Raw genomic sequence first — 57,671 nt, 5'->3', positions numbered from 1 at the left:
CCGAGTAAACGGCTCTTATACGGATAATCAATCGTTCAGGGAATTTGTCGGCAACGAGCGGTTCTTTGTCGCACCGGTGGTCACTTGGCGACCGAACGAAAAATTCGAGACCAATCTCGAGCTGGAATACAAGCATGATAACTTTAACGCCGATTTTGGCATTCCCGCCATTGGCGACCGCCCGGCACCTATTCCAATCACGCGCAGTCTAAAGGACGGCTTTCAGCGCCAAACCGTGGAAAGTACCCTGGTCGGTTTCGATTGGACATACCACTTTAACGATGATTGGAAAATCACCCAGCGCTACCTGTTTAAGGATTGGTCGCTAAGTGGTCCAGCCATTTTCAACGGCGGTTTACAGGCTAACAACCGCATACTTAATCGTTCGGCCTCGGTGGGCGTGCAAGATGTGATGACGCATTCCGGCAATATCGATTTGAACGGCAAATTCGAAATATTGGGCAGCAAGCATAATCTGTTGGTCGGCGTCGACGGCTTCCACGCCACGACCGAGGCACCGTCCGCAAACGGTTCAACAGCTTCTATCGATATATACAATCCGGTTTATGGGCGAGTAGATTTTGCCGCCTTGTCCACCTACGACAGATTCTTTTATCGCTCGGAATCCTGGGTGGGCGCGTACGCTCAGGATCAGATAACGCTGTTTGATAAGCTACATATTTTGTTGGGAGGCCGCTACGACAATGTCACTACCGGCGCTATCGCCTCGACTGCATCCATTGACGCAGCCAAAGCAGCGCGCGTGGAACGGGAAGACAATGCGTTTAGTCCGCGAACCGGTATTCTTTACCAAGTCCAGGATTGGCTGTCGGTTTACGGCAGTTACACCAAGTCTTTCAGCTCCAATAACGGCGTGAGTGTCGGAGGCACAAGTTTTGAGCCGCAGATAGGCAAGCAATACGAAATCGGCCTTAAGACAGAGTCGCAGGACAAACGCTTTTCATCGACCCTGGCGTTTTTCCATTTAACCAAAAGCAATCTGCTAACCGACGACCCCAACCAAGCCAATCCCGACTATCAAATTCTGGCCGGAAAAATCCGTAGCAAAGGCATCGAACTGGACCTGGCCGGGCAAATTACCGATCAACTGCATTTGTTGGGTACGTATGCCTATACCCAGGTTAATTATGTGCAAAGCTTCAGCGGGCTGAGAGGCAATCGGTTGGAGAATGTTCCCGAGCACCAAGGCAGTCTATGGGGCACCTGGCAATTTAACGATGCCTTTAAAGCGGGTTTAGGTGCGGTAGCCATCGGTAGCCGTCCATGCGATACCGCCAATACCTGCTCCTTGCCCGGGTATGCGCGGCTGGATGCGATGGCGGCTTACAGTCCCCGTATCGGTCAGCACAGGCTGACGCTGCAATTGAACATCAACAACCTGTTGGACAAGGACTATTACGCAAACACCTCCGGTGGACGCAACACCAGCATTCCCGGTTCACCCATCAGCGTATTGGGTTCGTTGAAATATGAGTTCTAAGGCTGCGCGACCGTACGGCGGATGAATTTTTCATCGTTTCCACGCGCCATGCGCGGAAACGATACCAACTTTGGGACGGGTCAAATAACTCGCTCCGCTTAGTTAAGCCCTTGATCCCAGCGGATTAAGCGGAGTGACTTGGAAACTACGGCAAATTCAAATGGTCGGATCCGCAATATTCCTATGTTGCCGGAGATGCCGCCATGTCAAGATTTCCCGCTAAGCTACTGTTAATGCTAATCGCAGTATTGACCGGTTCGCCGGTAAGCGCCGAAATCACGGTCCGCTTCGTGCCAACCGACCAATACACCGACCTCGCCATCGGCGGCTCTTCCACTGCCGCCGTTCAAGACGATCTGCTGAAACAGTTTGAAAAGCACTTTAAACAGCTAGCCGAACGCTATTTACCAGGGGGTGACAAGCTGGAAATCGTGGTTCAGGACATCGACATGGCCGGCGCAACTGAGCCTTGGCGCGCACCCAATTTGAACGATACCCGCTTCCTCCGCGATATTTATCCGCCACGGATTTCGCTACATTACCTCTGGTACGACAAAGCCGGCGGTCTGAAGGCCGACCAACAGGAAAAACTGTCCGATCTGAATTACCTGATGCTGCTGGATTCCGCCTATTACACTAATAACGACCCTTTGCGTTACGAAAAAGCGCTATTGGATCGCTGGTTTCGGCGGACATTTTCCAGCCCCGAACGACCAAAAAAATAACAAGCTTCGAGTTCGTCGCCAGCGCGCGGAAAGGCTTTATTAAAAACCAGCAGATTCGACAGACCAAGCTAAGCAATCGAAACGACGATCGAACACAGCGGCGTCATTCGCCTCAACGGGCGATTGAGCGACTTCTCCGCCCTCTTCTCAGGCTTATTTGCAAATATTGGCAAAGGCCGAACTAGCCTTCCCCCACATTAACTATCGCCGTTGTATTTTGAAAATTCGAGCTTGGCGTGGCCGGTTAATCGCGCAAGGTAAAAATAATCGGCACCAGCACGGTGCTCGCCAGCGGCGTATCGCCTTGCATGGCCGGGGTAAACTGCCATTGCTTCACGGCTGCCAGCGCCGACTCGTCGAGAATGTCGTAACTGCTGCTTTCATCGACCGTCACCGTTTCGCTAAGACCTTCGACCGACACCACCACCCGTAATAACACCTTGCCTTGCCAGCCTTGGTTTTGCGCCCTGGTCGGATAAACGGGCGCCGGATTCCGTGCATAGTGGGCGCGGTAATCGGGTTCGCTAACCGGTACTGGGTCGGTTTTGGCCTGGACTGAAATTTCGGCCGGCACGACGGCTGGCTGGGGCGACGCTTGGTTGACGACCTGTTCGGTCGGCGCAAACTCGGCTGGCGTTGGCACTATCCGGGGCGCTTTCAATTTAGGTTTGACTTGCGGCTTTTTCTGGGACGGCGGCTTGAGATTTGCCGGGGCCGGCGGAGGCGGCGGAATGAAAGGTTTGGGCGCGGTAACCTTGACCATGGTTATTTTCATTTCCAACGGTTTGGCCGGCGGTGCCGGTTCCGGGACGGAATGCAGCAACCATAGCGCGCCGCCGAGATGTAGCGTCAACACAAGCACGAACAACAGGGTCAGCATCCTGGCCGATCGTTCCTTGATGGGGCGCCGTTTGACGCCAGGCGCGACTGGCACGAGCGCAGGCCGACCGTTGCTCGCTGTCCCCACGAATGGCGCTTCAGATTGACCGAGCTGCGGAAAGTATTCTCTCATGCGTTTAACTTTTACCGGGACGGGGCATCATCGGCGCGCCGATGGTAGATAAAGAGGTTTTTTCGACAACCGCCATTCCTGACGGATAACCGGTATGGGATTAACGATCTGGCTCGAGTCAATTCGCATCTGGCATCCTGATGGTGAAGGCTTAAGTAAATTCCTGGCGGGGCGCCGAACCGACGGCTGGGATCATCATGGCATTCGCTGTATTGTTTTTTGGCTTGCTGAATGTTGGTCAGATACCAAGCCACGGTTTGGCCTCCTCGTTTGCCGATTCGGCGGCGATGGTGGCGCCAATGGTGCTTAAAGCCAATACGATATGAATCGCAACCATGGCTAGGACACCGTATTTAATATGCATTTTCATAGGCAATCTCTGCATTTAACAAACCTAAATCCGCGCTCGTCGGCTAACCAGACGAGGCGGCGCTAATCTAGCAAAAAGCCGGTAGCCAAAAAATGCGGTGAATTGCCGCGCGGCATTTTGCCTCATGGTGTCGGATCAATATCTTATTGCGCGCAAGCAGGCTTGCCTTACGCCAAGCTATCTCTCCTGCTGGCTACCGTCCTTGCAGATGCTCCGGTGCGGCAAATACCGCAGTTTTTTTTCGATCGGGGTGGGGATTTAACGATCTTGAACGTCTTATTTAACAGTTAATCACTATTCAACACATTCATTTATTGTTTCCCGCCATCCCGACTTAATGCCTGTCAAACCCGTTCGTTCGATGTTGTGGATTCTTTCAGCCTTATTGGCACTGTTGGCTATTGGCTGTGAATCGGCACCGCCGCGCGATGCCTCGGCCCTGGCGTTTCCGGCTCCGCAACACTGGACCAGCAACGGCCATTTCGCCGAACCGGCCACGACCGGCTGGCTGGAAGCCTTTAACGATGGACGCTTAACCGCGCTAGTCAAGGGGGGGCTGACCGACAACTTCGACCTAAAAACCGCCGCCGCCCGCGTCGATGCGGCGCGCGAGCAAGCGGTCATCGCCGGCGCCGGGCGCTGGCCGCAATTGTCGTTTACGCCGGGCTATCAACGTGAAACAAGCCGTTCGGGCGGCGAAACCAGCGAATACGGCGCGTTTACGGCGATGTTTAACCTGAGCTGGGAGCTGGATGTCTGGGGGCGGATCAAGGCCGGACAACAAGCGGCGGAAACCGAAGCCGAGGCCGCCGGCGACGATTACCGTGCTGCGCGACTGTCATTGGCGGCGCGGATTGCCCAAACTTATTTCGAATTCAGCGAAGCGCAGTTGCAGGCGGATGTAGCGGCGCAATCGGTCAAGGACAGAGGCGTGATCGTCGATCTGGTGCGGGGCCGCTTCAACAAAGGCTTGACCCGTGGCCTGGATTTACGGCTGGTACTCACCGACCTTGCCAATGCCGAAGCGCAATTGGCACAGGCTAGGAACGAGGTGCAATTAATCGGCAGGCGCTTGCAAGCCTTGCTGGGCCAGTATCCGGACAATCAACTGGCGCAATCCAGGTCGAATGAATTCGACACCGCATTATCATTGCCGCAGCCACCGTCAACCTTAGCCGCCGGCTTGCCGGCCGAGTTATTGGAACGTCGCCCCGACGTGATCGCCGCGTTCAAACGCTTGCAGGCGGCCGATTCACGTATGGAAAGTGCCGAAAAAGCCTTGCTGCCGCGCGTAACGTTGACCGGAGCCGGCGGTTCAAGTAGTGCGGCCTTGACCGAAATCATCGATCCGCGCGCGGCGGCCTGGAATCTGGCCGCCGGCCTGGCCCAGCCGCTGTTCACCGGTGGCCGGCTGCAAGGCGAAATCCGCTTCAACGAGGCTAAAGTTCAGGAAGCGTTTAACCAATATCAAAGCGTAGCGTTAAACGCATTCCGCGAGGTGGAACAGGCGCTGGCCGCCGAAGCTTGGCTACGCAATCAGGAACAGGCCTTGCGCGAAGCGGTACAGCAAACCGAAGCCAGCCGTAAATTGGCGGTGTATTCCTACCGGCAGGGCCTGATCGAAATCCTGACCCTGCTCGACAGCTACCGCAGCACTCTGAATGCCCAAAGCGCGCATCTGGCCGTACAGCGGCAACTATTAAACAACCGTATCAACCTCTACCTGGCATTAGGCGGTGGCGTTTGAATCCGCAAGCATTCAATTTAAAAACTCTGTTACCGATCCTGGTCTTGCTGGCTGCAGCCGGCACGGCCTGGGCGATTATCGCCGCCAAGCCGCAAACCGTTCAGCAAAGTGCCGAACCGGCTATTCCCAAGGTCAATGTGGTTCGCGTCGAACCGCAGAGCCTGCGGCTGAACGTGATGTCGCAGGGTGTGGTAACGCCGCGCGAGACCATCGATTTAGTCAGCGAAGTTGGCGGCAAGCTGGTGCAGGTGCATCCGGCCATGGTCGCCGGCGGTTTCTTCGCCGCCAACGAATTGCTGCTGACCATCGACCCGCGAGATTACGATTACGCCATCGTCGCCGCCGAAGCGCAGTTGGCCGAAGCCCAGCGGGTGCTGATCAACGAGCAGGCGCAAGTCGAGCAGGCGCAGAGCGAATGGCAGGCGCTGGGCGAAGGCGAACCTAGTCCGCTGGCACTACGCAAGCCGCAACTCGCGGAGGCGCAAGCCAAGCTCAAGGCCGCCGAAGCCGATCTGGCCAAGGCCAAACTCAATCGCAGCCGCTGCGAATTGCGGGCGCCGTTTGCCGGCCGGGTGCTGAGCAAGCAAGCTGGGTTGGGACAATACATCCCGTCCGGCGCGGTGGTGGCGCGCATTTATGCCAGCGATGTTGCCGAAATCCGCCTGCCGATCGGCACCGAGCAACTGGCGTTTCTGGAACTGCCTTTAGGACAAAATGGCAAGGCCGGTCGCTGGCCGACGGTGACGCTGCGCGCGGAACTGGCCGGCAAGCCGCAACGCTGGCAAGGCCGCATCGTCCGCAGCGAAGCGGCATTGGACGACAACAGCGGCCAACTGTATCTGGTCGCCCAAGTCGCCGAGCCGTTCCGGGAAACTCCGGATCGCCCGCCCTTGTTGAGCGGCTTGTTCGTGCAAGCCGAGATCGAAGGCGTGCGCCGCGACGGCTTGTTTACCTTGCCGCGCACCGCGCTGAGCAGCTTGCAACAAGCCAAGCTGGTCAATGCCGAGCAGCGCTTGGAAATCCGTCAGCTAGAAGTACTGCGCCAGGAAACCGAGGGCGTCATCATCAAGGCCGGTTTAAATCCCGGCGAGCGGGTGGTGGTTTCGGAAATGCCGGTGCCGGTAGCGGGAATGAAAGTCAACGCAGTCGAAGCTCAGTCTGAAGCCGTCCAATGATGCCCGCCAACCAGCGTTTAGGTGTACTGGCTTGGTTCGCCGGCAATCCGGTCGCGGCCAATTTATTGATGCTGCTGATTTTGACCGGTGGTGTGCTGGGCATCCTCGGTGTCGATAAGGAAGTATTTCCGCGCTTCAGCCCCAATAAAATCCAGATCGAAGCTGTATTTCCGGGCGCCGGACCGACGGAAGTCGAGGAATCGGTGTGCGTGCCGATCGAGGAAGCCATCCACGATGTACCGGGCGTCAAACATTTGCACGGCGAAATCAGGGGCGATAACTGCCAGATCGGCGTGGAAATTCTGCCTGATTATGACCGCAACCAGTTGCTGGCGACGCTGCAAAGCCGGGTGCAAGCCATTCCACGCCTGCCGAAACAACTGGAAAAAATCCAGGTGTTGCCGGCCGACCGCGAGGACGACGACGGCGTGATCTGGCTGGCCTTGCACGGCGCCACTGATGCTGCCACCTTGCAGCGCTACGGCGACCGGATTCAGGAACAATTGGCGGCGATTCCGGGTGTCAGCCGCGCCCGCAATTACGGCGAGCTGGCCTACGAAATCGACATCGAAGTGTTGCCGCAACAATTACGCAAATACCAACTGACGCTGGACGAGGTGGCGCAAGCGGTGCGCAAGGCCTCGGTCGATCTGTCGGGCGGCCTGATCAAGAATCCGGACGGCGAGCTGTTGCTGCGCGTCAGCGGCCGCGCCCGCGATGCGGATGCGGTCGGCGCGTTGATCGTCAAGACATTGCCGGACGGCAACCGAGTGCGCCTGGATCAGATCGCCACCATCAAGGACGGCCTGGAGGAACGGCTGTGGGCCTGGCATCACAACGGCCAGACCGCGCAGGGCTGGGAAATTCACGCCGAACAGGACAGCGTGGCGGTGGCGCGGCGGGTGAAGGCATATGTCGAAGAGATGCGCGCGCAATTGCCGGAAGGCTTGCGCCTGATTACCTGGTGGGACGATTCACAAGCTTACGACGAGCGCATCGGCACCTTGCTGGAAGACGGCTTGAGCGGTTTCGTGCTGGTCTGTCTGGTGCTGACCTTGTTCTTGCGGCTGCGGGTGGCGCTGTGGGCCGGCGTCGGCATTTTCACCTCGGTGCTGGGCGCGTTCTGGCTGATGCCGGCCCTGGATATTTCCCTGAACATGCTGTCATTGTTCGGCTTTCTACTGGCTATGGGTATCTTGGTGGACGATGCCATCATCATCGGCGAGAGCGTGCATAGCCGGCAGATCGAAGGCAAGCAATCGCCGCTGCAAGCCACGATAAGCGGCGTGCGGGAAGTGGCGCTGCCGGTCAGTTTGTCGGTATTGATCGTGCTGGTGGCGTTTTTGCCCGGCCTGTTTCTGCCCGGTTGGGCCGGACAGCTGATGCGGCCAATTTGCCTGGTGATGATATTGACACTGGTGTTTTCGCTGGTCGAAGCCTTGTTGATTCTGCCCTCGCATCTGGTCGGCGACATCGACACCGAAACAAGCCCGAGCCGCTTACAACGCGTGCGCGCACGCATGAATCGGGGATTGGACCGTTTCGTCGAACGCGTTTACAGGCCCTTGCTGGAAACCGCGCTGGCCTGGCGCTATTTGACCATCGCGCTATTCATCGCGCTGCTGGCGATCTGCGCGGCGCTGGTGCTTAGTGATCGGGTGCGGCAATCGGTTAATCCCGATGTGACCAAGGACAGTTTCTGGGTATCGATGCAGTTGCCGCAGAGCGCGCCGTACAACGAAACCCAGGCACTGGCGGCTCAGGTGGAAAAAGCCTTGTTTGCCTTGCGTGACGAGCTGGACGGCGTTACCGAAACCGGCCAACCCGCCGCCAACAGCATCGCCGCCGCCCACGCCAACGACCATAGCGTCATCGTCGGCGTGGAAACCCTGATCTGGGATCATGGCGCCGGCATCTGGCTGGAATTCTCGGCGGAAGGCCGCCGCCGCTTGAAAGTGGAAGAGTTCATCCGCGACTGGCGGCAGCGGATAGGCGACATCGGCCGCGGCAAGGTCGATTTTATTTATAAGGAAGGCGATGTACCTTACGACATCGAGCTGATGCTAAGCGCCGGCAATCCTAACATGCTGCCGCCCGCCGCCGAACATCTCAAAGCGTTGCTGAACGAATTTCCAGGCGTTTACGATGTGATCGACTCGTCAGAACCCGGTAAACCGGAAGTGCGGCTGGCGCTGAAGTCGGAAGCCGAACGCCTGGGTCTGCGGCTGGAACAACTGGCCGAGCAAGTCCGCCAGGGTTATTACGGTGAGGAAGTGCATCGCTTCCTGCGCGGCCGCCGTGAAGTGAAAGTGATGGTGCGCTACCCGCTGGAACAACGGCAATCGCTGGATGCGTTGAAGGCTCAGCCGGTGCGCTTACCGAACGGCAGCAGCGTAGCGTTGAACGATCTGGCCGAGATCAAATTGGTGCAAGGCTATTCCCGGCTGAATCGCGAAGACCGGCATCGGGTTTTGAAGGTACAAGCCCGCGTCGATCCGACCAAGGCCGATGTCAACGGTATTTACGCGGCGCTGGAGAGCGGCGCCTTAGCGCATATGGAACAGGCGTTTCCCGGCTTGAACGTACAAATCGGTCAACAGCGCCAGGAGCAGGAGGCCATGCTGGCGACCTTCGGCAAAAACACCTTGATCGCACTGCTGGTGATCTATGCCTTGATCGCGGTGCCGTTTAAATCCTACAGCAAACCGCTGATCTTTCTGTTGGCGGCGCCGGTGGCCTGGAGCGGCGCGGTGCTGGCGCATTGGGCGGCCGGCCTGCCCTTGTCGATGGAATCGTTGGTGGGCATGATCGCCGCCAGCGGCGTGGTGGTGAACGATAGCTTGGTGCTGCTGGATTACATCCGCCAGCATGGCGACGAGGATACGCCGGTGGAAACTTTGATCAGCGCCGCCTGCACATCGCGCTTCCGGCCGATTTTATTGGCGTTTCTGACCAACTTCGCCGGTTTCCTGCCGACGCTACTCGAAACCAGCCCGCAAGCACAATTCCTGATCCCAATGACCTTGTCGCTCTCGGCCGGCTTGCTGATCGGCATGGCCGCCAGCCTGATCTTGACGCCGGTGTGTTATGCGATTTTGGGCAAATCGTAAATGCGTTAGAAAACCATGGCAAATGCCGCACATCACTGCGTTATTTAACACAGTTTCGTTTCCAAGTTCACAGGCTTTTATTATTCACTAATCGATAAAGTCAGGCGTAATAAGCTATAAGCTGAAATTGGCTTGATTTTTGTTGTGCTAACGGCTCAACCTACTAAGCCATTTCACGACTATGAACAATACCGCCCACATTGCCCAGATCATCAAAAACCATGATCAAGAATTACGGCGGGTAATGTTTAGGCGTTGCGGCTGTATCGAAACGGCTGCCGACATCGTTCAGGAAACCTATCACCGTATGTTTGCCGGCAATTTGTGGCTTCAGGCAGAGAATCCGCGAGCCTTGTTGCATCGCATCGCCGCCAATCTGGCCACCGATTACGACCGCCGCCGCAATATCCGCAATCAATATGCCGGCGACGATTCGGCCGAAGAGGTCGAACGAGTCAGCGACGGCATCGATCCGGAGCAGATTACCGTGGCCAAACAGCGATTGGACAGATTGGTCGCCGCGGTCGATACCTTATCGCCTAAGTGTCGAACGGTGTTTGTGCTGCGCAAGTTCGAAGACCTTAGTCACGCCGAAATCGCCGAACGCTTGGGCATTTCCCGCAATATGGTGGAAAAGCATTTGCGCAATGCCATGCAGGCGTTACAACAAATCGACGATCTGTAAACAGCAAGCTCCTGTTTTGACAGGGTCATACGTCCTATAATGACGTAGCCGAAACCCTGAAAACTTCCGATGAAAATCTTTGCCATTGTCAGCCCTACGCCCACCGGCAGAAAGCCGTCTCGCTACGAATCATTTCGACGCGCACAATCGAAATGAACACATCTGCCGCCGATACCGCCGCCATTAAAGCCGCCGCTTGCGACTGGTGGATCAGGCTGGATAGTGGCATGGCCAGCGTCGGCGATCACACAGAATTTGCCCGCTGGTTGGCCGCCGATGCCCGGCATAAACAAGCCTTCGATCAGTTGTGCACATTATGGGGCGAGCTGGAGGCCATCGAAACCAGAATCACCATACCAACGCCACCTGCACCCAAACAAAACGTTTGGCGCTGGCAATGGGCCGTGCCGACATTGGCGATGGGCTGCCTAGCCTTAGGCTTATTCAATCCGCTATCGGTGTTATTGCGCGCGGATTTTCATACCGGTTTCGGCGAGACGCGCGATATTCGCTTGAGCGACGGTTCTACCGCACATTTGAACAGCAATAGTGCCTTGGCGGTACGTATCGACGGTGACCGGCGGCAATTGACCTTGCTGCAAGGCGAAGCCTGGTTCGAGGTTAGCCCCGACAAATCCCGACCATTTCAAGTACATGCCGAGCAAGGTAGTGTCACGGCGCTAGGCACGGCCTTTAACGTCAGGCTGCACGATAACCGGACCGAAGTCAGCGTCACCCAGCATAGCGTGGCTGTCGATGTCCAGCAGTCTGGCGGCGAAACCTTGCACACCGTGGTCGGCGAAGGCAGGCAAATTGTCTACGGCTCGCAAACCGGCTTGAGCCATCCGCAAAACATAGACGCACAAAATGTGACGGCCTGGCAGCGCGGCAAGCTGGTGTTCGAAAACCGGCCGTTGGGCGAGGTGATCGCCGAGTTGAACCGTTATCATCGCGGCTATCTGTTGATCAATGACACCGAGATTGCCGAGCGCCGCGTCAACGGCGTATTCCGCACCGACCAACCCTTGGACGTGCTGTCCACGCTGGAAACCGCTCTGAAACTACATTCCACCCGTATCGGCGACTATCTGATCCTGCTGCATCGCTAGCCGCTCCAACAGCATCTGGTGGACTCAAGAATCAAGGTGCCGCATGCTGAGCAAGGAAGCTTCGTCATTGTACAAACCAGCTAACGATTACATTGTCACTCCCAGCATGCGTGCGATTTCCTGCATACATTCCAGCGCATCGTCAAACTCATACTCAGCTACCAGTTTTATCAGCTTTCTCGCCGACGGTCCTTGTCCCAATGCGTCCAATTGGGGGGAGAGTTTTTCCAGCATTGCGCCAGCGCTAGAATCGAGATCGGCCAGCAATGCAGCAAGTTGACGCAATTCAATCGCCAGTGCGTCTTTGTCGACTTCAATGGAGGTTGCGTCAGGCGATACTACCTTTGCTGTCTTCGACGCAGGCAATGCCGCCGAAATATGGGCCAACTGACCGGTGAGTTCTAGCTCCATCGCCTGAAGCGCATCAACAAGACCTTCTGTTTCACCGCCTTTTAACATGTCCTCGACCAACCCCGCCTGCAGCGCCATCTCGTTTGCACCAATATTGCCTGCCAAGCCTTTAAGGGTATGCGCCTCGCGCATGGCTGTTTCAACATCGTGGTTATCAAGCGCTGCTTTGATACGCGCCATCGCATCGGTCTGGGTTTCATGGAAACGTGAAAGCATTTTGCGCAGCATTTTGACGCTACCGCCCATTCGCGCCAGGGCATTGTCAATATCCAATCCCGGAATGGCAGGCAGACCTTCTACGGGCGATTCTTTTTTAAAGGATTCCGGCTGCACATCGGCTTGTTTGGGTTTGATCCATTGCGCCAAAGTGAGGAGCAGTTGTGCGACATCAATCGGCTTGGCGATGTGATCGTTCATGCCGCTTTCCTCGCATTTTTCCTTGTCACCCGCCATCGCGTTGGCGGTCATCGCCAGTATTGGCAGATCGGCGAAGCGCATATCCTGCCTGATCTTGCGTGTCGCATCAAAGCCGTCCATCACCGGCATTTGGCAATCCATCAGCACGCCGTCATAGTTGAACTGCGCCACTTTTTCCACTGCTTCTGCACCGTTGTTGGCAACATCCACCTTTAGCCCGGCATCCTGCAAAATCTCCAGCGCCAGTTCCTGATTCACCACATTGTCTTCCACCAGCAGCAAGTGCGCGCCTTTCACCAGTCGTGCGGCCTCTTGATAGCTGGCCTGTTTTTCATGTTTGCGTGTGCTCGATACCACTTCCTTGCCCAGCGCACTAAGAATGCTGTCCAGCAGGGTGGATGGACTCACTGGTTTAACCAGCACGCTGTCAATTCGCACTCCCTCCAGCTCTTGCAACAACTCTTCCCGACTGTAAGCGGTGACCATCACAAAGGCGGGCATTTCGGGCAAATAGGTATCGGCTTGAATGCGTTTGATCGTTTCCACCCCATCCATGCCCGGCATCATCCAATCCATCAATACCAGTCCGTAAGGACGGTGTTCCAGATGCCCTTGTTCCAGCTCGCCAATAGCTTGTGCGCCACCGTTCACGGCAGTGACATCAAAGTTGAGCGACACCAAAATAGTTTGCAAAATTTCCCGCGCGCTGGCGTTATCGTCCACCACCAGCACACGAGTGCCGCGCACGTCTTCCGCCTTGAGCGACAAGTGACGTTGCTCACTTTGCACGCCAAACTTTCCGGTGAAGTGGAAGGTACTGCCTTTTCCAGGGTCGCTTTCAACCCCGATTTCGCCGCCCATCATTTCCACCAGATTTTTGCAGATGGTCAGCCCCAGTCCTGAACCGCCGTATTTACGCGTCGTCGAGGCATCGGCTTGGGAAAAGGCATTGAATAACTTGTTACGTTGCTCCTCGGTGAGGCCGATGCCCGTATCACGCACATCGAAGCGCAACCGCACTCCGTCCGGTTCATCGGCTATCTTATGAATCCCCACCGTAATTTCGCCCTTCTCGGTGAACTTGATCGCGTTATTCACCAGATTGACGATGATCTGCCCGAGTCGCAGCGGATCACCGACCAGCGCGGTGGGCACATCGGTTCCCACATCGAACAGCAATTCCAGCCCTTTATCCAGCGCCTTGACGACCGATAGGTCGGCGAGATTTCCCATCACATCTTCAAGATAGAAATCGGTCTTTTCCATCGACATCTTGCCGGCTTCGATCTTGGAAAAATCGAGAATGTCGTTGATGATACCTAGCAAATTCTTGGCGGCGGAATCGACTTTCTCGATGTAATTGCGCTGCTTGGCGTCGAGGTCGGTTTCTAGCGCCAGATGCGACATGCCGATAATGGCATTCATCGGCGTGCGAATCTCGTGGCTCATATTGGCAAGGAAATCGCTCTTTGCCTTGGTCGCGCTCTCGGCAATTTCCTTGGCAGCCTCCAACTCGATTTCAATTTTCTTAAGGTCGGAGATATCCCAAACAATCCCAGTGGCCAGTATTGGCTTGCCGGTATCGTCATAAGTAAATTTCCCTGTAGTCATGATATGCATAACGTCCTTATCGGGCTTGATCACCCGGAAGTGCGTTTTGTAATCGCTAATCTGATTTTCAATCGCATGCTGCATGATCGCGTCGGCACGCTTGGCATCATCGGGATCGATGAACGTGAACCACTGCCCTTTCGATCCGTCCAATTCCACATCGTCAAGACCATAAAGCCTAATGGTTCCTTCATCGGCTTCCAGCCGGTTTTCCAGAGGGAAAAATTTCCAGGTGCCCATCTTGGCCGATTTAAGCGCAATTTCCAGGGTTTGCTTGGCGTCTTGAATGGCGATCTCACTGAGCTTGCTTTCTGTAATATCCTGGGTAACGCCATACATGTCGGTCGGTTTGCCACTGGCATCTTTGACCACATGACCGAGTGCATGAATCCAGACGATTCTGCCATCCACCGGACGTTTGTAGGCATAAATCGAGTTGTATTCGGGAATGCGTCCTTCAACCGCAGCCGTGAAGTTTTCAAGCGTTTTTTCCGCAGCCATTTTGTCGCCGGCCTCGACATTGGCGAACCATTCTTCCTTGACTCGATAGCGCCAACCCTCGCGTGGAATGTCTCCGAAGAGTCTCGCGGCGCGTTCCGACGAGTTGAACCAACCCGATCCGTCCAACGGCATATGCCAATAACCTGATTTGGTTAAATCCAGTGCCTGATCGGCGAGGAAATTGGCCAGATGCAGTTTTTCCTCTGCCTGCTGGCGTTCCGTAATATCGCGGAACACGATCACCGCGCCGGTAAGCTGATCGTCCTTGTAAACAGGCGTAGTAGCATATTCAACCGGCAGAGCCGTCCCGTCCTTGCGCCAGAGAACTTCATCGTCCACCCTGCGCGGCTGGCCGTCACAAGACGTCAAATACATTGAACATTCAGCTCGGGGCAGGTCTCGGCCATCGGGATAGGCATAATGCAGCAATGAGTGCATCGCCTGCCCTATGAGTTCGTCGTCGGAATATCCCAGTTGGATTGATACGGCAGGATTGGCAAAGCTTATCTTGCCTTCGGTGTCCAAACCGACGATGCCGTCGCCCACTGCGCCCAATATCAGGCGCGTGCGCTCTTCGGTTCGTACCAATACTTCTTTGCTGGCTTCAATCGCTTCGCGCTGTTCGAGCAGGGCGGATTTCTGGGTTTCGAGCTCATCGGCTTGGGCCCGTGTTTTATCCAACAATTCTCGCGTAGCCACGTAACCGGCGAGAATCTGAATCTTTTCCCCCATCGCCGGCAGCAGCGCGTCGAAAAATGCCATCTGCTTGCTATCGAATGCATGCAGCGAACCCACTTCAAGAACAGCCAATACCTTGCCACGGTCGAGAATAGGAGAAATCAGTAGGGTGCGTACGGTTATCTTGCCCAAGCCCATGCTAACGCCGACACCATCTTCGCCTGCCAGGGCTAAAGAAATTTGTCGGTGATCCATCGCCGCTTGACCGACCAAGCCAACACCAAAATCGAAGCATTTGGTATGAATGGCGTCGTCGCAGCCATAGCCGCCGAAACGCTGTAATTGCGTTTGATTGGCATCGACTATGTACAAGGCTGCATAGACCAAATCCATGATGGGCGCCAGGCGGGAAGCTAGCGTGTTGCCAAAATCCGCGTAGCTTGCAGTTGATTGTACTGCCAGGTCGATTTCAGACAGCTTTTCCTTTATCCAGCGATCAATGATGGCGCTCTGCGCGCCTTGCTGCAACACCTCGATCGATTGCGCCATACCGCCTATTTCGTTGTCGTAGTCCAGGTGTGGCACCGCCTTATCGAGACGCCCGGCGGCGATATCTTCAATACTCTTACGCAAATCACCCAAAGGGCGTTGGATAGATAAGGTGATGAGCCATGCCAGCATGCCGCCGCCCATTAATCCGCCAGTGATCAAAAGAATCGAAAGAAACTGAAGTTTCTTATGGTAGGACGACGCCAATGTCATGAGTTCATAGGCACTTTTTTCCTGGTCGCGCGCTACTTCCGCGAGTTTGTCATCGGCACTATTCACAATAGCCGTAAAATCATCGCTCGCTAGATATTGCGCCACCAGACTGCCGGCATGCGGCGTCTCTTCCTCAATCATCGTTATCGCCTGATCGACGTTGCGAAGATATTGACCATAAAGCACATCAAACTCTTGAACCTGCTTGTTGTTTTTGTCCCTAATCAACAGGTTTTTTCGCCCTTCATCAAACTCTTTTTGCAGGGTCACACGGGCTAATTCGAGCCATTTTTTCGCTGATTCCCGTTGAGCCAAGTTGGTTGACAGCGCCATCTGGCGCAAACTGCGTTCGATGTAAATCAAATTAAGGTTAGCTTCCTTGATATGGGAAATGCCGACTAAATCATCTTCGTAAAGTTGTTTGGCCGATTTGTTGATTTCGACCAAACTGTAAAAACTGCGGATACCGATAAACAATGCTATCAACAAGACAAAACCAAACCCAAAAAACAGCTTGGCGCCAAGCGCCAAGCGTTCCATATAGCTTAAGATTTTTTGCATGGATGAATCCTTATCGATACTGTATTGCGAGCGGCAGGAAACAGTAGGGTTTGCTACACAAGGGATTTATGCTTTTCGCGGCAGGGACTTACGCATTATGACGTCATGCCAGAATTGCCTTGCAATACTTCAAGTTGCAAAGCTTTAGCGGCCATGTCCTCATCACTATCCGCAAAACGTGCCGCAATGGCGCGGAATTCATCTTGTAGGTCGACGAAAGCATCGACGACATCGGGATCGAAGTGTTTGCCTTTACCGTCGACAATAATCGCTGCTGCTTGTTCGTGCGGCATCCCTTCTTTATAGACGCGGCGACTGATCAACGCGTCGTACACATCGGCGACCGCCATGAACCGCGCCGAAATGGGAATGTCGTCACCCGAAATCCCCTCCGGATAACCACTGCCGTCCCATTTTTCCTGATGAGAGTAGGCAATTTCTTTGGCGAGAGTTAGGAATTCGACTTGCATTCCCAATTGTTTTTCGGCTTGTTCAATGGCGTTGCGCCCAATAATGGTATGGGTTTTCATGATTTCGAACTCTTCTGCGGTGAACTTGCCGGGCTTCAGAAGAATTCGGTCGGGAATGCCTACCTTGCCGATGTCGTGAAGAGGAGCCGACTTGAACAGCATGTCAATTGTCTGATTGGTTAGAAAATAACCAAACCGCGGATGCGTCTGCAGTTTCTCGGCCAATACCTTTACGTAGAATTGCGTCCGCCGGATATGGTTGCCGGTGTCCGAGTCACGCGTTTCCGCCAGCGAGGTCATCGCCAGTATCGTCACATTCTGAATCGCCGACAATTCGCGGGTACGTTGGGCGACCTCGGTTTCCAAAAAACTGTTTTGATCCCGCAGAAAATCCGCCATTTTCTTATTTTCCAACTGGGTTTTTACCCTAGCTAGCACGATAGGGGGCGAAATCGGTTTTGTGACATAATCCGCTGCGCCCATTTCCAGGCCCTTTTTTTCGTCTTCCATGGCACTCATGGCGGTAAGGAAAATGACCGGAATGTCCCGTGTTGAAGGGTTGGACTTAAGTTCTCGAATCACGTCGTAACCGGATAAACCAGGCATCACGATGTCGAGCAAGATCAAATCGGGCTTGCTGTCGCCTTGTACATATTTGAGCGCTTTCTCGCCGCTGTTGGCGACCTTCACTTTGTAGAGGTCCTTGAGCAATTCCGACATCAACGACAAATTATCCGCTGTGTCATCAACAACAAGAATGGAGGCGCGCGTGGAAAAATCAAATGCATTGTTAATCATCAAAATCTTTCTCCATGATTTCGATACCGCGACCCAACGGTTTCGATGGATGGCAATTGGTTAAGGCAGGCCAGCTGAGTTACTAGGCATTATAACCACCATGCATTGGCTGCGGGATATAGAAAGAAGCGCCGGTAATGTTTTTTATAATTTGAGGAAGCCTCCAAAAAATTAGAGAAATCGCCTTCTCCCTCCATACCCTCAAGTGCATAAAGGAGAAGGTTGGGATCAAGGGATTAAATCAGTCACTTACACGCCAGTCCTGCCTTTAGTAGCGGGGCTTTTCAGGGCTCATTTTATAAATTATGAAATTTGCCAATCAAACAGGCTTAAGAATTTGAAATTTTTATCCCTCGCCAGCTCCTGTTTTGCGGCTGCCGTGCGTCAAAACAATGTTAGTCAAAAAATAACAATATAGAGGGACATTCATGACTTTGAAAAGCATATCTATCGGCGGGCTAGGCCTGGCGGGACACACATCGACGCTGGTTTTGGCGGCGGCACTGGCCGTTTCGGGCGCAGCAAGCGCGGATAGCGCCAGTCGTTCATTCGCCATCCCTGCCGGCTCATTGTCCACCGCGCTCAACCGGTTAGCGGAAGCCGGCGGTTTGCAACTGGTCTACGACGCAGGCATAGCCGAAGGTTTGCAAAGCCAGGGCTTGAGCGGCAACTATACCCCGGAAGCGGCGCTGCAACAGTTGTTGCGCAACAGTGGCCTGAGTTACCGCATCGCCGAGAACGGTAGTGTGGTCATTGAGAGGCAGCAGCTGAATTACAAACAGGAGCCGACGGCGTTGCCGGCGGTGAACGTGGTCGGCAACAAAGTCTACGACACCAATAATCCTTACAACGATCTCTACGCGGCCCCCAATGCGACGACCGCAACCAAAACCAATATCGCCATCATGGATACGCCGGCATCGATTCAGGTTATTCCCAAATCTATCATGAACGATCAACAAGCGATTCGTTTCGAGGATGCAGTTTTGAATAACGTTAGCGGTGTACAGCGTGCATACGGCACTGCGGATATGTACGAAAGCTTCATCGTTCGCGGTTTTAATTCTATGGAACAGAATTACCGTAACGGTTTTAGGCGCTCGATGGGAAAATTCGACGTTGCTAACATGGAGCAGATAGAAGTCTTGAAAGGTCCGGCCGCCGTGCTTTACGGCCGCTTGCAGCCCGGCGGCATGGTCAATTACGTCACGAAGAAGCCACTGGCTGTTCCCTACTACGCGCTACAACAGCAATTCGGCTCTTACAGCGAATACCGTACCTCGGTGGATGCAACAGGTCCGCTCGATAAAGACAAAACCCTGCTCTACCGTTTCAATGGCGCCTATGACACCGGCAACTCCTATCGCGATGTCGTCGAGCATGAACGGATTTTTATCGCACCCTCGCTAACATGGCGGCCGAATGACCGTTTCGAAGCCAATCTGGACATCGAAAAACGCCACGATAACTATATGGACGACTATGGTGTGCCGGTATCAGGCAACAGGCCGGTCAGCGGGCGGCGGAATTTATTCACCGGCGATCCGGCCTTCAGGCCCAGCCAGGACAATACCCTGGTCTATGCCGACTGGAGTTTCAAATTCAACGACGATTGGGCGATAAAACATAAATTCCAGTGGGATGAAACCGACATCGTATTCAGCGGCCCCGCACCTAACGGCAAACTGGACGCCGATGGCCATACCTTGGGACGCCAGGTGATCACCGGCACCTCCAACCGGCGCTCTTATTCGACAAGTTTGGACTTGACCGGTAAATTCCAGACCTACGGATTGAAGCATAACGTGCTGCTGGGTGGTGACTGGTTCTTTTTCAATCAGGATGCGCCGGATAATATGTTTGCCTCCAGCGATTGGGGAGATCCGATCAATTCCACTTTCGATATCAACAATCCCCGCTACGATACCCTTGATGTCGCAGCGGTAAACGCCATCGCGCCCAATTGGTTCTGGCGTGAACGGGACGACTGGTACGGGGTATATTTCCAGGATCAAATTACGATTTGGGACAAACTGCATATCATGGGCGGCGGCCGTTACGACATGGCGGGTTATGGCGGCTTCGGCGGCTCGTCCTGGGAGGCGACCAAGAACGGGTTCAGCATGCAGCACGAAGACAAATTTACGCCCCGAGTCGGCATCCTTTATCAGCCCTGGGAATGGTTGTCAGTCTACGGCAATTACGTCGAGTCGTTCGGCAGTAACAATGGCCGGAACTCCGAGACCGGCGGCACCTTTAAGCCGCAATCGGCCGAACAGTACGAAATAGGCTTCAAGACCGAGTTTTTCGACAAGCGGCTGTCGTCGACCGTGGCCTACTATCACCTGAAAAAAACCAATCTCCTGACCGCGGATCTCAGCACCCCCGATGATCCTTTGGACAATGTAGCGATCGGCGAGGCGCGCAGCCAGGGCATCGAAGTGGATATCAAGGGCCAGGTCACCGACGACTTCAGCCTGGTAACCACCTATGCCTACACCGATGCCAGAGTCACCAACGACAAAAACAACAACAGCACGGAAGGTAAACGCTTACTGAACGTGCCCGAACATCAAGCCAGTTTGTGGGGAACTTATCAATTCACCGAGCATTTCAAAGCCGGGTTAGGCGGCGTGGTTGTCGGCAAACGCGAAGGCGATACCGCCAACACCTTCCAGCTGCCCGGTTACGCCCGTCTGGATGCGATGGCGGCGTATGTGCAACCGATCGGAAAGACCCGTTTAACCGCGCAAGTCAACGTCTACAATCTGTTGGATAAGGAATATTACACCGGCTCGACCTCTTGGATACCAACCGCCAACGTAGGCGCACCGCTTTCGGCAATGGGTTCCTTGAAGTTGGAGTATTAGCCCAAGCCGGCTTGAACCAAGGTGGCTGGCTTTACGATCCCAGCCACCTACTCCCGTTATCGGCTGTCATTTTTCGACCTTAGGCGCCTTCCTTATTTTTCGACAAACTTTCGCAAGACTGATCGATGCCGTGAGTGTCGATGTCGCACACCGATTCCAGCCACATGGCGTTGATGATGGCAAAGGACGCCGCGAAGCCGACGCCGAGTATCCAAGCGAAATACCACATGATGTTTCTCCTCAGTAAAGTGTGTGAGTGTCGTTTAAAACACTGGCTTCGGTGACGCTGCCCCAGATGATTTTGTAAACCCAGCGGGTATACAGCAGCACAATAGGCAGAAATACGATAGTGATCCAGAACGCCAATAGCATCGTGCTATGGCTGGAACTACCGTCCCACAAAGTCAGACTGGAGCGTGGATCGGTTTTAGAAATCAGCAAGAACGGAAACAAGCCAAAGCCAACAGTGAGGGCAATACCGGCAATCCCCAGGCTGTTAAACATAAATGCCCCCACTCTCGATTCGCCCTTGCCTAACAGCCAGGCCAACGAAATCCCGGCGAATCCCAACAACGGGGCCAACCACATCCACGGATAAGCCATAAAGTGCTGCAACCAACCCGCACCATTGCCGATCACGGTTTTATTCAAGGGATTGGAAGGTGCATTAGTCGCAGCCATCTGGATAATTTCGGGGCGGTCTATGCTTACAAATACCCACAGCGTTGCGGCTGCCAGTGCTGTCAACAGCATCGGTCCCAGGGCTTCGACGGCCAGCACGGCACGATCGTGAATCACGCCTTCACTACGCCATTTCAGAAATAACGCACCGTGAAAGGTGGTTAGCAACAGGCCTGTCACGCCGCACAGCAAGGCAAAAGGACTTAATAAAGCCCAGAACGAGCCGTCGTAAAATGACCGCAAATCTTGATCGAAATGAAACGGCAATCCCAGGATCAGATTGCCGACCAGCACCCCAAGTAGAATCGGCGGCAAGGTTCCCCCCAAAAACAGGCACCAGTCCCAGGCATTGCGCCAGCGCGGATCTTCGATCTTACTCCGGTAATCGAAACCAGCCGGCCGAAAGAACAGCGCAAACAGTACCAGCAGCATGGCCACATACAAGCCGGAAAACAGCGTGGCATAGACCGCCGGCCAAATCGCGAATATAGCGCCGCCCAGCAATACCAGCCAGACCTGATTGCCTTCCCAGGTTGCACCGACGGTGTTGATGATCACGCGACGCTCAATGTCTTTTTGACCGATGAACGGCAGCAAGGTGCTGACACCAAAATCAAAACCTTCAGTCAATGCAAAGGCGATGCCGACGACACCAATAAATACCCACCAGATCAGGCGGATGGTTTCATAATCGAACATGATTTACTCCTTACTATCAGCAGGTTTTAGCATAAGCTGATGATGCTTATGTTGTTGATGGGATTCGTCCATTTTATGATCGTGGTGAGTTTGCCCGCCGACTGCGTGGCGAGCGTGGTCGCTGAGTTGAGCATTGAAATAACGATGGATTGCACCGACCAACGCTGGCTGTTCGGCGCTGTACTCGATTTCCGCACCGTTCGGCAATTCTCGATATTCAAAACGCACCGCACCATTCGCAGCCGCCAGCTCCGCCAAACCCGGCATATCATTGCCGTGGATACGGCGTTGCTTGGTAAAATCACCTTGTTTGAAGCGCTCGCTGATGTCTAACAAATGTTGGCGGATCAAACCAATTTGCTCATAATCAATGGCGTCTTTGGCGACCACCTGCTGCAGGCCACCATGCTCGGTTTTATTAAAAACATGTAAGGTCTTCTCCAGACTAAACGGCATCACATGGCTGCCACGCTCGGCCACCTCATCCAGTCGAGTCGGATCGGCAGGCGATTCGGCATGGGCCGTCGTTGCCGCCAAAATGAATAGCCATACCGAAACCGCTTTAAATATAAAGTTCATAATGATCTCCTCGCCGTCAATGTGCGGCCTGTTGTTCGAAGCAATAACGGCCGGTATGTAAACTGCTGGGGCCAAGCCGGACGTACTTCAGCATCAGATACATTTCGATGACCAGCAATACTGTGTAGAACAAGGCAAAGCCGCCGATACTGAACCAGAGCTGATCGGCACTGAGGCTGGAAACGCTCATGTGGGTTGGCAATACGCCGGAAATGGTCCAGGGTTGGCGGCCGACTTCGGCAACGAACCAGCCTGTTTCGGCGGCGATCCAGGGCAAGGGAATACACCACACCGCCATGCGCAGCAACCAGCGCTTCTGATCGGCGACGCGAGTAGCACAGTAATAAAACGTCATGCCAAAGATGAACAACATGGTGAAGCCGCAAGCCACCATGATCCTGAAAGTCCAGAACAGCGGCGCGACTTTGGGGATGGTGTCGTTGGCCGCTTTGGCGATAGTCGCGGCGTCGGCATCGACCACTTTGTCGGTGTATTTTTTCAACAATAAGCCGTAACCCAGATCGGCTTTGTGTTCGTCAAAGCGTTGTTTGATGGTTGGGCTTTTATCGCCGGCGCGCAGCTTTTGCAAATTATCGTAAGCCACCATGCCGCTTTTAATTCGCACGGCACTCTCGTCACGCAAGTCTTTCAGGCCTTTGACATCTTCATCGATGGAACGGGTGGCGATTAAACCCAGTACATACGGAATCTTGATCGCGAAATCGGTTTTCTCGTTTTCCTGATCAGGGAAACCAAACACGGTAAATCCGGCCGGTGCGGGATGGGTTTCCCATTCCGATTCGATCGCCGCCAACTTGATTTTTTGGGTTTCGCCGGAGGTATATCCACTCTCGTCGCCGAGCACGATCACCGACAACACCGACGCCAAACCAAACGCCGAAGCAATCGAAAACGAACGTCTGGCAAAACCGATGTCGCGCTTGTTCAGCAAATACCAGGAGCTGATGCCCAGTACGAACATAGAGCCGGTGACGTACCCCGCTGCGACGGTATGCACGAACTTGACCTGAGCGACCGGGTTGAAAAACACGTCCGCAAAACTGGTCATTTCCATGCGCAAGGTTTCGTAATTGAATTCGGCGCCGACCGGATACTGCATCCAGCCGTTGGCGATCAGAATCCACAACGCCGAAAGACTGGTGCCCACCGCCAGCAACCAGGTCACCACCAGATGCTGCACCTTGGTCAGCTTGTCCCAACCGAAGAAGAACAAACCGACAAAGGTCGATTCCAGGAAGAACGCCATCCAGCCTTCGCTGGCCAACAACGGCCCGAAGATGTCGCCGACGTAATGCGAGTAATAGGCCCAGTTGGTGCCAAATTGGAATTCCAGCGTCAGACCGGTGGTAACACCCATCGCGAAGTTGATGCCAAACAACTTGCCCCAGAACTTGGTCATGTCCTTGTAGACTTCCTTGCCGGTCATCACATAAACGGATTCCATGATGCCGAGGATAAAGGTCATGCCTAAGGTCAGCGGCACGAACAGAAAGTGATACAGCGCGGTTAAACCGAACTGCATCCGGGATAGCATGACAATATCATCACCGAACATGTCGAGACTCCTGGGTTGATTGAGAAGAAAAAGCTGAGTTACTTTGGGGTTGTGCAGCAGGCAAGGCAAAATGCTCGGCAATGTCAGGTTTGCTGGTTGGCTTATCCATCCAGCGAAAAATCAGAAACCATAGGCCGATCAACAACAGGATTTTGATCAGCATGGCGATGCCGATTTCCCAACGCAACAAACTGGACTTGGGTAATGGAGTGTGCTGCATTTTGAGCCTCTCTTTACTTGATATGCTGTTGTGGCATAGTTTGATGGGGCATTGCCGAGGTCTGACCGGTTTTCAGCATCGCTATGCCGCGCTGAGCCATCATCGCTCCCATTGCAATGACTAATATTCCCGATACGCGGACCATTTGCCGCATGCTGGCATGCGGTAGCGCACTGGCAAACAGGCCGAATCCCAATAAAGGCACCAAGGTACCCAAACCGAACATCAACAGAATCATGCCACCTTGAAAAGGATCACCGCTGCCGGCCGCCATCACGTACATCGCCTGTAACGGCCCACAACCCAATAGCAATCCGCTCAACAAGCCGGTGCGTAAAGCGCTGCGTGAAGGCTTGCGCAACTCGCCGGCTACCGCTCGATTGACAGTTTTGGGCATGCGCAAGCTAAAACCCCGCAGAAACCCAAATACATTGAGCATTTTCAAGCCGTAAATCAGCAAAAAAACACTAGCGGCCAACGCCACACCACCGCGAATTTGCGGGGTAATGGCGATGGTCGCACCCAGCAAACCAAAGCCGGCACCGAGCACGGTGTAGGACAAAGTTTTACCAAAAGCATAGTTCAGATGCGCCAGCAGCTGTCGAGTCTTTGAGCTGGCAGGATCGGTATAAGCGACCACAAAACCGCCGCACATACCGATGCAATGGAAACCGGTCAGAAATCCGATACCCAGCAATACGGCATAGCTCATCTGCGGCTTGATCTGCTGCATCACGCCCGGCATCTGGCTTTTGCCCCAGAACGCAACGCCGCCGACTAACACCAGTAATACCAGAAAAATCAGCCCGCGTTTGATTTTGCCTGTCGTCGATACAGAACCTGCCTCAACGACATAGCCTTTAGCTTCTATACACTCGCGTATCTTTGCTTCGTCGACTAATGCCTCGTCAAATTCAACATCCACCGCCGCTTTGCGATAGCTGGCTTTAACGTGACGTACACCGGGTAAGACGCCAACCGCCTGGCTGATGATGTCCTCGCAACCCGTACAATGCATGCCATCGATTTTTAAATGTTTGTTACCGACCGCCATATCGTGCTCCCTGATAATGTGAGTTAACCTATCGCGATCATTCCACTAAAAAGTCGCGCATCATGCCCATGTCCTCGTGTTCGAGATTGTGGCAGTGGTACATGTACAAACCCTTAAAATCCTGGAAGGGCTTGATGATCTTGACCCGCTCGCCCGGCATCACCAGTACGGTATCTTTCCAGCCGCCTTCGATGAAACCGTCCTTGACCGAGGCATAAGACCGACTGTCACTGTTACTAACGGTACGGCTGAAGATTTGGAAATACTGGCCGTGCAAGTGAATGGGGTGTGCCATCGCCATCATCATACCCATGCCGCCGCCACCCATTCCACCCATTCCACCCATTTTAGGGCTGCCATCGCCGCTATCGTTGCTGTGGCGCATTCCCATGCCCATGCGGTGACCGCCTTCGCCTTGGGCTTTGTCGCCACCATGACCGCCATGCGCATGAAAAATTTCCATCAACTGCACCGTGTTGAACGGGATGCGTTCGCTGGGCTGGATGTCGTTGTAGGCATAGGGCCGGCCGTTCAAGACCATGCGCATCGGCCCTTCGGAAATAGCGATCGGCACCGGTTTGTTGGGATTGGCGGTGTCGTTAGCGGTATAGTGTTTAATCGTAGACAGTTTATTCGGCAGCGCCGGACTATCGCTAATGTTTTTGGTCACGCGCACCGTGAAGATTGGATAATCGCTGCCGACCGGCAATGCACTGCCGTGCATACCCATCCCCATCCGATGACCGCCGCCACCGTGCGGTTGGTCGTCACCACCGTGTTTGCCGGTCATCATCCGTTCGGCCATTCCTGGCAACACACCTGAAAAAGACCGGCTGCGCAATACCAACTGTGAGCCGACTTTACGCCCGCTGAAATCCGCCCACACATCCAGACGTTCGCCGGGGGCCAGCATCACGTAAGGTTTGTTGACGGGTGTTTCCAGCAAGCCGCCATCGGTACCGATTACGGTAACGGGTATGCTGGCACCAGAATGGCCGTCGTCCCAGGCCAGCTTGTAAATACGCGCCGTTGAGCCGTTGAGGATACGGAAGCGGTAAGCCCGGCTGGCGACGTCGAGCTTAAAGTCGGGGCGGCCGTTGACCAAAATACGGTCGCCGTAAAAGCCCATCATGCGGTCGTGCATCTGACGGACATATTGCAGTTGATTGTTGGCGTCGAACAGCCGATCTTGAATCACGATCGGCACTTCATATTCTCCGCCCGGCAGTTCCAGGCGGCGCTCTTCGTCGTCATTGACCAATATAGCCCCGGCCAGACCGTGGTAAACCTGCTTGGCGGTGGTGTTGTGCGGATGCGGGTGGTAGATGTTCATGCTGGCGCGATTGAGCATCTCGAACTCGTAGACCAGGGTTTCGCCCTTGTCGATCGCATAAAGCGGATGGCCGTCCTGTTCCGCCGGCACATGCAGGCCGTGCCAGTGGGTGACGGTCGGTTCGTCGAGTTGATTATGCAGATTGATTCGGATCTTCTGACCTTTTTCGAAACGCATCACCGGCCCCAAATACGAACCGGGAATCTCGGTCAAGGTATTCGCCGGTCCTTTGACCAGTTTGCCGGAATATTGCAGAACCTGGGTCGGTTGGCCTGGCAATATCGATACAGACGACGGTTTGCAAATCAAATTGATTTCCACGTCGGGATGAAAATTGGCCGACGCCTTTTTCGGTGTCATTTTCGGCATCTCACCCATCCCTTCCATAGCGTGTAACCAGCCCGGCAATCCTGCATAGGCCAATAATCCAGCGCCGGTTTGTGCAAAAAAACGGCGGCGGGAAGGGTTGATGGTGTGTTTCATAGCATCTCCTCGACCTTGGTAGGTTCTTTTAATAATCGTTTTGAAAATCCCGTCTGTGCGGCATTTTCATCCCCCAACAGTGACTGCTCCTTGATGATCGCCTGGCTTTTTGGCCCGGTGCGCCGTCGCCTCCCTGCGCCAGCTAAAACGGTTTGACTCCGCTCAGTGGTATTCTGATTCCGACGGCGGTTTGCGGATCACCCGCGTGGCAATCGCCAGCAGCAATATCGCCGTCGATACCCATAACATGCCCATTCCGGCTTCATGATGCGCCTGCACATCGGCGATGAGCAAGCGGGCCAGCGCGGTGATGGCGATGTAAATCAGGCAACGTACCGGCATCGCATTGGTCTTGAAATAAATTCCCACCATCGCCCCCAGTTCCAGGTAAATGAACAGCAACAGTATGTCGCCGATGGTGGCGTGACCTTGCAGCATCATGCCGCCGTAAGCAATCACCCCGGACCAAACCACGCTGGCGCCGATCACGAATAAGGCCAGATAATGAAAGACCTCAATCAGCAGGTTACCGACGGCATCGACCCGACTTTTCCAGCTCTGATGTACTTGTTCAAAATGTTCGCTGTCCATTTTCATCCCCATTCGCTAGTTAATGTGGTGTGAACACAACGGCATCGGCTTTGTGGATCAAGCGACCAATGCGCAACACCAGTAACACCAGTAATAATCCAACCGCTGCCTGCCCCGGCCCTTTGGCATCCGCCAACCATAACTCGACCGATGCCAGCAACTGCTCTGTCACCGCTTGCGATAACACATAACCGGCCACCAGTATCACCATAATCCCGAATGCTTTGCGCAATGCCGCCGGTTTGACGTAGGCCGAAAGCCATGCGCCGACCGCGCTACCGGAAATGGCGCCAACGGTAACGATAGCTGTCAACTCCCAATCCAATGCAACAGATTGACTAAAGCCGCTCAAGCCGGCCAGCGCGTTCATCGCTATGATCAACAACGAGGTACCCACCGCGCCCTGCATCGGCAAACCGACCAGTAAGGTCAACGCCGGCACGATCAAAAAGCCGCCGCCGACGCCAACCATGCCGGTCAAGCCGCCGACAAAAAAACCGTCGAACAGCACCCGGACAAATGGCACCCGCAACGGACAGACCGATGTTAACGAACCGGCTGTATCCGGTTTGCTGTCGCCACGTTTGCCGCGCAGCATCAACAAACCGGTCGATAGGCTGACCAAGCCAAACAGCGTCATCAACACATCGCCAGAAAAATGCGCCGCCAGACGTCCGCCACCGAATGCGCCAACCATGCCGGCCAGGCCAAAGAACAAACCGCTTTTCCAGCACACCGAGCCGCGCCGGGCATGAGAAATTAAAGCCATCAGGCTGGAAATGCCCACCACTACGAACGAAGTGACGATGGCTAGTTTCGGTTCGACGTGCAGTACATACACCAGCATCGGCACGGTCAGAATCGAGCCGCCGCCACCGAGTAAGCCTAGCAGCAAGCCGATAATCACCGCCAAGCTCAAGGTCAGCAACATGGCCGTGTCCTCGCCTATTCCACAACCAGTCCGCAGGACTGGTTGGCCGGCAAGGCCTTATCGATAAACTTGGGATAGGCCAGTTTCAATTCCTGCATGATGGCGATAAATTCATCGCGTGTCTTGCCGCCGCCCAAGCGTGGATTTTTCGCGATTTCCTGCTTGATAGTGGAGACGGTGTTGCCATTGTAATCATGGCCCGGATAGACCAGGGTGTCGGCTGGCAACGTGAACAGTTTGCCGGTGATGCTGTCGTACAGCTGACCGGCATCGCCTTGTTGGAAATCCGTACGACCGCTGCCACCTATCAATAACGCGTCGCCGGTAAACACCCGGTCGCTCATCACATAACTAACACAGCCACTGGTATGACCGGACGTATGGCGTACTTCAAATTCCAGATCGCCGACCTGCAACAACACACCGCCGGTGACCAGCAAATCGGCACACATGGCCCCGCCATCACGATGCACCACGCTCTTGCTGCCGAGTTTTTCCCTGAGCAATCCGGAACCGGTGATGTGATCGGCGTGAACGTGAGTCTCCAAGGTATAGATCAACCTTAGATTCGCTGCTTGCAACAGCTCGAGATAGTCGTCGATTTCCGAAGCGACCGGATCGATCAAAACCGCGCGCTGGGTCCGCTCACAGCCTAACAAATAGCTGTAGGTGGAAGTTTCGGGCTCAAACAATTGACGAAAAAACATAACGATACTCCAGAAAGCCTGTTATTCAGAATTAACTAATAAACTTATATCAAGTATCGTGCCAACGAGCCGAATTGTTGCAGGGCACTAAATTCAAGGCATGGGAGCAGCGCAAATTGCCGGAAATGTTTCAATTTGAAACAACGAGACATTTCTGCTACAGTTGAAACATATTTGAAACAAGCATGCCTATTCCATGAGTCAATCTTCCCCCTTTTTTAATCGCTGGCTCAGCCAGATGGGCCCTGATCAAGTGATAGCCATACTCACCGAGCTAGTAGACAGCGGTGCTGTATTTGCAGTGGATGCCGGCGGTAAAGTACTGTTCTGGAGCAAAGGCGCAGAGAAATTGTTTGGCCTACCGGCGGAATCCGTTCTGGGTAAACCGTGTGCACAAACGCTGGGATGCGAGGAAGGCCAAGATCCCTGCGGCCTCGCCGAGCTAGGCTCAATCAAAGCGCAAATCGTCAAACCTAAACGCGCCAATGGTGAACGCGTCAGCTGCTACCGTACTGCCCGAGCATTCTTTGACGCTGAAGGCCAATTCGCCGGTGCGCTGGAATTTCTTCAACCTCAAGCGTCAACCGAAACGGTGATAGGCAAACAAGGTAACAGCGAAAGTTTCCATGGGATTTTGTCCCGCGACCCAGCCATGCTGGAGGCAATCAAAATAATCCGTAACGTCGCGGAAACCGAAGCGACCGTGCTAATCCGGGGTGAGTCGGGTACAGGCAAAGAATTGGTCGCTCGCGCCTTACATCAGGAAAGCCCCCGCCATCAGCAACCTTTCCTGGCTATCAACTGCGCGGCGCTCAGCCCTAGCCTTTTGGAAAGCGAACTGTTTGGTCATGTCAAAGGGGCGTTTACCGGAGCGGTGCGAACTCATGCAGGTTTGTTTCAACGTGCGCATGGCGGCACTTTATTTCTCGACGAAGTCGCCGAATTACCATTGGAATTACAGGCCAAGCTGCTGAGAGTCTTGCAAGAACAAAGTTTCATCCCGGTTGGCGGCGATTCAGCAGTCAGCGTCGATGTTCGCATCATCGCCGCCACCCATCGCTCACTCCGAGAGGAAGTGAAAGCGGGACGGTTTCGAGAAGACCTGATGTACCGGCTACGCGTGGTGCCGGTATTTCTCCCGCCCTTACGGGAACGTCGGCTCGATGTGAATTTATTACTCTGGCACCACATCGATCTGCATAATCTTCATGGCCGGCGCCACGTCGACAGCATCGCACCGGAAGCGATGCGACGTTTACTCGATTACAGTTGGCCCGGCAATGTCAGGGAACTGATCAATGTGATCGAATACGCGTTCGCGGTAGGGCGAGGAAATGAGTTGCGCACGGACGATTTGCCGCCGGAATTTCGTGAATCTAAAACGATCGTTGCCAGCAAGCAAGCAACGTCGGCCAAGCGCAAAAAATATCAAAACGAAGCGGATATGATTCGTGAAGCATTACAAATGACAGATGGCAATTTGGAGGCAGCTGCCAACTATGCCGGCATGAGCCGCGCCACATTTTGGCGAAAGCGAAAAAAATATAAAATCGATCCGTAATGGAACATTGAATTTGCGATTGGTGTTTGCGTTACACAATTCCCCGTAACACCGGGATGTTTCATTCAAACCCAAAACAATCGGCTGACACGGAAATATTGTCCTCAACCATTTCACGATTACTCGAATTGATACAACAAAGCCTTCCGCCAATATGATCGTCCTCTTTGGGAGCCATATTCTCAAAAAAGCATATATATATCTCATCTTATCGTTTTGCCAGTTATACGAGTTTCAGTAAGATTTCCGACTTGAGAATATTTTGAGGCTTGGATGAGCACAAAAATATCCGAAATCCTAGTTGACCATCAATCCCCATATCATTCAGGACTCGTTTAATGAATTTCCCCATTGCCCATCGTATTGCCGATCTACGGCCCTCCGACATCCGTCTGATGACCAAGGAATGCGAACGGGTTGGCGGCATCAACTTAGGGCAAGGCTTGGGCGATTTGCCGACACCGCCTCTGGTCAGAGACGGCGCGATCAAGGCCATTCTGGATGGGCAAAATACCTATACGCCTTCCGAAGGCGTGACACCGTTACGGCTGGCGATCGCGGAAAAATTAAAACGGGATAACGGCCTAGAAGTCGATCCCGAGAACGAAATCGTCATCAGCAACGGCACCACCGGCGCGTTCGCGGCCACCTTGACGGCCCTGCTCAATCCCGGCGACGGCATCATCCTGCTGGAACCCTATTACGGTTACCACCTCAATACCATTCTTTTGCAGGGGCTTGAACCGCAATTTCTGACGCTGACGCCGCCGGAATTCAGCCTAGATGAAGCCGCGCTGAACGCCGCCGTGCGCTCCAATACCAAGGCCATGGTGCTCTGCACGCCATCCAATCCCAGCGGCAAGATGTTCAGTGCCGCGGAACTGGCCATCGTCGAGCGCGTCGCCGAGCAGCATAATCTGCTGATCATTTCCGACGAAATCTACGAATACATCACCTACGACGGCCGGCAGCATATATCGCCGGCAACGGTCGGCCGCTTGGCAGAGCGCACGGTCAGCATCATGGGTTTTTCCAAGACCTTCAGCATCACCGGCTGGCGCTTGGGGTATGCGGTAGCAAAAGCGCCTTTGGCCAATGCCATCAACCTGGTGAACGACCTGCTGTATGTCTGCGCGCCCTCACCATTGCAGTACGGCGCGGCGGCCGGCCTGCAAGCGACTCCCGAGTATTTCCAGCATCTCAGGGCCGAATATCAGCGCAAACGCGACATAATCTGCGAAGGCCTGAACGATGCCGGACTGACGCCGCTGGTGCCGCAAGGTGCCTATTACGTGCTGGCCAGCATTGACCATCTGGGTTTTCCCGATGCCAAAACCGCATCGATCAACCTATTGGAACAAACGGGGGTCGCCAGCGTGCCTGGCAGCTCTTTTTACCAAAGCCGCGCAGGCGAGAGCCTGATCCGTTTCTGTTTCGCCAAAGATGACGCCACGCTTCGAGAAGCTGTTGCGCGTCTGCGTAAACTCCGTTCATAAAGTTCAAATTTCCTTGGCAGTATTCCGACATACTGAATGAGATACCGCCCTATCAGTTCTATGCAATGTAAATGATCCGCCATGACTAAGCCTGCCGTTTCCCGAATCACCGCCTCCCGTATTCCGACTGCTTACGGCGACTTTCAACTCTGTTATTACAGCAATACCCTGGATCAAAAAGAACATCTGGCTTTTGTGATGGGGAGCGTCGCCGAGGCCGAGAATGTTCTGGTGCGCATCCATTCGGAATGTTTTACCGGTGACGTACTGGGTTCCAGACGTTGCGACTGCGGTGAGCAACTGGACCGCTCGCTGCAATTGATCGCCAGCCAAGGCGCCGGCGTCTTGGTTTATCTGCGTCAAGAGGGGCGCGGCATCGGTCTGTTGCAAAAACTGCGGGCTTATAACCTGCAGGATCAAGGCTACGACACCGTCGACGCCAACCTTTTGCTGGGTCACGGCGCGGACGAACGGGATTATTCCTTGGCGGCGCGCATTCTGGAAAACCTTGGCGTCAAATCGGTGCGCCTGATGACCAACAATCCCTTAAAAATTAGCGCGCTGGAAAACGAGGGTATCCGAATCAATGCGCGTTTCCCACTGGAAGCCGCGGTCAATCCGGACAACGAGAGCTACCTGCAAACCAAAGCCCGCCGCATGGATCACCTGCTGCAACTCAGACCATATCCGTCCGTAGCAAACCTTAGAACAGCCCATGATTGTGAACCAACAAATTGAGCATTGGCTGACTGCGCAGAAAAATGCCGCAGAGTCCGCCAAACGCCCGTTTGTCACACTGAGCTACGCACAGAGCTGGGATGGCAGCATCACCACCCGCGCCGGTGAAACCCTGGGCCTGAGCGGCACCGAATCGATGAAGTTGACCCATCAGCTGCGTAGCCTGCATGACGGCATATTGGTCGGGATTGGCACGGTGCTGACCGACGACCCGCAACTGACCGTACGCGAATGGTCCGGCGCCAATCCTCAGCCCATCGTGCTAGACAGCCATTTGCGCATGCCACCCACGGCAAGGCTTTGCCAGCGTTTGGATAAAAACTGCTGGGTGTTGACCCGTTTAAAAAATGACAGTGGCTTTGACGGCAAGGCTGACATCATTACACTCGAAGGCGATGCGGAAGGCCGCGTCAATTTGCGCGAAGCTCTCAATTTACTTTGGGAAAAAGGCATCAGGACACTGATGGTCGAAGGCGGCAGCCAGGTAATCACTGCGTTTTTGAAAGCGCAATTGGCCGACGCGCTGGTGTTGACGGTTGCGCCAACCTTGGTGGGCGGTTACAAGGGCGTCGGTAATTTGGAGCTAGGCTGCAAAAGCCAGCTACCGCAAATTCGCCCCCTATATTCGCAGATGCTGGGCGACGATCTGATCATGTGGGGCAACCTGCACTATCGGGAGCCGGTTCTGTCGTGAATGCCCGTCAGCTCTGGTTTACCGAACCGTACCGGGTCGAAATCCGCGAACAGCCGTTGCCAACGCCAGGGCGCGGACAATTATTGGTCAAGACTATCTGTTCGGCGATCAGCGCCGGCACGGAAATGCTGGTGTACCGGGGACAACTACCCGCCGATATTGCTTTGGATGCCTCGTTGGCATCGTTGCAGCAACAAACCGCTTATCCCTTACAGTACGGTTATGCCTGCGCGGGCCGCGTCGAACAAATTAGCGATGGCATCGATGCCGGTTGGCTAAATAAACGCGTGTTTTCGTTTCAGCAGCACGCCAGTCATTTCATTGCCGCGCCAGACCAACTCATCGCCCTGCCTGAGGATGTAGAACCGGAAGCAGCGGTATTTTTAGCCAACATGGAAACGGCGGTGAATCTGGTGCTGGATGGCAATCCGACGCTGGGCGAGCGCGTGGTAGTTTTGGGACAAGGCATTGTCGGATTGTTGCTAGCCAGCGTGTTGGCGCAGTTTCCGTTGACGCAACTATATGCCGTGGACAGCATCGCCGGGCGCCGCGACCGCGCATTGCAATTAGGGGTAAAACAGGTCTTCGATCCAGTCGAGGACAGCCAAATAACCGCATTGAAACGCGCTTTACGACTACCCGTGGATTTATCGACAACGCCGGATTCCGGTGCCGATCTGATCTACGAAGTCAGCGGCGTGCCGGATGCCTTGAACCTGGCCATCGAGTTATGCAGTTATTCCGGCCGCATCGTCATCGGCAGTTGGTACGGCAACAAATCCGCCCACATCCAATTAGGTGGGGTGGCACATCGTAATCGGATAAAACTAATCAGCAGCCAGGTCAGCAGCATTGCACCGGAGCTGAGCGGCCGCTGGGATAAAGCGCGCCGCTTCGAGCTTGCCTGGGACATGATTAGGCGGGTGCAGTCGCAGCAGCTGATCAGCCACCGTGCCGCGTTGGAACAAGCCAGCAGTGTTTATCAGCTCCTGGACCAAACACCGGAAAAAGTCTTGCAAGCCATTTTTATTTATTAAAACCAGTATTCACTTAGCGTAGGTTGGGCTGACGCAGGAAGCCCAACAACTCAAGCCAAGCGTATTTGCATTCATTAAAGTATGTGCCAAATAATGAGGGCTTTGGCTTAGAAATGTTGGACTGCACGTTGTCATCAACCTACGCAAAGTACATACAAAAGCCCTTAGGAAAACCAATATGTACAGCGTAGCCGTAAGCCGTGATTTCATCGCCAACCATTATTTAATCGGCGGCGATTGGGGCAGCGAAAATCAACCTCACGCCCATCATTACGTCGCGGAAGTCCGTATCGACGGCACCCAACTCGACCAACATGGCTATCTGGTGGACATCGTCGCCATCGAAGCCGCGCTGGATGGTATCGTCACGGAATTCGGCAACCAACTGCTGAACGACAAACCGGAATTCGCAGGCCTCAATCCCAGCATCGAGCATTTCAGCCGCATCATCTGCGAAAAATTACTCGCCGCCATCAACCCGCCTGGGACCGGCAGGCTGCGGGCAAAACTTTGGGAAAACGATCAATGCTGGGCGGCTTACCGACTGACGTTCTAACGGGTTAAAGCCTATGCGCATAGGTCTGTTGATTTATGGAGACATGGAGACCGTCAGCGGCGGTTATCTGTACAACCGCAAACTGGTGTCTTATCTGCAAAGCCAGGGCGAACAGGTCACGATTATTAGCCTGCCACCGCGCAATGTTTGGCGCCATCTGGCTGATAATTTCCGCAACGACTGTCTGCAGCAGATCGCCGCCGCCGAGATCGACATACTTATTCAGGATGCCATGGTGCATCCGTCGGTATTTTTGCTAAACCGGCGACTAGGCCGGCAGCTCGCCATCCCGATAGTAGCGCTGGCGCATCTGCTGACCAGCTTCGATCATCACCCCTGCTATAGCGCCTGGTTTTACCGGGCTATCGAGCGCTACTATCTCAAATCCGTAACCGGCGTCATCGCCAACAGCCAAACCACACTGGCGCAAGTGTGCGAGTTAATGGACGGTGGATTACCAGCTCACTGCGTCGCGGTGCCGGCCGGCGATAATTTCCAGGATGCAGGCGTTGATTTTAACGCCATTCAACAGCGTGCGCTGGCGCCAGGTTCGTTACGAATTCTGGTCGTGGGCAACCTCATCCGCCGCAAAGGCTTACATGTGTTGATTTGGGCACTCAGCCAACTTCCAGTCGAGGATTTTCGGGTGACAGTCGCCGGGCGGCTGGATATGGAGCCTGGCTATGTCGAGCATATTCGGGCACTTGTCAGCGCTTTACGATTGCAGGCGCAGGTAGTTCTAATAGGACCGGTGCAAGGCCAAGCCCTCGCCGACCTGTACCGGCAACATCATCTGATGGTATTGCCTTCCGCCTATGAAAGCTATGGCATCGTCTATCTGGAAGCCCAACAATTCGGTCTGCCAGTGATTGGTACTACGGCGGGAGCGGCCAAAGAAATTATCGATCATGACCGCAATGGTTATCTGATAGCCCCAGAAGACCATAGAGCATTGGCCGATCTGTTGCGGAAGCTGAATCAGAATCGAGAGTTGTTAATGCAATTGAGCAGAAACGCCTTGATAGCCTTCACCAGTCAACCCAGCTGGGATCAGTCCTGCGAAATCATTCGGCAATATCTATACGCCGGAATTGAATAGCGCAATATGTTGTCGCCGAAGAGTCGAGGCCAATCAGCCGCTTGCTAATAAGCGGGTCCGCCGGCTTGAGCTGCCTTGTTTAGTCCTGCTAACGATGAAATCATGAAGCGCTATTTGGGCGTTCGTTTTTGAGGTAAAAGGGCCTTGCCGGCCTTCCCTGGTTAAAAAGTACCATACCCTTAAACCGGTATTCGGATTTACGACGGAAAGAAATCGTTCAGTTCTAAACATAGCCACGCATCCTTGGTTTAAAATCCCCCTAAATAAGCCAAGTACAGTCATTATCCATGCCAGATTTTAAGATGTTGATAAATCTGGATTTATTGCAAATGACCAGGCAAAAACTGTTGATAGATACGCAGACTCTGTTGGCTGGCTGTTCCTAAAACACGAGTTCAAATTGAATTGGCTCGATCAGGACCGTAGGATGCGCTGAACATCGTGAAGCGCATCGGTCGCGATTGATAGTCGACGCTTCCAACTCTGGTTAGAAATAGCAATAAATCAAAACTCACATCACAAACAAAGAACTCAGGAAAACAATCCCCGTCACCGTGGACAGCAATTTCACTTTGTTGAATAGAGTCAGCGAAAGCCAATAGGCTTTGAATTCCGTTTTTCTGCACGCCCAAGCCAGTCGCGTATATCGTTTAAAGCGTTGATAAAGACTTGGCAACATCCGCCACAGCCAACGCATCAATAAACCGGCAATCAGCAGCAGAATATAGAATGTGACGATCTGGCTGCCGTGCCGGGACGTATGGAACAGATGCTCCACCGTATGTTCAATGCCCAACTCAAACCATTCGTACGCTATATGAATGATTTCAAAAATAAAATGCAGTAGGTTGAGGATCAGATCGATCACCCAGTCATACATGACAAGGGACAACGCCACTAGCGCAACAATAATCAAATCAAAATGCTGTTTGATCATGTCGATTCCTGAAGGTTTAGATGTAGGATGTGCTGAACAGAGTGAAGCGCATCAATCGCGAGCGATGCGCCTCCTAACGTCGGCACATCCTACAATTTTCTTAAGCCCATGCAGCCTTAATCTGCCGCGAAGCAATAGAAGTAACCCGCCCCACCGGTGCTGACCAGGTTTTCCTGGCTGCAACCTTTGCTGTCGTGGGTGGAGTTCCAGGAGACGTTGCCGCCGGTTCTGCCGCCATTGGTACGGTCGGAATGGCCGACCCGAACACTGCCCTCGCCGCCGCTGGTATAGTTCTTACAGGTATGATCGGCGGCATCGGCGTAGGCTCTGCCGTCAGGCTTAGTGCCGGTGATGATGTCATGCTGGTTGGGAGTTTCTCCGGAACTCTTGATCGGCGCGCCCTTTTCAGTCAGCGCGGTCAGCCGATGCAGGTTGTTGCCTTGCTGGCCCAACTCCACGGTGTCGCCATGCAGATGCGCCACATCGTTAGCCACGATGGCACCGTTGGCATTGGCCCACGGCCCCTTGCCGATGCGGTCGCGAGCATTGACGACGGGTTGATCGCCGCTAGCCTGGGTACTCAGATAGGCGCGCCAGTTCCGGTTGCCCGCGCCCACTTCACTCGCCAGTTTCTGGCAATGGGCGTCGGCGCCTGCCAGCCCACCCAAATCGGCCCCTTTACCGGGACCGGCGCTGGTCACGAAAAAACCCAAAGGGGGTTTGGGGGCTTCGGCTGGCGGCTGTTGCGCGAAAGCGGTATTGGCACTCAGAACCAGCAGGCCGGCAACAAAGCTAGTTTTTTTCATTCATCTTCTCTCTTTTTGGGTTAACAAAACGGATTCCTTGAGTAAGGGTACAGTTCCGATAAAGAGCATTTATCATGCCGCGTTAAAAGCCAAGGGAATTGCGATGTCGAAGAGCATTGCAGATCGATAGTTGTTGATCTACAAACAGGATTTGCTGACCACCTGTTCTCATGGAAACAGATTCCTTATTTCAAGGCGCGTAGACAGCCCAAGCCCCCCATCAGCATCACGCCATCTCGTAACCGCATTAGCGCCATCAGGCCGATGGCTGCCTCCGCGGGCAAACTCAGGTATTGAAAAGCCCAAAACAGCGCCGCTTCCAGCGAGCCGACCCCGCCGGGTAGCGGCAGCATGAAAGATAGACGCATGGCGACCAGAATGACCAGGAACGCGGAAAAACCCAAGGCAAGATCGAACACGCTCAGCAACAGCCACAACTCTGCTAGCAGTCCGGCCCAGCCAAAGACGGAGAGAATAAAGGCGTTCAACAACGCCGGCTTCCGCTCCTTTACGGCACGCTTTAGATCGCCGCCCAGACGCTGCCAGTGCGTTTCTATATGTTGTAGTCGTGGGTGATGTTGCCAGCGCCGGACCAAGCGTTTTAGCCAAGAAAATACCCGTTCAGGCTGCTTTAGAAGCAGCCAGCCCAGCGAAGATAACGTTAGCAACATACCGGTCAGAATCAGCAGAATTTCCTGCCAGTTGGCGACATCACCTATCGGTGAAGCCAACAGCAATAGCACTGCCAGGACCAGAATGCTGAAGTTGATCCACAGTTCGTAAAACCTATCCAGGCCCAGTGCTAGCAAAGCACCGTGCAGCGGCACGCGGCAGCGCTTGTACAACCAGAAAATCTGTAATGGCTCGCCGCCAAACTGCGGACCTGGCGTGATGAAACTGACGGCTTGACCGGCTTGGCGGATCATCAACAGCTCGACGAATCCCGCCGGCAATTTCAGCAGGTCGCTAAGCACCTGCCAGCGTTGCGTCGCCAGTAAAACAATGACCAGGTTCAACGCTATCCAGGCCGACCATTGTCCGAAGGATAGCGTGCCGAGAGCCCGTGTAATAGCGGCAAGCGGCAATTGGCTTAGCACCGATCCTACCAGGATCAACGCCAGCAACCACAACAAGACAGGAAACGCTTTCAACCAGGACATCAGGCACCGTCATAGCGTTGTATCCAGTCGTCGCCCCATCGCCAAAGGCTACAGCGGCCGGTGCCTAGCAGCAAAATCCAACTGGCGGAAAAGATCACTAAATAACTCGCAACAGGACTGGCATCGCCCGGATCATGCCAACCCAACAGCGTAATCAAAATCAGCGTCCCCAAGCGTCCCGCAAGGCCAAACAGGATCAGGCTAGCTCCGAGGGGCAAGCCAATAACCAACAACTTGTCGGCCGTATCGATTGAGCCTGGCATCAGTAAAAACACCAGCAGCGCCAGTAATATCCGCAAGCCCGGCTGGAAAAAACGCTCGCTCCATTCCGCTAAATAGTGATAGGCCTGCGGCTGTATCAGTCCACAAACCACCCACCAGTCCGCGGCAAAACCGAACAATACCGGCAGCATGAACGCAAAGCCCGCGATAGTGGTCAGTTCCGGATCGAGCAGCGGCCATAGCGCCACGGCGACGAAAGCCATTTGAAAGCCGGCCAGGGTGCGACGTAGCGGATTTGCCGGCAAGGCGTGTAACGGCAACCCCAGTAAACTGCGGCGCTGCAAGCCCCATCGATAAACGTAAAATGCAACGCTTAATAGCAGATAAGAGCCATGCAGTTTTCCCAGACCGATTGCCAATAGCGGCGCAATCACCAGCCCCAGCGCATCGAAACTAATATCCAGTTCGTTACCCAACAGACTGACCTGCCCACTACGGCGGGCAGCAAAGCCATCCAGCCGGTCGAGGATCGCGGCCAAGGTGTACAGCAACGCCGGCAGCCAAACGAGGTCGGCAGCCGCTTGATCCATGAACAGAAAACCGCCGGTCAAAGCAATCAAACCGCCGCGCAGGATAGTCAAACGGTTACCCCAACCCAGGCTGCCGTAGAGAGCCGATTCCGCACTGGCGCGATTCAGTGCCAACCGCCGCCCGATACACAGGCAGACATATGCCCAGAGCAGACCTGCCTGCCCTAGCCATTGGTCGGCTAATCGCCAATCCTCCACAAGACCTAATAAACAGAAACCGGCCAGTAGCACCCCGCATCCTAGCCAGGTTATCTCTCGCAGTTCGCGTTTTAAAAAATTTAAGCCGGCATCCGGGTTTGGTTGCATGTCCTTATATCGCTGAGTCAGATTAATCGATACACTTAAGCATGAGATATGCCAAATTGGCGTTGTTTTTGCTTACACGGCTGCCAACACGATCTGCCTTCACTGAATAATCAACGCTTATCATCCAACATGCTCGCCCCATCAAACTTAAGTCCTCGTCATCGGCAACACGTTTGCCGCTTCGATTTAACCGACTCCGCATGGCAAGCACAGACATGCTAGGCAATCACAGACTTTTCAATCGTCACAGGACCAGCCAGCTAACGACAGGCTTGAATATGTTCGCCTTGATGTATGTATGGGCGGCCTTGCTGATCCCCAACCGCCTCAGTTCGATCACCCCGGCGGCCTTTGCCTATTTACCGCTGGAAGCATTATTACTCGGTCTGGTTTTGCTGGTGCCGGGCCGAACAGGCACGCTGTTTCGCCTACTCGCCGCCGGCCTGCTGGCGACGGGCATTATCTTTAAAATGGCCGACATCGCGGCATACCAGGTTTTCGACCGGCCATTCAACCCGATACTCGATTCCCGGTTTCCGGCCGACGGCATGAATCTGCTGAAAGGCGCCATCGGCCGGATTGGCGCCATGGTGGTCGCAGGCTTGATAGTCGCGCTATTGACCGGTATTTTCCTGCTGACCAATGCTATGCTGCGCCAAGTGCAAGTGCTGTTGCAAAGCTCGACAAAAACCAGTGGCGTGGGTTTACTCGCCGGCCTTTTGGTTTGGATAATCTGTGCCTTCGCCGGCCGGCCATACGCCGGCAAACCGTTTTACGACCTGATGGCGACGCATGTTTCCAGCATCCGTAGCGGCATGGCCGACCTGGAAAGCTTTAACAACATCGTCGATAACGACCCTTATGCAGCGGTGCCGGACAGCGCATTATTCGAGAAATTGAAAGGCAAGGACCTGCTAGTGGTGTTCATCGAATCGTACGGCCGGACCGTGCTTGATAAAGCCGATTACGCTGAGCATATCCGCCCGCTACTGCAACAAAGTAGCGCTAAGTTGGCCGCGAACGGCCTGTCGGCGCGCAGTGCTTACCTAGCCTCGCCGACTTACGGTGGCATCAGCTGGCTGGCGCATGGCACCCTAATGTCCGGCTTATGGATCAATAGCCAGACCCGCTACGACCGTTTGGTGATGAGCCAACGCCCATCGCTGAATCGCCTGTTTCGGCGAGCCGGCTGGCGAACCGTGGCCGTACAGCCCGCTCATACCATGGCATGGCCGCAAGGCGAATATTTTGGCTACGACCGCATCTACGCCGCGCAGGACCTGGGCTACAAAGGCCAGCCTTTCAACTGGATCACCATGCCGGATCAATACACGCTATCGGCCCTGCAAGTTTTGGAGCGCCAACCCGGCTCGCGCCAACCGCTGATGGCCGAACTGGCCTTGATCTCTTCGCACGCACCCTGGACGCCGCTGCCCCAACTCGTAGATTGGCATCAGGTCGGCGATGGCAGCATATTCAATCAAGCGCGAGCCGGCGACACCCCGGAAGTGGTCTGGCAAAATACCGAGCGGATTCGCGAGCAATATCGAAAATCCATCGAATACGCCTTAGCCAATATCGTCTCCTATGCGGAGTCCTATGGCGACGACAATCTGGTGATCCTGGTACTGGGCGATCACCAACCCGCGCCGTTCGTGACCGGCGAATCGGATAGTCGCGATGTGTTGGTACATCTGATCAGCCGCGATGCCAAGGTGATAGATGCCGTGGAAGATTGGCAGTGGTCGGAAGGCATGCTGCCGGCCGGCGATGCGCCGTCTTGGGGGATGGATAAACTGCGGGATCGATTTATTTCCGCCTTTTCCGCCCAAACTGCCGATCTATCCAAATAAGATTAAGCAAACGAGCCGGCCTCGCAATGCTGGCATTCGAAATTAAGCTGGCTAGCCAACAGCGGATGCTGCATCGCTGTTGCGTGACCAGCAACCCCAGCCAGCTTATTTCCGAGCTACCTCCCCCGCTTCCAAGCCGTGCTTGGTCATAAACCGTTCGAAAAATCCCCTACAAAACAGAGTATTGGCGAACGGCACCTGATTCCTCCCCCATCCATCCGAAGCCGTTCTTATTTTTGGGCCTAATTTTTGCTGATTAGGGCGACAACACGGAAAGCAAGACCAATACATTTTCGCGACTGATTTTTTTATCGAATACATACAGGAAATATTGCATGAACATAAACGGCAAACTGCTCAGCGGGATATTGGTAAGCGGACTACTCGCCTTAACGGCGCCGCCGGCCGAAGCCCATCACGCCTTTTCAGCGGAGTTCGACGCCGAAAAACCAATCGAACTGAAAGGTGTGGTTACCAAACTGGAATTGGTCAACCCGCATAGCTGGCTATACCTGGACGTCAAGCAAACCGACGGCAGCGCCAAGAATTGGGGATTCGAATTCGGCGCGCCGTTCAGCCTGAAACAAAAAGGCATCACCAAGGCCAGTCTGCCGGTCGGCAGCGAAGTGACCATCCAAGGCTATCGGGCCAAAAACGGCAAGGATTTCGGCTACGCGGTAACCACCGTGCTGTCCGACGGCCGTAGCGTCAAAACCGGCGGCGCTCAAGACGCGCCCGACGCCCAAACACAAGGTGCCGCTCAGTAACAATAATTTTGCCGCCGACCGATTGATCAATACGCGGACGTATTGCGGGTAAAGACACTTGCCAACTACCCGGCTACGTTGCGCGACGACGCTTAAGACCAGGAGAATATTTTTGAATACCGCACGCTATCAATGCCTTAACCGGCTGACCGCCCACGCGCTGCTGGCCGGTTTGCTGTTGTGCTTGCTATCCGTCCACAACGCGGCAGCGGCCACCCTAAAAGTCCCGAGACTTGCCAACGGCAAACCCGACTTTTCCGGTATTTGGCAAACCACCAATCCCGCCGATTACGACCTGGAGCCGCATTCCAATCGTAAAGACGCCCCACCCGGCGCCGGTGTGGTCGAAGGCTATTACCTGCCCTATCTGCCGGCGGCTCTGGAACAAAAGAAGAAAAACTTCGAGGCTCGCGCGACCGACGATCCCGCCTTGAAAGGCTACACGCTGGGCGTACCGCGCGGCATTTATTACCCGGAACCGTTTCAGATCTTCCAACGCAAACAGGATTTGACGCTGGTGCATCAATTCGGCCATTCGGTCAGAACCATACACACCGACGCCACCGACCATCCGAAAGACCCGTACGACTGGTGGTTGGGCGATTCCCGCGCGCATTGGGAGGGCGATACGCTGGTGGTCGACGTCAAGCATTTCAACGACAAGACCTGGTTCGACCGGGCCGGCAATTATCATAGCGACGCGCTACATGTCGTCGAAAAATGGGCTTTTCTGGACCCCAACACCGTCGAATACAAAGCCACCATCGAAGACCCCAAGGTATTTAGCAAACCCTGGAACTTATCGGTGATCTTGCATCGGCATCGGGAAAAAGACTTTCAGTTGATCGAAGACTATCGCTTTACGCTGGACTACGACGACGCTTATCCCCCTAAACCGAATAAACCCTAACGCCGGACAGCAGACGAGGACGTTATGACACAAATTAACTCAGGTCGCTCGGCACTAGTTTCCGGGCTGGCAATCAGCGTAATGCTCACTGCCGCTCCAAGCATACATGCTGCCGACGAGGCAAAAAAACCGGAAACCAAACCGGAACCGGCCGCCGCGAAACCGGCTCAGCCAGCCACCAAGCCGCTAAAGCTAGGCGGCCCCGGCATCGAACAGGAAAGAAGTTTCCCCAAGATCGTTTCCGGTAAATGGACCGGCCCGAAAACCGCCGACGGCCAACCGGACGTGCAAGGCCATTGGTCGAACACCATCGCCAATCACAATAACTTTACCGACCCGCAAGGTGGCATCCTCAACGATCCCAATCCCAACCGCTTGGCAAAAGGTCCGCGCGAAGAACGCGCGCCCAGCCGGGTCAGCGACCCCGTAGACGGCCAGGTGCCGTTTCAGCCCTGGGCGCTGGAAAAGGTCAAGGCATTTCAAGTCGGTTTCCACAACCCAACCAAACCGGAATACATCGAGCCATTGGCCCGCTGCGCACCGGCCGGCGTGCCGAAATCGCTGTTTTGGCACGGCTACGAGATCAGCCAATATCCGGGCTATGTGCTGTTTCAATTCAACTCCGGCACCCGCATCATCCATCTGGACGGCAAACCGCATTTGCCGGAGAACATCAAACTCTGGAACGGCGATTCGCGCGGCCACTGGGAAGGCAACACGCTGGTGGTGGATGTCACCAACCAAAACGGTAAGGCCTTGTTCGGCCGCTCCGGCGAGTTCATCAGCGAAAACGGCCATATCCAGGAACGTTACATATTCAGCAACAATGGCGACCGTTATACCTATGAGGCCGTGTTGACCGATCCGACCGTCTACACCCGGCCGTTTACCGTGACGGTACCGGCCCGCAAATGGACCGCGAAGGATCAGCCCAACGGCTGGCACTTCGAAGTGGAACCGGCTAATTACGTCGGCAAGGAGCCACTAAAGGAACCGATCCTGGACCAGTACGAACGGGTTTGCACCGAGAATAACGGCGGTTTTGGCTTAGTCGCCAGCGAAGCTCCTCAGAAATAGGTTCATCATGTCCTTAATCGAATTCGCCCAAACCCTTAACGATTCCGAGCTTGGCACCGCGTTGCGTGAGTCGGTGTATATGTTTCCGCTGATCGAAGGCCTGCATTTGATCGGCCTGGCAGTGGCCTTGGGCCTATTGTTTTTCGTCGACTTGCGACTGCTCGGCCTGTTTTTGCCGCAACTGCCGGTCGGGCAAGTGCTGCACCCGCTGCGGCCCTGGCTGCTGAGCGGATTTGTGGTGATCTTCGTGACCGGGATTTTGTTGTTCGTAGCGACGGCGTCGAAAATCATCACGCTGCCGGTGTTTTTTTACAAGCTGGGGTTCATAGCCTTGGCCGGCATCAACGCCTTGTGGTTTGAATTGAAATGGGGCCGCGATGTTGGGCATTGGGGCGATGCTCCGCTGTTGCCTGGCGCGGTCCGTTTTGCCGGACTCACCTCGCTGACCTTATGGAGCCTGGTGGTGATCGCCGGCCGTTTGATCCCTTACCTGAGTTACCAATAATCCTTATGTCTGCTCTCGAATTCTTCAAAACTTTGCAATCCAGCGAATTTGGCCGCTATGTCGGCGGGTTGGATCATCTGTTCTGCGCGGTACTGGAACTGGGCCATATCGCCGGCATGATTTTGCTGCTGGCATCGGTGCTATTGACCAGCCTGAATTTGCTGGGTTTGGGGCTAAGCAAGGTGCCGCTGGTGCAAATTCAGCACAGTACCCGCAAATTGTTCTGGACCGGCTTGACACTATTATTGGTGTCGGGCTTGCTGATCTTCATCCCGGCGGCCACCAGCTATTACACTAACGATTTCTTTTGGGCCAAATTCGTATTGCTGGGTGTGGCCTTGCTGGTTTATTTCACGCTCTATCGTTGGGTCGCCGCTTCCGGCTCTCGCGGCACATGGCTGGCAAAAACCACCGGCGGTTTGGTGTTAAGCCTGTGGCTGGGAGTAGCCTTTGCCGGACGCTTTATCGGCTTTTTTGCTTAACGCCGAAACGTCCATTTCCAAGTTCAAAGCGTCTCACATCAAGTGTCTTCCTTTATTCGCACAGGATTGCTCAACCATGCTTGTTCTCAGTAAATCTAGTTCACGTTTAAAAGTTATTGCCTGCAGCCTAGCCTCTGCCGGTATATTGATTGCCTGCAACACTGCTACAACCGAACCAGCTACGCCGCCAATTCCTTTCAAAGCGGTCGCGACGCTGCAAGACATCATGACGGCTATCATCGACCCCAACATCGATTTCGTCTGGAACTCGGTATCCTCGGTCAGTACGGCGAGCGGCACCGAAGAACGCCAGCCGCAAACCGACGAAGACTGGCGACTGCTGCGCCAACATGCCTCGTCCGTGGCCGAAGCAGCGAATCTATTGCTGATTGAAGACCGGCCGATTGCGGCCGCCAACGCCGTCACCTCCAGTGGTGGCGCCGAACTGACGCCGGCTGCGATCAAAACCTTAATTGCCGAGCATCGCCAGGAATACCTGCAAAGAGCGCAAGGCCTGCAAACTGCCGCGCAAGGCTTACTGTTGGCGATAGAAGCCAAAAACGTCGAGGAACTGGAAAAAGCCGGCGGCGAAGTCGAACAAGCCTGCGAGCAATGCCATAGCCAGTTCTGGTATCCGGGCGATGCGCGGCCCAAATAAAACAAGTGGCGATAAACGCCACCATCCGGTGACGCGTCGCGTTCCAGGCCTCTCGCGACGTGGATAAATGATATGTCAATAGAAATGCTCCTACTGATATTGCTCAACCTTATCGGCGTCTTCGTCTGCCATTCCATCGCAAAATCGCGCGGCTCCCGACACGTCGCGTTCTGGAGCGCCATGGGCGCCTTGTTTGGCCCGCTGGCGATTCCGTTCCTGCTGATATTCGTTCGTGGTGCAAAGTAGCCTCACTCACTATCAGGCAACAGTAAAAAACCGTTCAATTTAAAGCGTAAGCACTCGTTGCCAGATTCATGGTCTGCTCGATGAAGCACCAGAACGGCTTTTGCGCCATGAATCCGTGGTTGGGCAACACATACCTATCGGTTTGCACTACCCAGAGCGGATCATCCAATGGCATATCCGCCACGGGCCGCAGTTGCAAACCGTTCGCCACCCGCCAAATTGAAGCGCCGGCCATGGGCCAGGCCTGTGCGGCGATTTGCTGTCGGCCCGAAAGATCGGTGCCGCTGACTTCCAAACCGGTTGGACATGCCTGATTCGCCAACGTAGCGTCCGTGGTCTCCAGGCGATCGGGGAGTCGCTATTTTTGCGAAAGCTTGTTTTGGGCATCCCAGCCCAATCAAGCGGCAAAAATTACGCGACCGCTTATGCCTCCGGCGGCCCCGATTCGTCCGCGTCACCTCGTTTCGACCCAACAAGGGGTCGAAACATTGGCTCTCGCATGACTTGACGCCGTTTCGCGATGCCTTGCAGGTTTTCTCCGCTTCACTACGAAAACCCGCCCGGCGCTACGGCTATCGCGGACTAAAAATCTTCACTTCGCTATCGCTCCGTTTCCAAGATTTTCAGCGTGAGTGATAAAACCGCGAAAATGCCCGACGGCGGTCGCGGCTAAATCCCATTGCGAAGCGCCCTGCATGTCCACCTGCTCGACTGGATCCAACACCGACTCAAACCAAGCCGGCACGGCTCTGCTGTAGGTAAACATATTTTTGGTGATGTTATCGGCTTCCGAACTGGCAACCACCACTAACGGGTTGGTATGCACAAGCCGATTTGTCGCGCCGACTCGGCGGACCGCCGCTCGCAAGTCGGCAAAGCGCCGGGCTTCAACTGCCGGATTGACCAGCAACACCAGGTCACCGAAACGGGCCTGATCACCGCGGCCTTGTTGCAACCGTTGCAGCCAGACCGGCTGCAAGGCGTTTAACAGCACCGAAGCCCCCAGACTATGGCCTATGGTGAGCAAGCGATTATTCGGATCGGCATCGTGTTTGACGACAGTCTCGACATTCAACAAGAAATCCAGAAATTGCTTTTGGCCCAAGCGTTCGCTGACCGACCGCCGTCCCCAAAAGGTCAACGCTCGCAACCAGGGCGTTTCCACGGTTTCGCCGCGCCACCCCAGGTAGACTCCCACCACCCGGTGTTGTTGATTGCGGCGCTTGATGTCGCGCAGACTTTCCTTGAAACGGCGGACGTTGTTATCACTGTCCCTGGCGTTATGGTGCCAGCCGTGCGCGTAGATCACCACATATTGCGGCTGACGCTGGTCTTGCAAGCAATTCAGCAAGGCATCGGCCTGGCGTTGATCGTAAAAGCGGCCGTCGTCGTCGAACTCCACGAAGCCCAGCGCATAATCGTCTTGCTGGTTGACCACTAAATTCGCGGCGCTGCAATCCTCACCGACACTGGCTAGACAGGGTGTGGTGCGAATCTCGGTACGAAAATATTCTTTCGGCGCGCAAGCCGATAGCAACAGCAGCATCGCGAACAGCAATCTATTCATGAGCTGGGTACTAAGGCAAAAACGTAAATCTTTGCGCCTCTACCCGTCGAACAGTAGACAAACTCGCCTAGCAAGGGCATTAACCGGCATATTTAACGGTACAACCATACGGTTTAGTCACTGATTTGCTGATCGGTTTGCCTGCCGCCAGCTCCTTCAAAGCCGAGGAAATGTAATTCTCGGCGCTGGCGATGTCGTCCTGATCGGCCGACGGAATGCTGTCTATGCCGCCTTTGTACAGCAACACGCCTTTGGGATCGATGATGAACAATTGCGGCGTGTTGGTAGCGGCGTAAAGCTTACCGATAGTTCCACTCGGATCAAACACCACATTGGCTGGCGTGGCGCCGCGTTCCTGATTGAGCTTTTTGGCGGTCGCTGCGTCCACATAACCTTCCTTGTCCGGCCCGGAGGAAATCACTTGCAGCCAGACGACGCCTTGGCTGGCTGCTTGTTTTTGCACTTTGGGAATATTGCCGGACTCGTAATGTTTACGCACGAACGGGCATTCGTGATTGGTCCATTCCAGAATCACAATCTTGCCGCGCAGGTCGGCGAGATTCAGCGTACCACCCTCGGCGGCGGCCCCGGAAAACGTCGGCGCGGGCTGGCCGACTACCGGCTCAGCCCGCGCCGCGCCGGAATGGATCAACAGGGTCAAACTCAATGCGAAAAAACCGAATAGACGTTGCGATAACATGAAAACTCCTTGGTTTGATTTTAAAGTTTGGCGGCACCTTTTACGGCGTCGATGACGATGTCCGGCGTCAGGATTTGCGGCAACACCGCCGCAGTCTGCGCGCCGGGCGCGAAATACAAATACAGGGGCACGCCGCTGCGGCCGTATTCGGCCAGCACACCGGCGATTGCCGGGTCGCGGTTGGTCCAGTCACCTTTCAGATAAACCACGCCTGCCTCGCGAAAGGCGCTCAACACCGCGTCGCGGCTCAGCGCCACCTGCTCGTTGACCAGACAACTGATGCACCAGTCGGCGGTCAGGTTGACGAACACCGGTTTGCCTTCGGCACGCAATCGGCGTAATTCATCTGGACTATAGGCTTGCCAATGCTCGTCACTGGCATTGCTTGTCTGGGAGGTAAGGGCTGGGGTGTCAACGGCAAAATAGCCACCGCCGACCGCCAAAGCCAATAGCAAACCGGCGCTGGCCCCGCCCAAGCGGCGCCTGCCATCGCTTGAATACCGGCTGATTTGATACAACCAAGCCGCAAAGCCGATTGCCACACAGCCGCCCAAGGCCCCGGCCACTGCGGCAGGCCCTGCTTGACGCGCCAACACCCAAATCAACCAGGCTGCCGCCGCATACATCGGAAACGCCAGGCCTTGCTTCAGATGCTCCATCCACAAGCCCGGCTTGGGCAGGCGGCGTTGCAGAGCCGGCCAATGGCACAGCAGCCAGTAAGGTAAGGCCAAGCCGGCGCCCAAGCTTAAAAATACCGCCAGCATCACCAAGGCCGGCTGGCTCAAGGCAAAGCCAATCGCCGCACCCATGAACGGCGCGGTACACGGCGTCGCCACCACGGCCGCCAACGCGCCGGTAAAAAAACTGCCAGAATAGCCGGAACGGGCCGCCAAACCCGAACCGATGCCGGCGACCGAGGCGCCGATGGTAAACACGCCGGACAAGCTCAAACCAACCGCAAACATCACATACGCCACCGCCAATACGAACAGCGGCGATTGAAATTGAAAGCCCCAACCAATGCTGGCGCCACCGGCCTTTAACGCCATCAGCAAGCCGGCAAGACCGGCAAAACTGACTAAAATCCCCGCCGCGTAAGCCCAACCGTGCAAGCGGGTTTGCCAGCGATGATGACCGGCTTGCTGCAACACCGCCAAAGCTTTGATCGACAATACTGGAAACACGCAAGGCATCAAATTTAAAACCAGGCCGCCGGCCAGCGCCAGCAATAAGGCTGTCGGCAAAGCCAGATTGGCGGCCACCGGCACAGATGCTGATGGTTTTACGATTCCCGGCCATACCGCGCTGACCCGATAACCGCGCGCGGCACCATCGGCTCCAATAGCCAACACGCCGTTCAAAGTCTGGCCAGGCTCTAACGGCTGATCACCGGGCTTTAAGCGCAATTCGATAGCATTTTCGGAAAACTTCGCCGTTTGTTCGGCGCCATGCGAAATTGGGCCCCACTGTTCGGGATAGAACAAAATGGCCTGGTTTTGCGTTGCCGGCAGACCATCGCCTCTCACTCGCAAGACCAGCCTCGCCGCATCTTCGTCTAGTGTGGCCTTCCAGGGTAAATCAGCCGGCAAACTGGCTTTGGCCGCTTCAACCAACGGACTTCCCGGCTCGACAGCAACGCCCTTCGCCACCACCGGCAGCCGCAGCGCCAATTCGACTTGCTGCGGGATACAGGTCAGCTCGCAGACCAACCATTTAACCTTGGCATTGATCGGCAACTCCGAACCCAACTCAGCATCGTCCGCTACCCGCAGCGTCGACAATAAAGTCACCGCATCGTGATAACCGTAATTGACCACCGGCCCCAGCACAATTTTGCTGGGCGTCGGCCATTGAATCTCGGCCACCGATGAACCGGGCGGCAACTGGTATTGAATCTTGGTGGCCAAACCGGAATCGCCTGGATTTTTCCAATAGGTATGCCAGTGCGGAATGATCTGCTGGTGTACACCGATCAGGATTTCGTCGCCCGGGTGCACAGCGGCGGCCGAGGCAATCAAACTGGCCCGTACCTGTTCCGTACCAGCTTCCGCTCCTGGTTCAGCCAGCGTTTGCAGCGAAGCAAACGTCAGCGCGAAAAACAGCGCAAGGTGAGTAAATTTATGATGGATCAACACTTAAACCTCTCAAAAGCCCAGCGTTGCCGTTTGAACGAAGCGACGGCGCCGCCTCAGTAGGCAACAAATCAACACAGCAGTTTCCATGCCGTCAATCACAGCCAGAAGAGTTTAGGTTTGGAAACAAAATATAGATAGCCGCTATCATCGATGCTGCCAGCCGCCAACAACGCCGGCCGCAGCAACATATGTCTGGCTCTTCATACCCGCGGCCTTTGCAATCTTCCATCCTGTATTGTCAGATACACCCCACCAACAAACCCTGCTGATTCTCCAACACAAGTCAGGGCGAAACAGGCTTTAAATCGGAGAGGCCGAGTTTTCAAATTTTGATACCTAAATCCGCCAAGATGATCAGAATGGAAATAGCTCTAACAAAAACTTTCTAGTCATTTCGCCCCTTGGTCAATCCAGGTTTTGATACGTGATACTGCCGAGTCGGAGAGTTTATGGCTTTCAGCCATCGCCATATTGGCACGCCCCCCCGAAATGATAGCGATTAAAGGACTTTCGCTGCTCTGGCCGGGCAGTACTAAAGAGGGGCCACTGCCATTTTTAAAGAAATCTTCAAATTTATCGACCCGAAAACCGGCATAGTGTTTCTGTGGACCATGGCAGTCAAGACAGTTCGTTGCAAAAATCGGGTATACATCGTCCCATACCAGCGATTTAACGTGATACGCACTTGACTCAGCATTGGCTAAATCAAGCTTCGGTGTATCGTTTTGGTCTTTAACTGACATAGACGAACAAACGGGCTGAGACATTTCTTTAACATCCCTTTGGGCAAGCCAGCCGAAAGCAATACATAGACCTATAAAAACACCAAGAGTCCAAATCGCGCTACGCACTAGCGAAGGTTGCGAGGTTTTAATCAGGCGACAACGCTTGCCGATAACAGTGACGATCCAGTTCCAGTGAAGTGCCAAATGGATAACCAGTACAGCCAAAAGTCCCAGGCTGATCCAGAAATGAATATCGCCCCACTGGTGCCGGCTCAAGCGCCATAAGGTCAGCGTTTTGTTACTACCAGGCGGCAACGGAAACCTCAACAAATAACCGGTTGCAATCATTCCTAAGAACAGCAGCGTTGCAACCAAATCGATGATGATATTGACCAGTGTACGATTCATGACTAATCACCTCAGCAGATAGCGGAATATGGAGAGCCTGCCTAGGATTAGGGAGGTGTTGACGCACTACCCATACATCTCAAGTTGGATGTTACACGCCCAAGTTAGCATCAAACAGGACCGTGTGTATGAATTGTGGCGCATAATCCAGCCCTTGCCTCCGCAATACGCCAACGAAAGCACGCAAGTGATTTTTCGAGGCTTAGCAAGTTTTAATAGGTTGTGTCTGCGTCAGGTTATTCGAGGCTTTGATCGCGGCAACCAATTCCATGATGTCCTTTTCCTCGATCGTTGCGCCCCCACAACCAGGCCAAATACTCATCACAAAACACGCTTACCGTGCAGGCGTTTTCTGTTTCTTTGCTTCTTGCTTATTTAATTAAGCTTTTGCCTCTAATTTTGCTTGCTTTGCAGCTAATGCAGGATCACTACCAGAATCACGCTGGTTTTTCAAAGCCTCCCAAGCGACAATAGCCACTGGAAATGACATAGACGGCCAATGGCCAATTGACACCTGCCTGTCCATCAACAGTACTTCTATATCGATAAAACCGAGTTCTCGCCTTTGCCATGGCAGACAAACGCAGTCCGGGAATCATCAAAAGCCATATGCTGTCCTGGTAGCAAAGCTTTAGCTATGGCCTTTGAATTGCATTTTAGTATAGGTTTTTCGTGGCGAGCGATGGCTCGAATATAACCTGAAAAACCAACACTAAAACCTATAGGGAACCTCTAAAAACTCCTTCTCCCCCTGTACCCGTAAGGGCATAAAGGAGAAGGAGGTTATTTTGATTTTTAGAGATTCCCTATACTAAAAGGGAAAGTGCTGATAAATGTCGATAATGTTACCCCCAACAGAAAACAAAAAAATATTACTTATGTATCGGCTGCTTACAAATGAATAACCAGAATATACAAGGCACCAAGCAAGACGAGAAAACGCAACACACCCCGATGATGACGCAATATTTGCGTATCAAGTCCCAACAGCCAGAAACCCTGCTTTTCTACCGCATGGGCGATTTTTACGAGCTGTTTTTCGACGATGCCAGAAAGGCCGCGCAACTGCTCGACATCACGCTGACCGCGCGCGGCCATTCCGGCGGCCAGCCCATTCCGATGGCCGGCATTCCTTATCACGCCGCCGAAAACTACATCGCCCGGCTATTGAAGCAAGGCGAGTCGATCGCGATTTGCGAACAAATCGGCGACCCTTCCAAATCCAAAGGGCCTGTGGATCGCAAGGTGGTGCGCATCGTCACGCCGGGCACGGTCACCGACGAGGCCTTGCTGGAAGATCGCAAGGACAATCTGCTGGTGGCGCTGGCGATGTTCGACAAATACTACGGGGTAGCCTGTCTGGATCTGGGCAGCGGCAAATTCGTGCTGCAACAATTGAAAAGCGAAACCCAGTTGCTCAGCGAGATCGAACGCCTGAATCCGGCCGAATTATTGTACAGCGAAGACCAGGCCTTACCGCCCGGCGTCAAGGAACGCAAAGGTTTATGCCGGCGGCCGCCGTGGCATTTCGATCTGGACAGTTGCCGCCAGCTGATTCTGAAACAATTCAACTGCCACGATCTGAAAGGTTACGGCTGCGAACATCTGCCGGCGGCGATTTGCGCGGCGGGCTGTCTGCTGCAATACGTGCGCGACACCCAGCAAAGCGCCCTGCCGCACATCCAGGGCATCAGCGTCGAAAACTGCGACGACAGCATCAGCCTGGATGCCGCCAGCCGCCGCAATCTGGAGCTGGACAGCCATCCCAGCGGCCAGCTGCAATACACCTTGCTGGGCGTGCTGGACAAGACCGCGACCGCGATGGGCAGCCGTTGTCTGCGGCGTTGGATACACCGGCCGTTGCGCGCTCACGGCATCATCAACGGCCGTTACGCCTGCGTCGCCAGTTTGCTGGAGAATCAACTCTATCGCGATTTACAAACCAGCCTGCGCCAAGTCGGCGATATCGAGCGCATCAGCTCACGCATCGCCCTAAAGTCCGCCCGCCCCCGCGACCTGCTGGTATTGCGCCACACCTTGGCGACCTTGCCGGCTTTACAAACCCAGCTGTCCGACAGCGATAACCCGCACCTGGAAAACCTGCGCTCGCAACTGCGCGAACAACCGCAATTGTTGGCACTGCTGCAAAAGGCCATCATCGACAATCCACCGGTACTGATCCGCGACGGCGGCGTCATCGCCCCCGGCTATCATCCGGAGCTGGACGAGTTGCGTAACCTCAGCCAGAACGCCGACCAGTTCCTGATCGACATGGAGCAGCGCGAACGCGCCAGCACCGGCATCGCCACGCTGAAGGTCAATTACAACCGGGTACATGGCTATTACATCGAGATCTCCAACGCCCAGGCCGACAAGGTGCCGGTGCATTACACCCGTAAACAAACCCTGAAAGGCGCGGAGCGTTACATCACCCCGGAACTGAAATCCTTCGAAGATAAGGTGCTCAGCGCCAGGGAAAAATCGCTGTCCTTCGAGAAAGCCTTGTACGATCAATTGCTGGATACGCTCAGCGATGCCTTGATCGACTTGCAACATTGCGCCAATGCGCTGGCCGAATTGGATGTACTGGTGAATTTTTCAGAACGCGCCGACACGCTGAATCTGGCGCAACCGCTGCTGGATCAACAACCCGGCATAGACATCGTCGGCGGCCGGCATCTGGTGGTGGAAGCCTTGTCCAGCATCCCCTTCGTCGCCAACGATCTGAATTTCTCCGCCGAGCGGCGGATGCTGGTGATTACCGGCCCCAACATGGGCGGTAAATCGACTTACATGCGCCAGGCCGCGTTGATCGTGCTGTTGGCGCATATCGGTTGTTACGTGCCGGCCCAGTCTCTGCGCTGCGGCCCGATAGACAAGATTTTCACCCGCATTGGCGCCTCCGACGATTTGGCCAGCGGCCGCTCCACATTCATGGTGGAGATGTCGGAGACTGCCAATATTCTGCATAACGCCACCAGCAACAGCCTGATATTGATGGACGAAATCGGCCGCGGCACCAGCACTTTCGACGGCCTGTCGCTGGCCTGGGCCTGCGCCGATTATCTGGCCCGGCATACTCAGGCCTTCACGCTGTTCGCGACGCATTATTTCGAGCTGACCACGCTGGCCGAAGAACAAGAAAACATTCATAACATCCATCTGGATGCGATGGAGCACGGCGACAAGATCGTGTTTCTGCATGCGGTAAAGGACGGCCCAGCCAATCAGAGTTACGGCCTACAGGTCGCGGCTCTGGCGGGCGTGCCGCAAAGCGTGATCGCCAATGCCAAAAACAAGCTGGCCCAGCTGGAAAATACCGCGTATATCGAGCAGCAAAGCCATCAGGAAATCAATCAATTCGATCTATTCACCAGTCAGGAATGCCATCCGGCGGTGGTATTACTGGAAGAACTCGATCCCGATCATTTAAGCCCAAGGCAAGCTTTGGACACTTTGTATCGATTAAAAGCCCTGTTAAAGTCTAAAAAACGTTGATAGCCAGAGCTCGCATCGTATGCGCGTAGCCAATGATTGATTTAGATTATCCCCTACAAGCGATCGGCAATTGGATATGCCATATGTATAGCCATTTCCGCCCATAATATCCGAACCTGCCGCTTGCTAGCGACACTCGATAAAACAACGTTTCCCTGTGCGAGTCACCCACTCGCCAAGGAATAATCTTTAGAAATTTACTGTTATCGATTGTCGCAACCACTATACTTTCCAACGCATTCCACTTAAAAACAGACTCATGGCGAAACGCCACCTTGAAAAATCATTGATCGTCCTGTTACTGGTATTGTTGGCGATTGTCCTGAGCTATACCGACGCACTGTGGCGATTCGATCGTTGGATTTACGACGTCCAACTCAAACTGCTGGCCACGCCCGCTTCGCAGGAGATAGTGATCGTCGAAGTCGATCAAAAAAGCCTGCAACAGTTTGGCCGCTGGCCCTGGCCACGAGACATTCACGCCCGCCTGCTGGAAACGCTTCAGCCGGCCAATCCTCGCGCTATTGCACTGGATTTCATTTTCTCGGAAGCCGATCAACAGCATCCAGAGTCAGATGCGCGATTGGGACGAGCGTTGGCTAGCGGTAAACCGGTGGTCTTGCCGGTGATTGTCGAATATAACGGCAATGTATTGGTACAAACACTACCCTTGCCCGAATATACCGAACACGCAGTGTTGGGACACGCTAACACCGATTTGGATAAGGACGGCATCAGCAGAAGCATTTTATTGCAACTGGCTGTTGGCAATTCTCGGTGGCCAGCCATGCCGCTAGCCATTTACGCATTGCGTCATCCGGAGATACTCGCCGCCTTGCCTGGCCTACGTTTCAATGCGCCAAACGACGGACTACTCGGCGATTATCGAGTGTGGTTGCCGTTTTTCGATCCCAGTACCGATTTTACAAGAGTATCTTATGCGGATGTGTTGTCGGGGGTTGTTCCTAATCAATTCTTTGAAAATAAATATGTATTGGTCGGTTTAACCGCCAGCGGCATAGAACGCGACTTACCGGCGCCGTTGGCAATCGGTAATCGGCCGATGACCGGCGTAGACTTTATCGCGGCAGGCTTGGACGGTTTATTAAAACAGACGCTATGGCAACCACTGCCGTGGATATGGCAATTCTTACTCAGCTTGACACTTGCCGGGGCAGCCATTAAGACTAGCACCGTGTTTTCCCCACGCTGGTTACCGTTGTCGGTGCTGCTATTGTCCATGATGATTTTGTTGTTCTGCCTGGTTTTACTGCATACCAGCCATTATTGGTTTGCGCCGTCAGCCTCGCTGGCGGTGTTAGTAGCCAGTTACCCATTACGCAGTTGGAGACATTTTGAAAAACTGATCCAATCGCTATTCGCGGAACGAAAACGTGCGTATATCACCTTGAATGCGATTGTCGATGGCGTCATCACGACAACGAGCGACGGCAGGATTGAATATATGAATGCCGCCGCGCTGAATATCATAAGCAGTAAACTATCCAAGGCTGCCACTCAGCATATCGACAATATTTTCAACGTGGAAATCGACGGCAACACCCATAAAC

At 54.3% G+C, this 57,671-nt stretch carries 49 protein-coding genes (2 of these 49 only partly in view); 25 read left to right on the top strand and 24 right to left on the bottom strand.

Features of this window, described 5'->3' with window-relative positions; translation table 11 throughout:
- Together QZJ86_RS09585 and QZJ86_RS09580 are read left to right on the top strand one after the other, a co-directional pair.
- A protein-coding gene (locus QZJ86_RS09585) for a TonB-dependent siderophore receptor (RefSeq protein WP_301938491.1) crosses the window boundary here: on the top strand, nucleotides 1-1,501 show its 3' portion. It extends 863 nt beyond the left edge of the window; only the last 1,501 of its 2,364 coding nucleotides appear in the window; its start codon lies beyond the left edge, outside the window; the stop codon is at nucleotides 1,499-1,501.
- Between the two features lie 203 nt (nucleotides 1,502-1,704).
- A complete protein-coding gene (locus tag QZJ86_RS09580) occupies nucleotides 1,705-2,226 on the top strand; it encodes a DUF3016 domain-containing protein (RefSeq protein ID WP_301938489.1) in 522 nt (173 codons plus the stop codon).
- Nucleotides 2,227-2,470: 244 nt separating this feature from the next.
- Here the strand turns inward: QZJ86_RS09580 and QZJ86_RS09575 are convergent, their stop codons facing one another.
- Together QZJ86_RS09575 and QZJ86_RS09570 are read right to left on the bottom strand one after the other, a co-directional pair.
- Complete coding sequence (locus QZJ86_RS09575; RefSeq protein ID WP_301938487.1) at nucleotides 2,471-3,238, bottom strand: energy transducer TonB; 768 nt, start codon at nucleotides 3,236-3,238, stop codon at nucleotides 2,471-2,473.
- A gap of 238 nt (nucleotides 3,239-3,476) precedes the next feature.
- Nucleotides 3,477-3,608 carry a hypothetical protein gene (locus QZJ86_RS09570; RefSeq protein WP_301938486.1) on the bottom strand — a complete coding sequence of 44 codons (132 nt, stop codon included), beginning with the start codon at nucleotides 3,606-3,608 and terminating at the stop codon, nucleotides 3,477-3,479.
- 337 nt (nucleotides 3,609-3,945) lie between these two features.
- Here QZJ86_RS09570 and QZJ86_RS09565 point away from each other — a divergent pair, with 337 nt between their 5' ends.
- The 5 genes from QZJ86_RS09565 (at nucleotide 3,946) to QZJ86_RS09545 (ending at nucleotide 11,434) form a co-directional block, all read left to right on the top strand.
- Complete coding sequence (locus QZJ86_RS09565; protein WP_301938484.1) at nucleotides 3,946-5,355, top strand: efflux transporter outer membrane subunit; 1,410 nt, start codon at nucleotides 3,946-3,948, stop codon at nucleotides 5,353-5,355.
- On the top strand, nucleotides 5,352-6,530 hold the full coding sequence (locus tag QZJ86_RS09560) for an efflux RND transporter periplasmic adaptor subunit (RefSeq protein ID WP_301938482.1): 1,179 nt from the start codon (nucleotides 5,352-5,354) through the stop codon (nucleotides 6,528-6,530). Before QZJ86_RS09565 ends, QZJ86_RS09560 begins: the two co-directional genes overlap by 4 nt.
- Nucleotides 6,527-9,640: an efflux RND transporter permease subunit gene (locus QZJ86_RS09555; RefSeq protein ID WP_301938480.1), complete on the top strand. Its 3,114-nt coding sequence runs from the start codon at nucleotides 6,527-6,529 to the stop codon at nucleotides 9,638-9,640. The genes QZJ86_RS09560 and QZJ86_RS09555 overlap by 4 nt, the downstream gene beginning before the upstream one ends.
- Nucleotides 9,641-9,821: 181 nt before the next feature.
- Nucleotides 9,822-10,325, top strand: a complete 504-nt coding sequence (locus tag QZJ86_RS09550) for an RNA polymerase sigma factor (protein WP_301938477.1) — start codon at nucleotides 9,822-9,824, stop codon at nucleotides 10,323-10,325.
- 152 nt (nucleotides 10,326-10,477) lie between these two features.
- The gene (locus QZJ86_RS09545) at nucleotides 10,478-11,434 is read left to right on the top strand and encodes a FecR family protein (protein ID WP_301938475.1); all 957 of its coding nucleotides are present in this window, start codon (nucleotides 10,478-10,480) and stop codon (nucleotides 11,432-11,434) included.
- Between the two features lie 87 nt (nucleotides 11,435-11,521).
- On the opposite strand, the gene QZJ86_RS09540 is transcribed toward QZJ86_RS09545, so the two are convergent.
- The gene (locus QZJ86_RS09540; RefSeq protein ID WP_301938473.1) at nucleotides 11,522-16,375 is read right to left on the bottom strand and encodes a response regulator; all 4,854 of its coding nucleotides are present in this window, start codon (nucleotides 16,373-16,375) and stop codon (nucleotides 11,522-11,524) included.
- Between the two features lie 95 nt (nucleotides 16,376-16,470).
- Nucleotides 16,471-17,643 (bottom strand): response regulator, encoded by a 1,173-nt coding sequence (locus QZJ86_RS09535; RefSeq protein ID WP_301938471.1) that lies wholly within the window; start codon nucleotides 17,641-17,643, stop codon nucleotides 16,471-16,473.
- Nucleotides 17,644-18,071: 428 nt separating this feature from the next.
- Here QZJ86_RS09535 and QZJ86_RS09530 point away from each other — a divergent pair, with 428 nt between their 5' ends.
- Nucleotides 18,072-20,513, top strand: coding sequence for a TonB-dependent siderophore receptor (locus QZJ86_RS09530; RefSeq protein ID WP_301938470.1), 2,442 nt, complete (start codon nucleotides 18,072-18,074; stop codon nucleotides 20,511-20,513).
- A gap of 79 nt (nucleotides 20,514-20,592) precedes the next feature.
- Here QZJ86_RS09530 and cydX read toward each other — a convergent pair whose 3' ends face one another.
- The 10 genes from cydX to QZJ86_RS09480 form a co-directional block, all read right to left on the bottom strand.
- The gene (gene cydX / locus QZJ86_RS09525; RefSeq protein ID WP_301938468.1) at nucleotides 20,593-20,742 is read right to left on the bottom strand and encodes a cytochrome bd-I oxidase subunit CydX; all 150 of its coding nucleotides are present in this window, start codon (nucleotides 20,740-20,742) and stop codon (nucleotides 20,593-20,595) included.
- A gap of 11 nt (nucleotides 20,743-20,753) precedes the next feature.
- Nucleotides 20,754-21,893: a cytochrome d ubiquinol oxidase subunit II gene (cydB, locus tag QZJ86_RS09520; protein ID WP_301938467.1), complete on the bottom strand. Its 1,140-nt coding sequence runs from the start codon at nucleotides 21,891-21,893 to the stop codon at nucleotides 20,754-20,756.
- 3 nt (nucleotides 21,894-21,896) lie between these two features.
- Complete coding sequence (locus QZJ86_RS09515; RefSeq protein ID WP_301938465.1) at nucleotides 21,897-22,472, bottom strand: aspartate carbamoyltransferase; 576 nt, start codon at nucleotides 22,470-22,472, stop codon at nucleotides 21,897-21,899.
- 16 nt (nucleotides 22,473-22,488) lie between these two features.
- A complete protein-coding gene (locus QZJ86_RS09510) occupies nucleotides 22,489-24,048 on the bottom strand; it encodes a cytochrome ubiquinol oxidase subunit I (protein WP_301938464.1) in 1,560 nt (519 codons plus the stop codon).
- A complete protein-coding gene (locus tag QZJ86_RS09505) occupies nucleotides 24,038-24,268 on the bottom strand; it encodes a hypothetical protein (RefSeq protein ID WP_301938462.1) in 231 nt (76 codons plus the stop codon). Before QZJ86_RS09505 ends, QZJ86_RS09510 begins: the two co-directional genes overlap by 11 nt.
- Nucleotides 24,269-24,281: 13 nt before the next feature.
- Nucleotides 24,282-25,322 carry an urease accessory protein UreH domain-containing protein gene (locus QZJ86_RS09500; protein ID WP_301938461.1) on the bottom strand — a complete coding sequence of 347 codons (1,041 nt, stop codon included), beginning with the start codon at nucleotides 25,320-25,322 and terminating at the stop codon, nucleotides 24,282-24,284.
- A 37-nt stretch (nucleotides 25,323-25,359) separates the two neighbouring features.
- The gene (locus tag QZJ86_RS09495; RefSeq protein WP_301938459.1) at nucleotides 25,360-27,138 is read right to left on the bottom strand and encodes a multicopper oxidase family protein; all 1,779 of its coding nucleotides are present in this window, start codon (nucleotides 27,136-27,138) and stop codon (nucleotides 25,360-25,362) included.
- 162 nt (nucleotides 27,139-27,300) lie between these two features.
- Entirely contained in the window at nucleotides 27,301-27,729 is a 429-nt protein-coding gene (locus QZJ86_RS09490) for a phosphate-starvation-inducible protein PsiE (protein ID WP_301938457.1), read from the bottom strand.
- 19 nt (nucleotides 27,730-27,748) lie between these two features.
- The gene (locus QZJ86_RS09485; protein ID WP_301938455.1) at nucleotides 27,749-28,660 is read right to left on the bottom strand and encodes a sulfite exporter TauE/SafE family protein; all 912 of its coding nucleotides are present in this window, start codon (nucleotides 28,658-28,660) and stop codon (nucleotides 27,749-27,751) included.
- Nucleotides 28,661-28,674: 14 nt separating this feature from the next.
- Nucleotides 28,675-29,367, bottom strand: coding sequence for an MBL fold metallo-hydrolase (locus tag QZJ86_RS09480; RefSeq protein WP_301938454.1), 693 nt, complete (start codon nucleotides 29,365-29,367; stop codon nucleotides 28,675-28,677).
- 196 nt (nucleotides 29,368-29,563) lie between these two features.
- Here QZJ86_RS09480 and QZJ86_RS09475 point away from each other — a divergent pair, with 196 nt between their 5' ends.
- From QZJ86_RS09475 to QZJ86_RS09445, 7 genes are all read left to right on the top strand, one after another.
- Nucleotides 29,564-30,928: a sigma-54 interaction domain-containing protein gene (locus QZJ86_RS09475; protein ID WP_301938452.1), complete on the top strand. Its 1,365-nt coding sequence runs from the start codon at nucleotides 29,564-29,566 to the stop codon at nucleotides 30,926-30,928.
- Nucleotides 30,929-31,266: 338 nt separating this feature from the next.
- Nucleotides 31,267-32,424 (top strand): pyridoxal phosphate-dependent aminotransferase, encoded by a 1,158-nt coding sequence (locus tag QZJ86_RS09470; RefSeq protein WP_301938450.1) that lies wholly within the window; start codon nucleotides 31,267-31,269, stop codon nucleotides 32,422-32,424.
- 81 nt (nucleotides 32,425-32,505) lie between these two features.
- The gene (gene ribA / locus QZJ86_RS09465) at nucleotides 32,506-33,162 is read left to right on the top strand and encodes a GTP cyclohydrolase II (protein WP_301938449.1); all 657 of its coding nucleotides are present in this window, start codon (nucleotides 32,506-32,508) and stop codon (nucleotides 33,160-33,162) included.
- Nucleotides 33,140-33,856: a RibD family protein gene (locus QZJ86_RS09460; protein WP_301938448.1), complete on the top strand. Its 717-nt coding sequence runs from the start codon at nucleotides 33,140-33,142 to the stop codon at nucleotides 33,854-33,856. The genes ribA and QZJ86_RS09460 overlap by 23 nt, the downstream gene beginning before the upstream one ends.
- A complete protein-coding gene (locus tag QZJ86_RS09455; protein WP_301938447.1) occupies nucleotides 33,853-34,893 on the top strand; it encodes a zinc-dependent alcohol dehydrogenase in 1,041 nt (346 codons plus the stop codon). Before QZJ86_RS09460 ends, QZJ86_RS09455 begins: the two co-directional genes overlap by 4 nt.
- Before the next feature lie 178 nt (nucleotides 34,894-35,071).
- Nucleotides 35,072-35,449 carry a 6-pyruvoyl trahydropterin synthase family protein gene (locus QZJ86_RS09450; protein ID WP_301938446.1) on the top strand — a complete coding sequence of 126 codons (378 nt, stop codon included), beginning with the start codon at nucleotides 35,072-35,074 and terminating at the stop codon, nucleotides 35,447-35,449.
- 13 nt (nucleotides 35,450-35,462) lie between these two features.
- A complete protein-coding gene (locus QZJ86_RS09445) occupies nucleotides 35,463-36,548 on the top strand; it encodes a glycosyltransferase family 4 protein (RefSeq protein ID WP_301938445.1) in 1,086 nt (361 codons plus the stop codon).
- A gap of 33 nt (nucleotides 36,549-36,581) precedes the next feature.
- On the opposite strand, the gene QZJ86_RS21610 is transcribed toward QZJ86_RS09445, so the two are convergent.
- The 5 genes from QZJ86_RS21610 to QZJ86_RS09425 all read right to left on the bottom strand — a co-directional run bounded on the left by QZJ86_RS21610 (nucleotide 36,582) and on the right by QZJ86_RS09425 (nucleotide 40,569).
- The gene (locus QZJ86_RS21610; protein WP_407081645.1) at nucleotides 36,582-36,779 is read right to left on the bottom strand and encodes a DUF6316 family protein; all 198 of its coding nucleotides are present in this window, start codon (nucleotides 36,777-36,779) and stop codon (nucleotides 36,582-36,584) included.
- A 280-nt stretch (nucleotides 36,780-37,059) separates the two neighbouring features.
- A complete protein-coding gene (locus tag QZJ86_RS09440) occupies nucleotides 37,060-37,485 on the bottom strand; it encodes a hypothetical protein (RefSeq protein ID WP_301938444.1) in 426 nt (141 codons plus the stop codon).
- A 116-nt stretch (nucleotides 37,486-37,601) separates the two neighbouring features.
- On the bottom strand, nucleotides 37,602-38,291 hold the full coding sequence (locus QZJ86_RS09435; RefSeq protein WP_301938443.1) for a lectin: 690 nt from the start codon (nucleotides 38,289-38,291) through the stop codon (nucleotides 37,602-37,604).
- 185 nt (nucleotides 38,292-38,476) lie between these two features.
- The gene (locus QZJ86_RS09430) at nucleotides 38,477-39,451 is read right to left on the bottom strand and encodes a lysylphosphatidylglycerol synthase transmembrane domain-containing protein (protein WP_301938442.1); all 975 of its coding nucleotides are present in this window, start codon (nucleotides 39,449-39,451) and stop codon (nucleotides 38,477-38,479) included.
- Nucleotides 39,451-40,569: a CDP-alcohol phosphatidyltransferase family protein gene (locus QZJ86_RS09425; RefSeq protein WP_301938441.1), complete on the bottom strand. Its 1,119-nt coding sequence runs from the start codon at nucleotides 40,567-40,569 to the stop codon at nucleotides 39,451-39,453. Before QZJ86_RS09425 ends, QZJ86_RS09430 begins: the two co-directional genes overlap by 1 nt.
- Before the next feature lie 200 nt (nucleotides 40,570-40,769).
- On the opposite strand from QZJ86_RS09425, the gene QZJ86_RS09420 reads away from it, so the two are divergent.
- From QZJ86_RS09420 to QZJ86_RS09385, 8 genes are all read left to right on the top strand, one after another.
- Nucleotides 40,770-42,422 carry a sulfatase-like hydrolase/transferase gene (locus QZJ86_RS09420; protein WP_301938440.1) on the top strand — a complete coding sequence of 551 codons (1,653 nt, stop codon included), beginning with the start codon at nucleotides 40,770-40,772 and terminating at the stop codon, nucleotides 42,420-42,422.
- A gap of 335 nt (nucleotides 42,423-42,757) precedes the next feature.
- The gene (locus tag QZJ86_RS09415; protein ID WP_301938438.1) at nucleotides 42,758-43,189 is read left to right on the top strand and encodes a DUF6152 family protein; all 432 of its coding nucleotides are present in this window, start codon (nucleotides 42,758-42,760) and stop codon (nucleotides 43,187-43,189) included.
- Between the two features lie 112 nt (nucleotides 43,190-43,301).
- Nucleotides 43,302-44,099 (top strand): hypothetical protein, encoded by a 798-nt coding sequence (locus QZJ86_RS09410; protein ID WP_301938436.1) that lies wholly within the window; start codon nucleotides 43,302-43,304, stop codon nucleotides 44,097-44,099.
- A gap of 24 nt (nucleotides 44,100-44,123) precedes the next feature.
- Entirely contained in the window at nucleotides 44,124-45,176 is a 1,053-nt protein-coding gene (locus QZJ86_RS09405; protein ID WP_301938434.1) for a hypothetical protein, read from the top strand.
- Nucleotides 45,177-45,183: 7 nt separating this feature from the next.
- Nucleotides 45,184-45,681: a DUF6644 family protein gene (locus QZJ86_RS09400; RefSeq protein ID WP_301938433.1), complete on the top strand. Its 498-nt coding sequence runs from the start codon at nucleotides 45,184-45,186 to the stop codon at nucleotides 45,679-45,681.
- Between the two features lie 5 nt (nucleotides 45,682-45,686).
- A complete protein-coding gene (locus QZJ86_RS09395; protein WP_301938431.1) occupies nucleotides 45,687-46,163 on the top strand; it encodes a DUF6644 family protein in 477 nt (158 codons plus the stop codon).
- A gap of 76 nt (nucleotides 46,164-46,239) precedes the next feature.
- Nucleotides 46,240-46,821 carry a cytochrome c gene (locus tag QZJ86_RS09390; RefSeq protein ID WP_301938430.1) on the top strand — a complete coding sequence of 194 codons (582 nt, stop codon included), beginning with the start codon at nucleotides 46,240-46,242 and terminating at the stop codon, nucleotides 46,819-46,821.
- Between the two features lie 72 nt (nucleotides 46,822-46,893).
- Nucleotides 46,894-47,067, top strand: a complete 174-nt coding sequence (locus QZJ86_RS09385) for a hypothetical protein (RefSeq protein WP_301938429.1) — start codon at nucleotides 46,894-46,896, stop codon at nucleotides 47,065-47,067.
- 34 nt (nucleotides 47,068-47,101) lie between these two features.
- Here the strand turns inward: QZJ86_RS09385 and QZJ86_RS09380 are convergent, their stop codons facing one another.
- From QZJ86_RS09380 to QZJ86_RS09360, 5 genes are all read right to left on the bottom strand, one after another.
- A complete protein-coding gene (locus QZJ86_RS09380; protein WP_301938426.1) occupies nucleotides 47,102-47,389 on the bottom strand; it encodes a hypothetical protein in 288 nt (95 codons plus the stop codon).
- A gap of 270 nt (nucleotides 47,390-47,659) precedes the next feature.
- Nucleotides 47,660-48,634, bottom strand: a complete 975-nt coding sequence (locus QZJ86_RS09375) for a hypothetical protein (RefSeq protein WP_301938424.1) — start codon at nucleotides 48,632-48,634, stop codon at nucleotides 47,660-47,662.
- 79 nt (nucleotides 48,635-48,713) lie between these two features.
- Entirely contained in the window at nucleotides 48,714-49,334 is a 621-nt protein-coding gene (locus QZJ86_RS09370) for a redoxin domain-containing protein (RefSeq protein ID WP_301938423.1), read from the bottom strand.
- 20 nt (nucleotides 49,335-49,354) lie between these two features.
- Nucleotides 49,355-51,469, bottom strand: coding sequence for a protein-disulfide reductase DsbD family protein (locus tag QZJ86_RS09365; RefSeq protein WP_301938422.1), 2,115 nt, complete (start codon nucleotides 51,467-51,469; stop codon nucleotides 49,355-49,357).
- A 389-nt stretch (nucleotides 51,470-51,858) separates the two neighbouring features.
- Nucleotides 51,859-52,602 carry a DUF4405 domain-containing protein gene (locus QZJ86_RS09360; protein ID WP_301938420.1) on the bottom strand — a complete coding sequence of 248 codons (744 nt, stop codon included), beginning with the start codon at nucleotides 52,600-52,602 and terminating at the stop codon, nucleotides 51,859-51,861.
- Nucleotides 52,603-53,499: 897 nt separating this feature from the next.
- Here QZJ86_RS09360 and mutS point away from each other — a divergent pair.
- Together mutS and QZJ86_RS09350 are read left to right on the top strand one after the other, a co-directional pair.
- On the top strand, nucleotides 53,500-56,100 hold the full coding sequence (mutS, locus tag QZJ86_RS09355; protein WP_301938419.1) for a DNA mismatch repair protein MutS: 2,601 nt from the start codon (nucleotides 53,500-53,502) through the stop codon (nucleotides 56,098-56,100).
- 259 nt (nucleotides 56,101-56,359) lie between these two features.
- Nucleotides 56,360-57,671: the 5' portion of a CHASE2 domain-containing protein gene (locus QZJ86_RS09350; protein WP_301938417.1), read on the top strand. The gene runs 968 nt beyond the window's last position; only the first 1,312 of its 2,280 coding nucleotides appear in the window; the start codon lies at nucleotides 56,360-56,362; its stop codon lies beyond the right edge, outside the window.

This window comes from Methylomonas montana, assembly GCF_030490285.1.
Classification (GTDB): domain Bacteria; phylum Pseudomonadota; class Gammaproteobacteria; order Methylococcales; family Methylomonadaceae; genus Methylomonas; species Methylomonas montana.
The sequence above is the reverse complement of the archived record's forward strand: the minus strand, read 5'-3'. Positions and strand labels throughout refer to the sequence as shown.

What these genes read in the sequence shown, in the direction of transcription:
- QZJ86_RS09580 (WP_301938489.1), top strand. Translation starts at nt 1,705, where the DNA reads ATGTCAAGATTTCCCGCTAAGCTACTGTTAATGCTAATCGCAGTATTG.
- QZJ86_RS09575 (WP_301938487.1), bottom strand. Translation starts at nt 3,238, where the DNA reads ATGAGAGAATACTTTCCGCAGCTCGGTCAATCTGAAGCGCCATTCGTG.
- QZJ86_RS09570 (WP_301938486.1), bottom strand. Translation starts at nt 3,608, where the DNA reads ATGAAAATGCATATTAAATACGGTGTCCTAGCCATGGTTGCGATTCAT.
- QZJ86_RS09565 (WP_301938484.1), top strand. Translation starts at nt 3,946, where the DNA reads ATGCCTGTCAAACCCGTTCGTTCGATGTTGTGGATTCTTTCAGCCTTA.
- QZJ86_RS09555 (WP_301938480.1), top strand. Translation starts at nt 6,527, where the DNA reads ATGATGCCCGCCAACCAGCGTTTAGGTGTACTGGCTTGGTTCGCCGGC.
- QZJ86_RS09550 (WP_301938477.1), top strand. Translation starts at nt 9,822, where the DNA reads ATGAACAATACCGCCCACATTGCCCAGATCATCAAAAACCATGATCAA.
- QZJ86_RS09545 (WP_301938475.1), top strand. Translation starts at nt 10,478, where the DNA reads ATGAACACATCTGCCGCCGATACCGCCGCCATTAAAGCCGCCGCTTGC.
- QZJ86_RS09540 (WP_301938473.1), bottom strand. Translation starts at nt 16,375, where the DNA reads ATGCAAAAAATCTTAAGCTATATGGAACGCTTGGCGCTTGGCGCCAAG.
- QZJ86_RS09535 (WP_301938471.1), bottom strand. Translation starts at nt 17,643, where the DNA reads ATGATTAACAATGCATTTGATTTTTCCACGCGCGCCTCCATTCTTGTT.
- QZJ86_RS09530 (WP_301938470.1), top strand. Translation starts at nt 18,072, where the DNA reads ATGACTTTGAAAAGCATATCTATCGGCGGGCTAGGCCTGGCGGGACAC.
- cydX (WP_301938468.1), bottom strand. Translation starts at nt 20,742, where the DNA reads ATGTGGTATTTCGCTTGGATACTCGGCGTCGGCTTCGCGGCGTCCTTT.
- cydB (WP_301938467.1), bottom strand. Translation starts at nt 21,893, where the DNA reads ATGTTCGATTATGAAACCATCCGCCTGATCTGGTGGGTATTTATTGGT.
- QZJ86_RS09515 (WP_301938465.1), bottom strand. Translation starts at nt 22,472, where the DNA reads ATGAACTTTATATTTAAAGCGGTTTCGGTATGGCTATTCATTTTGGCG.
- QZJ86_RS09510 (WP_301938464.1), bottom strand. Translation starts at nt 24,048, where the DNA reads ATGTTCGGTGATGATATTGTCATGCTATCCCGGATGCAGTTCGGTTTA.
- QZJ86_RS09505 (WP_301938462.1), bottom strand. Translation starts at nt 24,268, where the DNA reads ATGCAGCACACTCCATTACCCAAGTCCAGTTTGTTGCGTTGGGAAATC.
- QZJ86_RS09500 (WP_301938461.1), bottom strand. Translation starts at nt 25,322, where the DNA reads ATGGCGGTCGGTAACAAACATTTAAAAATCGATGGCATGCATTGTACG.
- QZJ86_RS09495 (WP_301938459.1), bottom strand. Translation starts at nt 27,138, where the DNA reads ATGAAACACACCATCAACCCTTCCCGCCGCCGTTTTTTTGCACAAACC.
- QZJ86_RS09490 (WP_301938457.1), bottom strand. Translation starts at nt 27,729, where the DNA reads ATGGACAGCGAACATTTTGAACAAGTACATCAGAGCTGGAAAAGTCGG.
- QZJ86_RS09485 (WP_301938455.1), bottom strand. Translation starts at nt 28,660, where the DNA reads ATGTTGCTGACCTTGAGCTTGGCGGTGATTATCGGCTTGCTGCTAGGC.
- QZJ86_RS09480 (WP_301938454.1), bottom strand. Translation starts at nt 29,367, where the DNA reads ATGTTTTTTCGTCAATTGTTTGAGCCCGAAACTTCCACCTACAGCTAT.
- QZJ86_RS09475 (WP_301938452.1), top strand. Translation starts at nt 29,564, where the DNA reads ATGAGTCAATCTTCCCCCTTTTTTAATCGCTGGCTCAGCCAGATGGGC.
- QZJ86_RS09470 (WP_301938450.1), top strand. Translation starts at nt 31,267, where the DNA reads ATGAATTTCCCCATTGCCCATCGTATTGCCGATCTACGGCCCTCCGAC.
- ribA (WP_301938449.1), top strand. Translation starts at nt 32,506, where the DNA reads ATGACTAAGCCTGCCGTTTCCCGAATCACCGCCTCCCGTATTCCGACT.
- QZJ86_RS09460 (WP_301938448.1), top strand. Translation starts at nt 33,140, where the DNA reads ATGATTGTGAACCAACAAATTGAGCATTGGCTGACTGCGCAGAAAAAT.
- QZJ86_RS09450 (WP_301938446.1), top strand. Translation starts at nt 35,072, where the DNA reads ATGTACAGCGTAGCCGTAAGCCGTGATTTCATCGCCAACCATTATTTA.
- QZJ86_RS09445 (WP_301938445.1), top strand. Translation starts at nt 35,463, where the DNA reads ATGCGCATAGGTCTGTTGATTTATGGAGACATGGAGACCGTCAGCGGC.
- QZJ86_RS21610 (WP_407081645.1), bottom strand. Translation starts at nt 36,779, where the DNA reads ATGTTTAGAACTGAACGATTTCTTTCCGTCGTAAATCCGAATACCGGT.
- QZJ86_RS09440 (WP_301938444.1), bottom strand. Translation starts at nt 37,485, where the DNA reads ATGATCAAACAGCATTTTGATTTGATTATTGTTGCGCTAGTGGCGTTG.
- QZJ86_RS09435 (WP_301938443.1), bottom strand. Translation starts at nt 38,291, where the DNA reads ATGAAAAAAACTAGCTTTGTTGCCGGCCTGCTGGTTCTGAGTGCCAAT.
- QZJ86_RS09430 (WP_301938442.1), bottom strand. Translation starts at nt 39,451, where the DNA reads ATGTCCTGGTTGAAAGCGTTTCCTGTCTTGTTGTGGTTGCTGGCGTTG.
- QZJ86_RS09425 (WP_301938441.1), bottom strand. Translation starts at nt 40,569, where the DNA reads ATGCAACCAAACCCGGATGCCGGCTTAAATTTTTTAAAACGCGAACTG.
- QZJ86_RS09420 (WP_301938440.1), top strand. Translation starts at nt 40,770, where the DNA reads ATGGCAAGCACAGACATGCTAGGCAATCACAGACTTTTCAATCGTCAC.
- QZJ86_RS09415 (WP_301938438.1), top strand. Translation starts at nt 42,758, where the DNA reads ATGAACATAAACGGCAAACTGCTCAGCGGGATATTGGTAAGCGGACTA.
- QZJ86_RS09405 (WP_301938434.1), top strand. Translation starts at nt 44,124, where the DNA reads ATGACACAAATTAACTCAGGTCGCTCGGCACTAGTTTCCGGGCTGGCA.
- QZJ86_RS09400 (WP_301938433.1), top strand. Translation starts at nt 45,184, where the DNA reads ATGTCCTTAATCGAATTCGCCCAAACCCTTAACGATTCCGAGCTTGGC.
- QZJ86_RS09395 (WP_301938431.1), top strand. Translation starts at nt 45,687, where the DNA reads ATGTCTGCTCTCGAATTCTTCAAAACTTTGCAATCCAGCGAATTTGGC.
- QZJ86_RS09390 (WP_301938430.1), top strand. Translation starts at nt 46,240, where the DNA reads ATGCTTGTTCTCAGTAAATCTAGTTCACGTTTAAAAGTTATTGCCTGC.
- QZJ86_RS09385 (WP_301938429.1), top strand. Translation starts at nt 46,894, where the DNA reads ATGTCAATAGAAATGCTCCTACTGATATTGCTCAACCTTATCGGCGTC.
- QZJ86_RS09375 (WP_301938424.1), bottom strand. Translation starts at nt 48,634, where the DNA reads ATGAATAGATTGCTGTTCGCGATGCTGCTGTTGCTATCGGCTTGCGCG.
- QZJ86_RS09370 (WP_301938423.1), bottom strand. Translation starts at nt 49,334, where the DNA reads ATGTTATCGCAACGTCTATTCGGTTTTTTCGCATTGAGTTTGACCCTG.
- QZJ86_RS09360 (WP_301938420.1), bottom strand. Translation starts at nt 52,602, where the DNA reads ATGAATCGTACACTGGTCAATATCATCATCGATTTGGTTGCAACGCTG.
- mutS (WP_301938419.1), top strand. Translation starts at nt 53,500, where the DNA reads ATGAATAACCAGAATATACAAGGCACCAAGCAAGACGAGAAAACGCAA.